Below are 57,671 nucleotides of genomic sequence, written 5' to 3'. Positions count from 1 at the left end.
CTAGTGAAAAAACAACAAGAATTAGCATCTAATGGTGGAATCGTAATGGATGGCCGTGATATCGCTACTCATGTTTTAACTGAGGCAGAACTTAAAATCTTCATGTCAGCTTCTGTTGAAGAACGAGCAAAGAGACGATTTATTGATAATGAAAAGCGCGGCATACCTTCGAATATGGATACTTTAATTCAAGAAATTTCTTTAAGAGACAAGCTAGATAGTGAGAGAGAAGCATCTCCATTAGTTCAAGCAGAGGATGCAATCTATCTTGATACAACGGAACTATCAATCGAACAAGCAGCAGATGCAATTTTAAAATTAGCAAATGAAAAAATGGAATAATTTTAAGAGTTGAACGTATTTTCATTATATAGATACATTTTTTAAAAATAGAAAAATATAAGTGAAATAAAGGGTAATTGATTAAATATTTAGAAATAACCAAGTTTTTCTAAAAAAAAAGGAATATTTTTTGTCTTTATAGAAGTTTTTTAATAAAATAGAAATTGGAAGATGCGAAGGAGGGTTACATATGTCTGAAGAAATGAACGTGAAAGTAGACCAGGATTTTCGAGAAGGAGATATTGTGAAAGGTGTTGCTGCGAGAGTTGAAGATAAAGCAGTAACTGTTTCAATAGAGGGTGCACCGTTTGACGGGATTGTACCGATCAGCGAACTCTCTAGTTTGCATATTGAAAAAGCCTCTGATGTTGTATCAGTAGGTGATGAGTTAGAGTTAATCATCACGAAAGTCGAAGAAGAAAATTTCGTTTTATCAAAAAGAAAAGTTGATGCAATAAAAGCGTGGGATAAGCTAGAAGCGCAATTTGCAACAGGAGAAATTTTTGATGCTGAGGTAAAGGATGTTGTAAGAGGTGGCCTTGTCGTTGATCTAGGTGTACGTGGTTTCGTTCCTGCATCTCTAGTTGAAGATTATTTTGTTGAAGACTTTGAAGACTATAAAGGCAAAACATTAAGCTTTAAAATAACAGAACTTGATAAAGATAAAGGAAGACTTATCTTATCTCATCGTGCTGTAGTTGAAGAACAAAAAAATTCTAAGAAAAAACAAGTTCTTACAGGTATTAAAGAAGGCGATGTACTTGATGGTACAGTACAACGTATTGCACCATTTGGGGCTTTCGTTGATATCGGTGGTATCGATGGTCTTGTGCATATCTCACAAGTATCCCATGATCATGTTGAAGACGTAAATTCAGTTCTAACAAAAGGTCAAGCTGTTAAAGTGAAAGTACTTTCGGTAGACCCTGAGAGTGAAAGAATTTCTTTATCTATAAAAGATACACTTCCAGGACCATGGTCAAACATTGAAGAACGTGTTACAAAAGGATCTGTATTAACAGGGACTGTAAAACGTTTAGTGTCATTTGGTGCTTTTGTAGAGGTTTTCCCAGGAATTGAGGGTCTTGTGCATATCTCTCAAATCTCTCACAAACACATCAATACACCACATGAAGTGTTAAAAGATGGCCAAGAAGTACAAGTGAAAGTCCTTGATGTTAATGGTGCAGAAAAACGTCTATCACTTACGATTAAAGAACTTCTAGAAAATCCTGAGAAGGAAGAAGAATTCGACTACGAATTACCTGAAGAAACATCTGGATTCTCACTAAGTGAAGTAATCGGTGATCGTTTAAAGGGCTTTAAATAAATAATAATGAATAATCTATTGAACAGGTGTGTCTTAGTGCATACCTGTTTTTTTTGTATTCACTCACTCCAAAAGAAAATTTCGTACTTTCCCGAAATTGAAATACGACATAACTGAAATTAAGCGAAAGTTGCACTTATTTTTGAATATGTCGTGTAGAGATTCCGTCACTTAAGGAATTTCAAGATATTAAAGGAACCGCGTTCTGAAAAAAAGAACGGCTTTATTTTAACAACAAAAATAGAATACGGACCGACCGATTATGGATGAGATCTAACACTTAACGTTTCTATACCCGTAACAACAATAATGAAAATGTGATTTTGTGTCATAATTTGTTTCATGTCTATTTCTTTAAATATGTATATGAAAAAGAGTAACAACATTTTGTAGAAAATAGAAAATGTTGTTACTTTTTTATTTTATATTTTTTCTTTAATATATCGTCTCACTTAAAATTCCATTGGATAAATGGTGTTTATATATTGCTACATAAACCTCTGGAGCATTTTACTATTTAATCGTTCCTCAATAGGCAAAGTCCTCAAAAACTGACACACCATCTCTAAAAACTAAACCTTTGCAGTCAATCAGCGAGTCATGTTCGCTAATTGACTACAAAACCAATTTTACAAAATGGAATTGGCATTTTTATATTAATAATAGAGCATCTCTGGAATAATAGGAATATATTAATTTTAATAAAAATTTAATAAAAATATTATATTAATAGGTCTTTTATGATATATTCATCCAAGTGTTAAACAAATTTATGATAGGAGCACTATTAAATGAGGAAAACTATTAATGTTATTATAATATTTTGTATGTTATCAGCGTTTATACCATTTGGTAATTTTGCGTCAGCAGAAAAATTACCCGATAACTTAACAAATTCAAATAGCTTAAAAAACGATTCTCTAACATCTGAGAATCAAACAAAAAAGAGAATTGAGTTAGAAGAAGAAAGAACAGAGTTTTCCAAAACCTTCGACAATTTAGATGGAACCTTATCAACTGAGATTACTCAAGTTCCACAACATTTTATGAATGAGCAAGGTCAATGGAAAGATATCCAAAATAATTTGGTCAGTAACAATAATGGCGGATATGCAAATAAAGAAAATAAATTTAGCGTTGAATTTGATGAAAAAATCAATAATGAATCAACAGGCTTGAAATTAAAAGAAGATGAATATGAACTAAATCTACAACTAACTAATCTTGTAAATGAATCAGAGGAATCTCTTCAACCTTCAACAGGTATAGTAGAAGATAATCAAATTACTTACTCTGAGATATTTGATGAAATATCCGCAACATATACGGTTGGGGAAAACTTTATTAAGGAAGATATTATTATAGATAATCCTCCAAAAAATGGACTTCCAGAAAAATTTACCTACACATTGGATTTAAACGGATTAACTTATGAAGAAATTGACAATAAAATATATTTGTATGATGCTATTACATCAGAACCGATTTTTATGATTGAAGCCCCTTTTATGTATGATGATTTACACCAGTAAACTTTCAAGCATCAGAAGAAATTCAATCAGTTCCTGAGGAAGCAAAATCATATTCAATTGAACTTAAGACACGAGAAGAAAACAATAAGCTTTACATTAATTTAATCCCAGATCGACAATGGCTGCAAGATGAGAATCGGATTTATCCGATTGTGATTGATCCTACAATTGTTCGTGTCCAGGGTACGGACTTGACAACAGATACAATTCTTCGTAGTGGATTTCCAACGCAAAGCGGGGGGAATGATACCGAAATCGGAGCAGGGCGTGCGAACGATAATATTGTTAGAAGTCTTTTACGTTTTGATTTGTCTTCCGTAGCTACTGTAAGTGAAATTTTATCAGCGGATTTAAATTTATATCTTTCATCTACGAACAGCACTTCACCAATCGACATTTCAGTTCATTATGTAAATAATGCATGGAATGAAAATGAAGCTACATGGCAGAATCGTACAAACACATTAAAGTGGTCAACAGCAGGTGCAGATTATGGAATTTATGGAGAGGCAACTGTAAAAAATATTTCAACGATACCGAGTAACATTGAGGATGCACTCGTTAAATGGCCAATTCCCATTGATAAAGTGTATGGTTGGGTTTGGACTCCAAACATAAATCATGGGATATTAATCAGGAGTGCAATGGAAAGTTCCAAAGTCTATAAAAAGTTTTATAGCAGTGAGAATACAGTAGACAGCAAATATAAACCAAAACTCGTTGTTACGTATAAAACAAGTGCACGATTTGGTTTAGAAGATTATTGGGACTATAATTCATTTCCATTAATAGATGGTACGAATTATATTAATATAGGTACACAAAATAATATATTGCAATATACAGATTTTTCACTATCAAACTATGCAGGTTTTGGATTAGACTTTACTCGTACTTATAATAGTAAAGCACTAGAGAATTCAGCATTTGGACATAGCTGGACATTTACAGGCAATCAAAAGTTGTTCATTGGGACAGGTAATAGTAAAACAAACATTGATTACCAAGACGAAGATGGTACAGTACATGTATTCACTTGGAATGGTTCAAACTATGTGAAACCGGTAGGATTTAAAGGTGAACTAACAAAAGTAAGTGATTCTGAATATACAATTAAGCAAAATAATATTGTTTCTACATTCATAGTAAAGGAACAAGCAAATGACACATCTGTTAAGGTAGCGTATATTACGAAACAAGAAGATAAAAACAAAAATAGTATCACTTATGAATATAATAGTGATAACCAACTTGTGAAAATCACTACAGGACTAGGAGATTTCTTAACACTTTCTTATCGAAACGGTGTCATTGTAAAAGCAGTATCTAAAGGAAAAGAAATCACATATAACTATAATGGGAAGCATTATATAACATCCGTTGTAGTAAAAAAAGATGCAAGTCAACAAACGACGACTTCGTTTAATTATACAAACGATCGGATAACAAGCATTATAGATGCGAATGGAAATGTTACTTCATTTGCCTATGGTAGTATTGGTTTAAGTTCAGTAACATTACCAAGTGTAGGGGGGAATACGCCTTCCACAACTTATTATGATTTAGATAATGTTAATCTGAAAGCCACTGTGACAAGCCCAGAAGGCGAAGAAACAGTCTACTATTTAAATAATAACTATGTAATAACAAAAATAATAGATTCGTCCGGGACACAAAGAAACTATACCCTAGACAACCAATATAAAATATCAGAAGAACAAGTGACAGTACCAGGAGAAACGCCATATACAAAAAAATATGCGTATGACACGAAGGGGAATTTAGAGAAAGTCGAGGATTCAAAAGGAATTGTCTCGAAATATACGTATGATACTGCGGGGAATCTGTTAACAGAAACCGATTCATCGGGCTATGTAACTCAAAATCAGTATGATGCAAAAGGGAACTTAATTAAAATCATTACCCCAAAAGGTGAAGTAACAACGTATATATATGATGCGCGTGGTGATTTAACGAAAGTAACGTATCCATCAGGAAGCAGCGACACGTTTAGTACAAACTATACAGATGGTAAAAAAACAACGGTTCATACAGACCCAGCAACTGGGAAGTCGACTGAAAGTATTTATGATTTTAACGACAATTTACTATCCTTTAAAGATGGAAAAGGTTACACAACAATATATAAATACAATCTAAAAAACGAGTTAACATCTGTAACAGACGCTACAGGAAAGACAACAAATTATCAATATGATGGAAATGGGAACTTAACAGTAATCCAAAATGTAGCTGGTCATCAAACGGTGTTAGCCTATAATGGACAAAATAATATTTCGAAAGAAACAAACGCATTAGGCAAAGTAACGGAGTATCAATACGATGGGGACGGCAATTTAATTAATGTGATTAAGGCAAATGGTTCTAAAATTAATTATAACCAAGATTCACAAACACAATCATCGATTGTGTCCATCAATAATACTAATCAGTTCACAACAAAATCGGATGGACTAGCGACAACGATTACGAATCATATGCTAAATAATTCTTCGACAACCTATATTTCGTCTGAAGATGGTCGCTTAAAGCAAGTGGATTTCAGTTCACCAGCAAATAATGCGATTGTATATATGTATAATAATGAGCTATTAGATACCATTCAATTTAGTGGGAACACGATTAAATACACGCCAGATGCAAATGGTCAAATTGAGGCAATATCTCAAAATGGCATAAATTTAGCTACATTCGGTTTTAATAATAATGGATTACTTGAGAATACAACTTTTGGTAATTCAAATTCTATTTTCATAAATAATAATTATGTTGGTAATAACACATTATTAAAATCCCAAATCTTTAATACAACAATCTCAACTATTTGGGATACGCATACCTATGACTATGATGCGAATAAGCAAATTTCAAAAGTAATAAATAATGCGGGCAATGTTGTCTATACGTATGACAACTTAAATCAGTTGGAAAAAGAACAATACAGCAATGGATTAACAATTTCCTATACGTATGACACAGTAGGAAATCGTATATCAAAATCCGTTACAAATAACGGAAATACTACTACGACAATTTATTCATATAACGCAGCAAACCAACTAACAAAAGCCGGCGACCAAAGTTTTTCCGTTGACCTAAACGGTAATACGACAAACGACGGTCGATATGAATATGTATGGAATGCCTTTGACCAACTAACGGAAGTCAAATCTCTTTCTGGCACAACCATTGCCAAGTATAACTATGACGAAAATGGTCGTCGTGTGTACAGTAAGGACGTAAATGGTGAAACGTACTATCGTTATGATGGGACAAGTAACTATGTCTTGTTTGAAGAGGATCAAGCTGGCAACATCACAAAATCCTACACTTATAATGCGAGTGGTCATCCATTAACAATGACGTATAATGCCGCAACGTATTATTACCTAACGAACTATCGTGGTGATGTTCTTGCGTTAACAGATGAAAATGGCCAAATCGTAGCTGAGTATACTTATGATGCATGGGGCAACATTTTAACGCAAAGTGGAGAAATGGCTTCCACCAACCCTTATCGTTATGCAGGGTATCGCTATGATGAACAAACAAAATTGTACTATTTAATGGCACGATACTACAATCCCGATACAGGTGTTTTCATGTCTTTAGACCCGGTGCGCGGGGATACGATGAATCCAATTACGATGAATGGGTACAATTATGCGAATAATAATCCGGTTATGAATGTGGATCCGGATGGGGAGAGAAGTCTATGGGCTAGCTTCAAATATGGCTTTTTGAAAGCATTAGAGATTTTTATAGGGAAATGGGGAATTTCTAGGGAGCTAGGTGAAACTATAGTTAGTCTCACTGCCAATTTTATTCTTGGCAGTGTAGCCTTCGTTAATATGGCCAAGATAAAACAAACAAACTTTACAGCTTATTTAAGTTATATAAAAAAAGTTGCTGGAAAATTCACTGGGACTTTGAAAAAGACTGCAAAAAATCAATTGATTAAACGTTTAGGAAAAACAGCTGCGTTAAAAATTCTCGGAGGGGTAGCTGGTGTAGGCTTTTCAGAAGGAATAGTTTTTACATTTAATCTGATTTATTACACAGTTAATCATTATCGAAAATCATAAAATGGAATAACTTTTAGTAGAAAGAGAGGGAGAGAATGTTACCACTTAGTATCGGTCTTATCATATTTGGTGTTATTCTTACAGTAATAGCTAAAAGTATAGACCCATTTCTGTATTTTTTAATATTGGGATGTGCAGGATTACTATTTGAATTAATAAAATTTGTTTTTAATTCTTTTGGCATAACTGGGTTAACTAGCGCCCTAATTGCATTTTCTGTTTTCTGCATGTACTTGTTGTTTATTAAGAAATTAACAAAAAAATTAAAATTTTAGGTACTACCAATAGTAAGCTATCTGATTTTTTCAGATAGCTTACTTAATATATGTATTTAAATAACATGGAAATAAATCCTATCTATCAGGTTGATGGAAAATGTAAATGAATCTATAGTAAACCAGAAGCCTATTCTCTATTGAGGGGACAAGTAACTGCGTATTATTTGAGGAAAACGCGAGATACGGTGAAAAAAGCCCATACATATGACGTAGATGGCCATCCACTGACAATAATGTAAAAAGGTGCAACAAACTATTACTTAAAAAACTACCGTTGAGACATATTGCCTTAACAAATGCAAGTGGTGAAATTGCTACAGAGTATAAATATGATTGGGGCAATATTTTAACACGAAGTGGGGAAATGGCTTCTATCAACCCGTTATGCAGGGTATCGATACGATGAAGAAACAAAGATCTACTACTTAATGGCACGTTAATACAAAGGATACAGGAGTATTCAGCTCTAAACCCAATGCGCGGGGATACGATGAACCCAATTACGATGAATGGGTACAATTATGCCAATAATGATCCGGTGATGAATGTAAACAATCTGGCATTAACTTTACCTTAGAATGAACAATTTAATACAACCTAATAAACTAATACTCAGACGCTTATTGGCGTTAACAGATGCAATTATCTAATTATATCTCATTCCCGAAAATGGTCGTGTGTACAGTAAAAATGCAAATGTTGAGACGTACTATAGAATATGTCAAAAAAATAAATTGTTATTTATCTGTTTGCTTTTGATAATATTTAATTTCCCCTTCTTTCTTTAATAACATTTTCTAGCTATCTTCGGCACAGCAAAACCCACATACTGTTAATAAATTTCTATTAAAATAATATTAGATTTGACTGGAATAAGCTTTATGTAAGTTATGGAATTTTTAAGCTGATTTTTCCATAGCCTCTAAATTGTCCTAATCAAAAGATTGTGAAAAAATGATAAGTGCAATGATTTCGTGTATAATACAAAAGATAAGAATTTGGAAGGATGAAGTACAGATGACAAAACCAGTAATCGCCATCGTAGGTCGTCCGAACGTAGGGAAATCTACAATATTTAATCGTATTGTTGGTGAGCGTGTGTCCATCGTGGAAGATATTCCAGGTGTTACACGTGACCGCATTTATAGTTCGGCAGATTGGTTAACACATGAATTTAATATCATCGATACGGGTGGAATTGAAATCGGGGACGAGCCCTTTTTAGATCAAATTCGCGCCCAAGCAGAAATCGCCATTCAAGAAGCCGATGTCATTATTTTAATGACAAATGGACGTGAAGGTGTAACACTTGCAGATGAACAAGTAGCAAAAATTTTATATAAGACGAAAAAACCAGTCGTTCTAGCTGTCAATAAGATTGACAACCCAGATATGCGTGAAATGATTTATGATTTCTACTCATTAGGTTTTGGGGAACCGTTCCCGATTTCAGGTTCTCATGGACTTGGACTCGGAGATTTACTAGATGAATGTGCGAAGCATTTTCCTAAAGAAGATGAAGCTGAGTATTCTGACGAAACGATTAAGTTTAGTTTAATCGGACGTCCGAACGTAGGAAAATCATCTTTAGTAAATGCATTTTTAGGTCAAGATCGAGTAATTGTTAGTGATATTGCCGGTACGACACGGGACGCAATTGATACACCTTACACTTACGATGACCAAGAGTATGTCATTATTGACACAGCTGGAATGCGTAAAAGAGGGAAAGTGTTTGAGTCAACTGAAAAATATTCAGTTCTTCGTGCAATGAGAGCAATTGAAAGATCAGATGTTGTCTTAGTTGTATTAAATGCAGAAGAAGGAATTCAAGAACAAGATAAAAAGATAGCAGGCTATGCACATGAAGCTGGAAAAGCGATCATTATCGTTGTAAACAAATGGGACGCTGTTGAAAAAGACGAAAAAACAATGAACCTGTTTACAGAACAAATTCGTGAACATTTCTTATTTTTAAGCTATGCACCGATTATTTTTGTTTCAGCGAAAACGAAACAACGTGTACATCAAATTTTAGCTCTAGTAAAACGAGTAAGTGAAAACCATGCAATGCGTATCCAATCTTCTATATTAAATGAAGTGATTGAAGATGCTATTGCCAGAAATCCTGCTCCAAGTGACAAAGGACAAAGATTACGTATTTACTATACAACACAAGTTGCAGTGAAGCCTCCAACTTTTGTGGTATTTGTTAATAATACTGAGCTTATGCACTTTTCATATGAACGTTTCCTAGAAAATCGTATTCGTGAAACTTTTGATTTTGAAGGGACACCGATTCGTTTAATCGCACGTGCTAGAGAATAATTTCATTTAACATAATTCTCACTTCTTTAAGTAGTTAGGATTGTTCTGACGGACAAACCTAATTACTTAAAGTGATAGCGCTAACACGAATTTGATTGAAAGCGAGGGAAGTACAATTGGAAAATGTTACAGTTTTTGGAGCTGGATCTTGGGGAACTGCGCTTGCGATTGTCTTAGCTGAGAACGGTCACCGAACATTACTTTGGACACATCGTGAAGATCAAGCAAACGAGATAAATATAAAACATACAAACAAAAAATATTTACCAGAAACCATTTTACCGACTGAACTAACTGCAACAAGTGATTTAGAAACAGCAGTTGATCACGCATCTATTTTTGTGATGGCTGTACCTACAAAAGCAATCCGAGAAGTATGCGGGAATATGAGTAAGACGCTAAACAAGAAGGCGTTATTCATTCATGTTTCTAAAGGGATTGAACCGGATTCACTTATGAGAATATCGGAAATCTTAGAAAGTTGTTTACCAGAGGAATTTGTCTCAGATATCGTCGTATTATCTGGTCCAAGCCATGCAGAAGAAGTTGTTCTACGTCACCCAACAACCATTACAGCAGCTTGTAAAAATATTCAATCTGCCGAAAAAGTCCAGGATTTATTTATGAATGGCTATTTTAGAGTGTATACAAACACAGATGTGGTTGGAGTTGAACTTGGTGGGGCATTGAAAAATGTCATTGCGCTAGCAGCTGGAATTTCAGATGGCTTAGATTACGGGGATAATGCGAAGGCTGCATTGATTACTCGAGGTTTAGCTGAGATTACTCGTCTTGGAGTAAGAATGGGTGGTAATCCATTCACATTCTCTGGATTATCAGGTATGGGTGACCTTATTGTAACTTGTACAAGTGTTCATTCACGTAATTGGCGAGCGGGAAACATGCTTGGTAAAGGGTTAAGTTTAGAGGAAGTACTTAACAATATGGGTATGGTGGTTGAAGGTGTTCGTACTACAAAGGCAGCACATCAGCTTGCATTAAAATACGAAGTGTCAATGCCGTTAACGTCGGCATTATTTGAAGTACTATTTCACGAAAAGCCACCAAAAGTTACTGTGGATGAACTTATGATTCGCATGAAAAAACGTGAAATAGATAATCTTCTTTAATCAACTCATTTATTAAATATTTGATGGAAATTATCAATAAATTTTCAACAAGTATTCACAATTTCTCCATGATTTTGTGAAATTGTACGCAAAAAATTTGTAACTCATTGTAAAATAGAGTTTACTCGAGAAGGAGGTATACTATTATACCTCCTATTCTTTTCGAGTAAAAAAAATTAGATTAAATACATAGTGATTTGTTGTGGAAGGTGGTATGATTATGCAGTTTTCACCAGTAGATTTATTTGTTCTAAACACTGCACGTGGCCCTCTTGCAAGTATGCATGCGTTAGACGTAATGTGGGTTTCTTTTTACTCCATTGGGGCAATGTTAGTATCGGTTTTAATATTATCAGCTACAAGAAAATGGATTAAGAATGCCTTTGTATCTTTTTTTGTTAAAATGTTTGCCTTCTTATTGTTTTTAGTAGGTTCATTTTTAATGGTACTCGTTGTATTTACTTGGCCGTCTTAACTTAATTTTATTCAAAAATTTTTGGTAGTGTAGGAGACTCTCTATATAAAAATAGGGGAATGATGTTATAAACTTCCTGTAAATACAACATTTTTAGGATTACTCGAGTAACTTGAGTGAAAAATTACACCATGGTGAATCTGATTATATATGAGGTGAAAGTGTTGAGAAATAAATTGAAAGTTAGTTATCTGCTCGTTGTCCTCTCGATAATATTGGCTGGATGTATGTATCCTGCTGACAAAAGAGTAGAAAATCAAATCCCTGATCAAGTCCAATTGGATGGTGTTCAACGAGCGATTGATGAATATAGAGCAGATACTGGGGTATTACCAATAAAAACTCGCGATATGGATACGGATATTTACATTAAATATTTAATTGATTTTGACAAACTTGTTCCTAAGTATTTGGCAAATTCGCCTGGAAATTCCTATGAAAAAGGTGGTATTTTCCAATATATTATTTGGGATCCTGAGAATAAACCGACTGTTAAACTAGTTGATTTACGTACAGCCGATGCGATTCGTGATGTCAATATTCGTTTCCTTGCTACAAAATATCCTACATATAAAGAGCCAATTACTACTTATGTCTATTCTATAGACTACGATAAATTAGGTGTAGGGAAAGAAATAACAGTGCCAAGTCCATATTCGAACAATCATTTACCACTCGTTGTTTCTACAGATGGAGATGTATATGTCGATTATTCGATTGATTTAAATACATTTATTCAAGAAAACAATTTGACACCGACTCCAGGGGAAGACATTAGAAATCTATTAGTAGAGGCATACCCAGTAGTCCCAGCTTATTCGTTACCTTATACAGTAAACGAAAATAATGAGCCTGTATTTATGTTTGACCCTACGAAAAAGGATTAATTATGTCTTGATTTTGACAAATTCTTTGCAATTTTAGTTCTGAAGCAAACACCAAACTAATATAATAGCCCTCTACAAGGATAATTAGCCTTGTAGGGGGATTTTTTTTTTAAGATTTATTTCCTATCTGTTGCAAGATTTTAGCAGCAGATATTAGAAAAAATCGGTTTCTTATTACTTGGTCTATTAGAACATAAGAATCGATTAATAGAAAAGAGCGAAAGATTACGCAAAAACAAACTACAATATTTTTTTCACACTTATGCATTTTTCGTACAAGGTGTTTTCATATTCCAGGAATATGGGTCATAGACTATATTACGTAAAGGAGGAGCTACAATAGGCCAAGAAATCTTTCATCAAATAGCAGAGAGAACTAATGGGGATGTATATATCGGTGTTGTAGGACCTGTACGAGTTGGTAAGTCTACTTTTGTGAAGAAAATGATGGAGTCAATTGTGCTCCCGAATATCGTAAACGAAGAAGATCGCAAAAGAGCACTGGACGAGCTGCCTCAAAGTTCACCAGGTCCTGTCATTATGACTGCAGAACCAAAGTTTGTTCCTGCACAAGGTACTCAAATTACTATTGGGGAAAGTGAAATACCTTTCCGAATTCGCTTTGCAGATTGTGTTGGGTATATTATTGACGGTGTGAAAGGCTATGAAGATGAGAATGGTCCAAAATATGTTCATACACCATGGCATAGTGAGGCTATTCCATTCCAAGAAGCCGCAAAAATTGGTACAGATAAAGTCATTAGAGACCATGCGAATATTGGGGTTGTTGTAACGACTGATGGAACAGTCAATGGCATCCCAAGGCATGCGGCTCAAGTTGCAGAAGAACAAATTATTGAGCAACTAAAAGAAATTGGTAAACCGTTTGTAGTAATATTAAACAGTAGTGTTCCTAGTCATACGAATACTGTCGCTTTACGTAATGAATTATTTGAACATTACGGAGTGCCAGTTATTGCAGTTTCGATTGATCAAATGTCACTTCGTGATATGGAGTACATTATACAAGAAGCATTATATGAGTTCCCAGTAGAAGACATTGAAGTTGAAAAGCCAGATTGGTTAGATGTATTAGACCAAACACATCCAGTAAATCAATCATTATCCGATTCGGTTAACAATGTACTTGATTCGATTACAAAGATTCGAGATGTTTCTCAAGCAGCTGAAGAACTGAAACAAATCGACTTTATTGAAGATAGTGCTATTGAGCGAGTAGATGCTGGATTAGGTGTTGCAACAGTTCGAATCACATTAAAGCCAGAAGTGTACAAAGCGGTATGTAACGAATGGTTAGATCAACCAATTGAAAGTAAAAAAGATTGGTTATTGTTTATAAAACAAGCCGCTGAAGCAAAAGGTGTTCAAGCGAAGTTCCATACTGCTATTCAGGACGCTGTAGTCAATGGATATGGCGTAACACTTCCAACTTTGGAAGAGTTTGAACCGAGTGAACCAGAAATTATTAAGCAAAACAATTTCTACGGTGTACGTATGAAAGCAGCTGCTCCATCGTATCATGTCATCCGTGTAGATATGCAAACAGAATTTGCTCCGCTTATAGGAACTGAATTCTATGCACAACAATTGTTAAAAGATTTACAATATGCGTATAATCATGATCGTGAAGCGTTATGGGAAACTCAATTGTTTGGAACACCACTTCATCAAGTGTTAAAAGAGGGCATTCGCTATAAGATGGATTCTGTTCCTCCAAATGCTAAAAATAGAATGCGTCAAACGATCGAAAGAATGGTAAATGAAGGTGACCGCGGTTTAGTTACATTCATCATCTAGAAAGTGAATAAGGCGTAAGGTTTACGCCGTTAATAGTAACAGGACTTTTCATTCAATAGGTGAAAAGTCCTTTTGTTTGTGTAAATTTTTAAAAATCTGTATAAATTGAGTCATATCATGAATAAATACAGTTGCACCAAGGTTTTCTATATGTTACTCTTTTTACATGATTTAGGTAGATGACCCTTTGAGAGGAGGTGAATAGTGTGAATAAAACAGAATTAGTAAACTCTGTAGCTGAAGCTGCGGCTCTTTCTAAAAAAGACGCGTCTAAAGCAGTTGAAGCTGTATTTGATACAATTCAAGATGCACTTGCAAAGGGTGACAAAGTACAATTAATTGGTTTTGGTAACTTTGAAGTACGTGAACGTGCGGCTCGTAAAGGTCGTAATCCACAATCTGGAGAAGAAATCGAAATCGCTGCTAGCAAAGTACCTGCCTTCAAACCAGGGAAAGCTCTTAAAGATGCTGTAAAATAATAGCGTCTTGCAGTTACATAGAGTAGCCATCACTTCAAGATGGCTACTCTTTTTTAAATAGTTTATAATGAATTGAATTTATTTTTACATAGTACTCAGGATATATATTTACATAAAATACAACATATTTGAAAAAATAAACAACAATGAACTATTTCTGTTATATTATCAAGCTTTTTTGCGATTCATGTCGGTATATGCTACGATATTTTGACAGTGTAGCGAGGAATTTAGGAGGATAAAGATGTCTAATGTTGACTTAAAAAAAATAGAAGAAGCAGTAAAAATGATACTTGAAGCAGTAGGAGAAGATGTAGAACGTGAGGGTTTACTCGATACACCAAAACGAGTGTCAAAAATGTATGAAGAAATGTTTAGCGGAATTCATCAAGATCCACGAGAATTTTTTTCTACAGTGTTCCACGAAGACCATGAAGAACTTGTACTCGTAAAGGATATTCCATTCCATTCAATGTGTGAGCATCATTTAGTGCCTTTTTATGGCAAAGCACATGTTGCATATATTCCGAGAGATGGACGAGTTGCAGGATTAAGTAAACTTGGACGCTGTGTGGAAGCTGTTGCACGAAGACCGCAATTACAAGAAAGAATTACATCTACAGTGGCTGATAGCTTAATGGAAATGCTAACGCCTTATGGTGTTTATGTTGTAATTGAAGCAGAACATATGTGTATGACAATGCGTGGACTAAAAAAACCAGGCTCGAAAACGGTAACATCTGTAGCACGAGGGATTTTTGAGACAGACGATGTGAAAAGGAAAGAAGTAATTTCATTTATTCAAATGTCTTAAATAAAATACTCGATTATGATATGATGACATAAGAAAATTGTACCTTAGGAGAATTCAATATGACAAATCCAGATTATATTATCATTCGAGCAGAAGAAGATGGAGTTCATGTTATTGGCTTAACACGTGGTACGGATACTAAATTCCACCACTCTGAGAAGTTAGATGCAGGTGAAGTAATGATTGCCCAATTTACAGAACATACATCGGCAATGAAAATTCGTGGAAAAGCACAAATTTATTCTGCAAATGGTGTTGTAGAAAGTGGCTATAAAAAGTAAAATGTTTTGGTATTGAGATTTAAGTAACATTGTATAGTGACTTCTAAACATTCGTTAGAAATATTCAACTTATTTACTGTTTAGTAAATGTACATAATTTTAGATTAACAATGTTGCTACCTTAAGCGATTGTTTAGTCATCTAGAAAAAAAGCTAAAGCTTGAGGTAAATTGATATTATCAAGCATTCGCACTTTAAGTGGAATGGAGTATTAGAATGGATGCGACATACATTACGGAAAGAATAGAACAACTAAAAACAAATATATACAACCAATTACACCATAATACTTTATTGAAATATATTGAAGATGCAAAGTTGGATGAACAGCAATTATTTTTTCTTTTATTGCCTTACTTAAACGGTGAAAATTGGGATGAAGATTTAAATACGAGTGCTGTTACTATTGCAATCGTCCATGCAAGTTTAGATGAGCATGATAAAATAGATGAGTATGAAGCTACTAATAAAGAACAGCAACTTACTGTGTTATCTGGGGATTTTTATAGTGGACGATACTATCAGTTGTTAGCGGAAACAGGAAATATTTTGTTAATCCGTGAAATTTCAAAGGGGATTGCCATTCGTTGTGAACAACAAATGCGAGTGTATGAGAAAAATAAGTTAACAATACGAGAATGGATCCATTACATTTTAACAATTGAAACAGAACTAATTCATAAATTTTATTCGTTCTATGAATTTGAAAAATATAATAATATCATGACGAACAGTTTAGTTTTGCTAAGACTACAACATGAATTATTGAACTACCAAAATGGTCAAGTATCAACTTTTATTCAAATGATTCAATCGAGTGTTAATATTTCAGAATCTGTTGAGAAAGTAATTGCCCAAGAGGTGGACATGCTAAAGGATGAATTGAGTGAATATCTTCATTCGTCAAACCTCCTAAAAGACGATATAAAGTTATACATAAAAAATCAATTAGCACTTGTTCAAAAGTAGAAAGGTTTTGAAAAAATGGCAAAATCAAAAGAAGAACGTGTACATGAGGTATTTGAAAATATCTCTGAAAACTATGACAAGATGAATTCGGTAATTAGTTTTCAATTACATGTAAAATGGCGTAAAGACACAATGAAACATATGGGCGTAAAGCCAGGGTCAAAGTGCTTAGATGTTTGCTGTGGTACAGCAGATTGGACCGTTGCATTGGCTCAAGCCACAGGTGAAACGGGGATTGTAAAAGGCCTTGATTTTAGCAAAAATATGTTAAAAGTTGGGGAAGAAAAGGTGGAGCCATATCCTCAAGTAGAGTTAATTCATGGCAATGCGATGGAATTGCCATTTGAAGATAATACATTTGACTATGTGACTATTGGATTTGGGTTAAGAAATGTCCCAGATTATTTACAAGTGCTAAAAGAAATGAACCGCGTGTTAAAACCTGGTGGTATGGCAGTTTGTTTAGAAACTTCTCAACCTGAAATGCCAGGTTACAGACAGCTGTTTCGTTTTTACTTTAAATATATAATGCCTATATTTGGAAAGCTTTTTGCTAAGAGCTATAACGAATATTCTTGGTTACAAGAATCAGCAAATGAATTTCCAGGAATGAAAAAGCTAGCGGTTATGTTTGAAGAAGCAGGATTCGCCAAAGTAAGCTACAAAGGATATAGTGGCGGTGCGGCTGCTATGCATATGGGCTATAAAAAAGAAATCTAGTGGGAAGTGTGATCGCGTGGAAAAGATGAAGCTAAAAATGCTCTATTCTGACTTAAAACAGGATATAGACATCATCGAAAAAGAATTAGAAGAAGCGTTGAACTCGTCTTCACACTTGATTTATGAAGCATCACTCCATTTATTACAAGCGGGCGGAAAGCGAATTCGCCCTGTTTTTGTTTTAATTAGTGCGAAATTTGGGAACTATAATATTGATAAAGTCAAAAACGTTGCAGTTCCTCTTGAATTGATTCATTCGGCATCGCTAGTACATGATGATGTAATTGATAACTCAGATATGAGAAGAGGTCAACATACTGTCAAAGCCCAATGGAACAATCGAGTGGCAATGTATACAGGTGATTATATTTTTGCACGTGCATTAGAATATGTGACTAAAATTGAGAACAAAAAGGTTCATCAAATTCTTGCTCACACAATGGTGGAAATTGTAAATGGTGAAATCATACAAATCGAAGATAAGTTTCGTTTAAATCAAAACCTAAAAGATTATTTTAGAAGAATCAAACGAAAAACAGCGCTATTAATTGAATCTAGCTGTGAATTGGGAGCAATTGTTGGTGAATGTGATCCTAAAGTAGTGAACAATCTGAAAAGATATGGTTACTATGTTGGGATGAGTTATCAAATTATCGATGATATTTTAGACTTTATTTCAACTGATAAAGAATTAGGAAAACCAGCTGGTAGTGATTTGTTACAAGGGAACATTACTTTGCCAATCCTATTATTACAGGATCACTCTGAGATAAAACAATTTATCGAGCGAGCTTCACAGGGGACAGTAACCGAACAAGAAAGACTAGACATGTTAGAAATTGTTCGTAAATCAGATGCAATTAAAAAATCTATGCAAATAAGTAATCAGTATTTAGTAAAAGCTTTAAAAGAGGTAGAAGCTTTACCCAACCATCCAATGAAAAAGAAATTACGAGATGTTGCATTATTTATAGGGAAAAGGAAATTCTAATTATAATTTATAATAGATTTCAATAAAGTTTCACTTATATTTTAGACTGGGATATATTAACTTTCATGTAAATAAACAATCTTAGTTGACCTGATTATTGTTATTTTGGTAATATTTATCGGTAGGTGTAATACCTTATATGAATTGAAGGAGTGTTTTAGAAATGGCAATTGAAAAAACGTTTTTAATGATTAAACCTGATGGTGTTAGACGCCAAGTTGTAGGTGATATCGTTGACCGTTTCGAACGTCGTGGATTCGAATTAAAAGGTGCTAAATTAATGGTACCAACACGTGAAATCGCTGAAGCTCACTATGCAGAACATGCGGACAAACCATTCTTTGGTGAATTAGTTGATTTCATTACTTCTGGACCAGTATTTGCAATGGTATGGGAAGGCGAAAGCGTTATTTCATTAGCTCGTATCATGATGGGTGCAACAAAACCATCTGATTCTCAACCAGGTACAATCCGTGGTGACTATGCAGTAACAATTTCTGAAAACGTTATTCACGGTTCAGATTCTGCTGCATCTGCAGAACGTGAAATTAGTTTATGGTTTAGCGAAGGAATCGCTTAAGATATTATTGAAAAGACAAGGTCTATATGGCTTTGTCTTTTTTTTACATATTATTTCAAGTATAATTTAATAAACAGGATTAGTTTACATGAAAATGTTGAATGGAGGATTTAGATGTCTTGGATGTGGATCGTATTTGGGGTAATATCTGTTGTAGCAATTGTGACTGATTATCTTCATAAACAGGCAAAGTTAAAAATAGAAGCAACGAGGGAAGAAATTGAACTGGAGAGACTGAAACAGGAAAACTTTATGTTAGAAACAGAAAAGATTCGTATGGAGATTGAACATACTAGACAACAGTTATCACTAGATAACAGTTATGAAAAAACGAGTGTTAAGGAAATTAAATAAATCTAATCAAATAAATATAAAATTTGCATAAAAACTAGGGATAATCTAAAAGTACCGTAAAAGAATTACTGATTATTCTCTTTTTTTATTCCAATTTGAAACCATTTATAAGATAATACCTATATGGAAAATAATGATATTTAGGAGGTTTTCTTGTGGAACCATTTATATTTGTTTGGGGCATTTTACTAATTGTTTCCTCTATTCCGATTACTGCTATCTTAACCCATCACCTTAGAAAACAATCAAAGTTAAAACTAGAAGCATTAAAGTTTGAAATTGAATTAGAAAAGCAAAGAAAAGAAAGCTATGTCATTGAATCTGAAAAACTCAGATTAGAAATAGAACAAACTAGACAACAATTAGTTTTAGATCAACCATATGTAAAAACACAAAACTTAACGAAAGAATAGAATTTTAGAGTTAGAAATAAATCCCTCCATATGACAATAGAATGTAAATTCGATTAAAAATATTTTGAAAATAGTCATTTTAAGCTATAATCGAAGTACGACATATGAGGGGAAAGATTAAAATGTCAGACTATGAACAATTTATTGAAGGAATAAAACGAAAAACAGGAATCGATTTAAGTTTATATAAAGAAGCTCAGATGAAACGTCGATTAACTTCCCTTTACGAAAAAAAGGGCTTTCGAAACTTTGTAGACTTCCTCTTTGCACTTGAAAAAGACCGAGATTTGATGAACGAATTTTTAGATCGAATGACGATTAATGTATCTGAGTTTTACCGTAATGGGAAACGCTGGGAGATATTACAGAAAAAGATTTTCCCATTGCTTCTACAGCAAAATCGAAGACTAAAAATTTGGAGCGCTGCATGTTCCACTGGTGAAGAACCTTACACCATTTCAATGGTACTCTCAAATTATCTACCACTAAGTCAAATTCATGTGATGGCAACTGATATTGATGAAAATGTGATTCAAAAAGCGAAGCTTGGCCTATATCCTGAAAGGTCGCTTGCAGAAGTACCAACTGATATGAAATCTAAATACTTTATCCATGAAGAACCATTCTATAAAATAAAAGATGACATAAAAAGCACTGTTACATATAAAAAGCATAATTTACTAAAAGACCCGTATGATACAAATTACGATTTAATAGTTTGCCGTAATGTAATGATTTACTTTACAGAAGAAGCAAAAGATCAAATATATCATAATTTTAGTAAATCATTACGTCCAGGTGGTATTTTATTTGTTGGATCAACAGAACAAATTTTTAACCCTTCAAAATATGATTTTGAAGTAGAAGATACGTTCTTTTATCGAAAAAAACAATAATTAATGAAATACAACATAGAGGCTCTCGAAAGAGTCTCTTTTTTGTATAGATAGCGTGTACGAAGTAATTTACACAAGTTTTTAGAAATATGCTAGAATTTTTTAAAAAATATAATTATTGTGAAATACTTCATAAATCCCAATGTTTTTTCGGTTATAATATGTTAAGATAAAAAATACTATACTTTAGCGAGTTGAAGGGAGAAAGTGTTTAATGCGATATTTAACAGCTGGGGAATCACACGGCCCCCAATTAACAACAATTATCGAGGGGTTACCATCCCTTTTACCAATAACATCAGAACAAATTAATTATGACTTGAAACGACGTCAAGGTGGTCACGGTCGCGGCCGACGTATGCAAATAGAAAAGGACCTAGTTGAAATTGTAGGTGGCGTTCGCCATGGTAAAACATTAGGCTCTCCTGTTGCGCTTGTAGTAAATAATGATGACTGGAAGCATTGGACGAAGATTATGGGTGCTGATCCACTTCCTGAAGATGTCGATCCAGATGAAATTAAAAGACAAGTATCACGTCCACGTCCAGGACATGCGGACTTAGTTGGTGGTATGAAATATGGACATCGTGATTTGCGAAATGTTTTAGAACGTTCTAGTGCTCGCGAAACGACAGTAAGAGTTGCGGTAGGTTCTGTTGCAAAGGCTTTATTAAATGAACTAGGTATTTCAATTGTTTCGCATGTAACTGAAATTGGTGGAGTTAAAGCTGATCCTACCAAATCAGAAGGGAAATCAACTGAAGAAATCCGAAAAATTGTTGAAGAAGATCCTGTTTATTGTCTTGATCCGGAAGCTTCAGCAAAAATGGTGCAGCTAATTGATGATACGAAAAAAGAAGGTAATTCCATTGGTGGGGTTGTGGAAGTAATTGTTGAAGGTCTTCCTGCAGGAATTGGCTCATATGTACACTATGATCGTAAATTAGATGGTAAGTTAGCTCAAGCAATGCTTTCAATCAATGCATTTAAAGGTGTTGAATTTGGACTTGGGTTTGAAATGGCTCGTAAAAAAGGTTCAGATGTCCATGATGAAATTCTTTGGAGTGAAGAAGAAGGCTATACACGTAATACGAACCGATTAGGTGGATTAGAAGGTGGTATGACTACTGGAATGCCGATTGTTGTTCGCGGTGTGATGAAACCAATCCCAACTTTATATAAGCCACTACAAAGTGTAGATATTGAAACAAAAGAACCTTTCAAAGCAAGCGTTGAACGTTCAGATGCATGTGCTGTACCTGCTGCATCTATCGTAGCTGAAAATGTAATTGCTTGGGAAGTAGCAAAAGCGATTATAGAACAGTTCCACAGTGACCAATTACCACAGTTAAAAACGCAAATTGACGAAATGCGAAAATATGCGAAGGAGTTTTAATGATGAGAATTCCAGTAAATACATCATCTCATGCATATGAAGTGGTTATTGGAAATGGCATATTACGTGAAGCATTACAAACGTATAAAGGATTGGTTGATAAGTGCGACCAAATCATTGTTCTAACAGATGAACATGTATGGGAAGCACAGAGTACTTATTTTCAAAACAACTTCCCTTATCCATTCGATTACTTCGTAATGCCTCCAGGCGAAACTTGTAAAAGCTTTGAAAACTACTTCAACGTACAGACATACTTGTTAGAAAAAAACTGTACGAGAAAATCATTAATCATTGCATTTGGTGGGGGAGCAGTAGGGGATGTGGCAGGTTTTGTAGCAGCAACCTATATGCGCGGAATTCCTTTCATTCAGATTCCGACAACCATTCTTGCACATGACTCAGCTGTTGGCGGTAAAACTGCTATTAATCATCCTCAAGGGAAAAATATGATTGGTGCATTTTATCAGCCAGAAGCAGTCATTTATGATACACACATACTTACAACTTTAAGCAAAAAAGAAGTTCGTTCTGGTATGGCGGAGGTCATAAAGCATGCCCTTATTTCAAACGAAAATTGGTTACATCATTTAATGCAACTTCCTATTACAGAATTAGATTCTCATAGTTTAGCAGACCATTTGAAACAGGGAATCGAAGTGAAAGCGGGGATTGTTGCTGAAGATGAAACAGAGCAGTCTGTACGGAAATATTTAAACTTTGGTCATACATATGGCCATGCTATTGAAGCTGCTGCTGGATATGGTGGTATTGCTCATGGTGAAGCAGTTATGATTGGGACAGTTTATGCTCTACTATTAAGCAAGCGATATGGAAATGTAAGTCACGAATTCACAAAAGACTTTTTAAAATTTGCCTATGAAAATGGTTATCCATTTGACCAAGTTTCGCACTTTACATTTGAAGAACTAACACCGTTTTTATTGAAAGATAAAAAAAATGAATATGGCGTTTTAAAATTCGTTCTACTTAAAGAAATTGGTGCACCTTTTGTACAAGCTATTGAACTTTCAGAATGTAAAGAAGTTGACCAAGAATTTAGAAAGCTAATACAGGAGGTATGCAAATGATTCGTGGAATTAGAGGCGCAACTACAATTGAAGCAAATCTCCCGGAAATTATTTATAGTGAAACAGTGAATTTGGTAGAGAATATCGTTAAAGAAAATAATATTCAACCTGAGGATATTGCCTCTGTTGTAATTTCTACAACTCCAGACATTAATACAGCCTTTCCTGCAAAAGCTGTAAGAACTTTGGAAGGATGGCAATTTGTTCCGACAATGTGCATGCATGAAATGAATGTACCAGGTGCATTGCCACTTTGTATTCGTGTTTTAATGCATGTTAATACAAACGTATCTCAAAAAGATGTTCAACATGTCTATTTAAACGGTGCAGTCGCACTAAGACCAGATTTAGTAAAATAAAAAATTTGCATAAAGAGGAGTCTTTTCATATGAAATGGAAGCAACAAATTCATGATATGAAAGCATATCAACCAGGTAAGCCTATTGAGGAAGTTCAAAGAGAATATGGATTGGATAAAATTGTGAAATTAGCTTCCAATGAAAACCCATACGGTTTTTCACCAAAAGTGAAAGCATTTCTAGAATCAGATCATACGAATCATGCGATCTACCCAGATGGCTACGCTCAAATTTTACGAACAGCTGTAGTAGAGCATTTAGGAGTAAAAGAAACTCAACTTATATTTGGAAATGGTTCTGACGACTTAATCGCTATTGTTACTAGAGCTTTACTATATCCTGGTGTAAATACTGTAATGGCAAAACCATCATTCTCACAGTATAGCCATAATGCTGAAATTGAAGGTGCTGAAGTTCGAGAAGTTCCTTTAAAAGATGGAAAGCATGATTTAAATGCAATGTTAGAAGCAATCGATGAAAATACATCAATCGTTTGGGTTTGTAATCCAAATAATCCTACAGGTACAATCGTATCCGATGAGGAGTTAAGTGAATTTATCCAAAAAGTACCTCAAGATGTCTTAATAGTTTTAGATGAAGCTTATTTCGAATATGTTAACGCACCAGAATACAAAAATACACTTCACTATGTAGAAGAAAATTCAAACGTAATTATTATGCGTACATTTTCTAAAGCATATGGTCTTGCGTCCTTCCGTGTTGGGTATGCAATTGCCAATGAAGATGTTATAAGTAAACTAGATCCAGTGCGTGCTCCATTTAATAATACAGTCCTAAGCCATAAGGTAGCGACTATCGCATTACAGGATCAAGGGTTTATCAGTGAATGTACTGAGAAAAATGAAAAAGGGAAACTACAATTTGTAGAATTCTGTGAAAAACATAATTTAAATTTTTATCCTTCTCAAACAAATTTCATATTATTTGAAGTGAAAGCGGATAGTGATCTTGTATTTAAAGAAATGATGAAACGTGGATTTATAATCCGTAGTGGAAAAGCTCTGAGTGCCCCAGGATATATTCGTGTAACAATTGGAACAGAAGAACAAAATGCTGAATTTTTACACTTACTTGAAGAACTGCTAAAAGAACAAGGGGTTCTTGCATGACACAAAATGTTCTTGTCATTGGCTTAGGCTTAATCGGAGGGTCTATTGCTTTGTCTTGTCAAAAAGCACCTCAAACAAAAGTCTATGGCTATGATGTGTTAGAGAAAACGAGAGAACTTGCTGCAACGTTAAACATTGTTCACGAAGTTGTTACGGATGTAAAAGAGGCTGCTCGTATCGCTGATGTAATAATTTTTGGTACACCAGTGAATGGAACTTTACAGTGGATGAACGAACTAAAAACTTGGTCGTTAAAAGAAGATGTAGTTGTAACAGACACTGGAAGTACTAAATCTTTAATAATGGAAAAAGCAGTTGAATTAAAGGAAAAGGGAATTACCTTCATTGGTGGTCACCCTATGGCTGGTTCTCATAAAAGTGGAGTTACCGCTGCAAGACAGTATTTGTTTGAAAATGCTTATTACATGTTAACACCCTTTGAAGATGAAAATGGTAAACAAATCATAAAATTGGAACAACTTTTAAAATATACACTTGCAAAACTTGTAAAAGTCGATGCAAACGAACATGACCATATGACAGCTGTTGTAAGTCATTTTCCTCATATTGTTGCAGCTTCTCTTGTTCATCAATTAAATGGGGAAAAACAACAATTTCCGATGACTTCGCTTTTAGCTGCAGGGGGCTTTCGTGATATTACACGTATTGCATCATCCAACCCCTCTATTTGGCGAGATATTACATTACAAAATCGGAAAGAGCTATTAGATCAACTTAATGTTTGGCAGGATGAGATGAATCGTGTTCGTTCTATACTAGAATCTAATGATGACAAGTCAATAGAAGATTATTTTGCAGTGGCAAAAGATGTTCGTGATCAATTACCAATTTCAACAGGCGCTTTCTATACAACTTTTGATTTATATGTTGATATTCCAGACTATCCAGGGGTAATTTCGGAAGTTACAGGATATTTAGCAGAAGACAATATAAGTATTACGAATATACGGATACTAGAAGCACGCGAAGATATATTCGGGATATTAGTGATTAGTTTTCAAACGAGCGAAATTCGCGAAAAAGCGGTGAACTGTTTACAGAGCCGTACAAAATTCGAAATGCATATTGCATAGATAGAGTTTCTCAAAAATGAAAGGAGTTAACTCCAATGCCTCATACTAAAATACTTAATTACCAAAACGAAAGTTTGCAAGGCACAATAGAAGTGCCAGGTGATAAATCAATTTCCCATCGTTCAGTTATGTTTGGTGCCATAGCAAAGGGGAAAACAACTGTAAGTGGATTCTTACTTGGAGAAGATTGTCTAAGTACAATAGATGTTTTTCGTAAATTAGGTGTGGAAATTGAAGTTGATGGTACAAATGTAGCAATCACTAGTTCTGGAATTGATGCTTGGAAAGAACCAAATGAGGTACTATACACTGGGAATTCTGGTACTACAACAAGATTAATGCTAGGAATATTAGCAGGGACAAATTTACATACAGTAATGACTGGTGATTCGTCTATTGGTAAACGTCCTATGCGCCGGGTGATTGATCCATTACGATTAATGGGAGCTGAGATTGCTGGTAGAGCAAATGGTCAATTCACACCATTAGCAATACAAGGTACTCAATTAAAAGCAATAGACTATACAATGCCTGTTGCAAGTGCTCAAGTAAAATCAGCTATTTTACTGGCAGGTTTACGTGCAAATGGGACAACAATTGTTCGTGAAAAAGAAGTTTCCAGAGACCACACTGAACGAATGTTAAAACAGTTTGGTGGAAGTGTAACGGTTGATGATGGCGTTATTTCAATTGAGGGTGGCCAACAATTATTTGGTACTCACGTGAATGTACCGGGCGATATTTCATCCGCTGCATTTTTCTTAGTTGCAGGTGCAGTTGTTCCAAATAGTGAGATTACATTAACAAATGTCGGAGTAAATCCAACGCGTTCAGGAATTATTGATGTGCTTAGGCAAATGGGAGCGGACTTTTCGATTCAAATTGAAGACGAGAAAGCTGCTGAACCAACTGCAACTATCATTGTTCGAACATCCCAATTAGAAGCAACAACTATTGAGGGGGATATCATTCCTCGACTAATTGATGAAATTCCAATTATCGCATTACTTGCAACTCAGGCTAATGGAAAAACAATTATTCGCAATGCAGAGGAACTAAAAGTAAAAGAGACCGACCGTATAATTGCTGTTGTGACAGAGTTAAAAAAATTAGGTGCTAATATAGAAGCAACAGAAGATGGAATGATTATAGAAGGCCCAACTAAACTTAATGGCGGTTCTGTAAAGTCTTACGGAGATCACCGAATTGGAATGATGGCAGCAGTAGCAGCCTTAATTTCGGAAGAACCAATTGAACTTGATGATTCGGATTGCATAGCAGTTTCATATCCAACATTTTTTGATCATGTGGAAGAACTAATTCACAAATCAAAATAAATCGGACTCTCCTTTTTAAAAGGAGAGTTTTTTCTTGGAGGATAGTTTAGAATAAATTAGAGTGTATCCGCATAAGAAAAATATCGAATTGTTGCATTGTGGCAACAATTCGTGTTTTTATAATATTATTTAGTTATTCTTATGTAACGGTAAAATGATAAAAATAGAGATTAGGTGAATAAAATGACAAATCGTATGAACGATATGTTTGAGGCCATTCAAAATGGCGACTTAGAAAAATTAGAAACTTTTATTGAGGACTTTTTAATAAACGAAGCACCAGAGCAGCAATATGAAATTGCTGAATTGTTTATGCAATATGGTTATTTAAATGAGGCAAATCGAGTATTAGAACACTTACAGTTTTTATATCCAGAAGAGGCGCAAATTGCAATTGATAAAGCTTCCGTATTAATTGAATTAGGGGAAGAAGATGAAGCATTAGAGTTATTAATGAGTATTCAACCAGATGCACCAGAATATCCTCAAAGTCTATTATTATTAGCAGATTATTATCAAATGCAAGGATTATTTGAAGTCGCTGAAAAACGAATTAATGAAGCAATTGAAATTTTACCTAATGAACCATTATTACAGTTTGCTAAAGCTGAAATTTTATATGAAACGGGCCGTTTTCCTGAAGCATGTCGTATTTATGAAGAATTGCATGAAAAGGAAAAAACAATTGCAGGAGTATTATTAGCGGAAAGACTTGCAGAAGCTTATAGCTCAGGTGGGGCTTTTGAGACAGCTTTAGACTTTTACATGGAAGCTCTAGAAGAAAAGGTGACACCTGATTTGATGTTTGGTTCTGGATATGCAGCTTTTCAGTCAGAAAAATATGAACTTGCAACTAAGCAACTTGAAGATTTAAAAGAGTTAGATCCAGATTATTTTAGTGGTTATTTATTATTAGCAGAGAGCTATGCAATGATAGAAGACAACCAACGAGCATATGCTGTTATTCAAGAGGGCATTAAGCGTGATGAATATGAAAAGTCCTTTTATTTATTTGCAGGGAAAATTGCCCTTAAAAATGGTTTCCCAGATGAAGCAATCGACTATTTGAAACAAGCAATCGCATTAGATCCAGAATATATAGATGCAATTGTTGTTATTATGTCGATTTATGCACATGAAGATCGTAATGAAGAAATTATTGATCTATATGAAGAATTAGAAAGAAATAATTTTAGTATTCATACGATTCTTCCATATGTGGCGGAGGCTTACGGAAAATGTGAACAGTACCTTCGTGCATACGAAATTTACAAAGTAGCATATAATGATTTTAAAGATGATACGTCGTTTTTAGAAAAATATTGTTACTTCTTGATAGAAGATGGTAAAAGGCAAGAAGCACGTGAAGTTGTAAACCGATTAATTGCACTGGAACCTTTAGAAGAACATTGGGTAAATTTGCTAGATACTCTTGACTAAAGGAGGGAAAGCTAATGACTTCTTCCGTTCCGCTCGTTGATAAAAAGGCTTTTGTCAGGTGGTTTTTAAAGAATTATCAGTTAAAGCGTAGAGAATGTGTTTGGATTTTAAATTATTTATTGAGTAATGATAATTTGCTTGAAAATATTCATTTTGTTGAGGAGGCTCATTATTGCCCCCGAGCAATTGTCATGTCTAGTGTAGATTCAAACGGAGTTCCATTTCGATTTTATAAAGGAAATATCATGACAAGCGATGCTGAAAAATCCTTTCATGATCTTCGCCTACATCCTAACGAAAGTATGTATATACAATTAAATTTTCCAAATGTTCCACCGAGCAGGCAATACTTAGCGGTTTTAGAGGAAAACCCTTATATGCCGAAGTTTCTTCATATCAGCGAAAAAGACAGAGTTATAGCAGAAGAATTATTAAACAATAGCATGTTAGCATTTCAAGAAGAAAAATTGTTGAAGGAAATAGATGATGCTTTAGATGAAGGTGACAAAGAAAAGTTTTATGAGCTTTCAAATTTGTTACAAGCATTAAAACAAACATCAAAAAATAGTTAGTAAACTGTAAAACAGTGGAGGCACCAACAAGCTTTCATATGGGAGCTTCTCTACTGTTTTACTTTTGAATATGTATGTTTAACTTTTCACATAGATACATCTCTTATAAAAAAATATGTTTGAGAATATCGTAAAAATCTAATACTTTATACGATTGTTCTTGTTGGAGGAAAGATTATGTTTTTTAATGTTCAAGATGTTTCACAGTTTCAATCACAAAAAGAATTTATCGATACAGTTATAATTCCACTACTTTCTGTAAATCTTAAAGACGATACCATTAAACAATCTAGTTCATCTGCGCATTATTTAATGTCATTAACTTCTTTTATAGAACAACAATTTAAAGGACGTCTAATGTTAATGCCGCCATTTTCATATATTGAACAATCAAAAGATAGTATCTCACCAGTAAAACTTCAAGAAGAATTCCGAAGTGCTGGCTTTAAGCATGTCGTATTTATTACTTGTGATCATAGTTGGACAAGCCTAAAGGATGAAGTGGACTTAATTTGGTTACCTTCTATTCCGTTAGAATCAATGGATCTTTCAGTTAAAAAGACAATTTTAGAAGATCAACTTAAACAAGTAATTCCTGTACTATCTTCCAAATGGTCTCAAAGCTAGAAATTTGTTTCATTAAATGTTCACAATCTTTCCAAATGAAAGAGAATGCAATATTGACCTACCTATTTTATTGATATATCATAGATATGTCCTAGTTTTATTATTTGTAAAAGTATGTCCGTTGGACTGACCTTTTAGTTAGAGGGGGGAAAAGGATGAGTAAAAATCGAGTTACAAGACGTCAATTTCTAAACTACACTCTAACAGGTGTTGGTGGATTTATGGCGGCTGGTGTATTAATGCCAATGTTGCGTTTTGCAATAGATCCAGCTCTTCAAGTTAAAGCAGAAGGTGATTTTGTACAAACTAGTAAAAAAATTGCTGATATTAATGAAGATCCAGTAAAAGTAGATTTTACATTTGAACAAGTTGATGCTTGGTACAAATCTGACGTTACTGAGGCTGCATGGGTGTATAGAGATGGTGACAGAATAGTAGCACTTTCACCTGTATGTAAACACTTAGGCTGTACTGTGAACTGGGAGGGTGATCCAGCTCACAAAAATCAATTCTTCTGTGCTTGTCACGCTGGACGTTATGAGAAATCAGGTAAAAACATACCTGGAACACCACCATTAGGTCCTTTAGATGAGTATGAAGTTTCTGAAAAAGATGGATTCTTACTGCTTGGGAAAAAAATCGCAAATACTTTAGTTTAATTAGTTAGGGGGTAGACAATTGTGCTAAACAAAATTTATGATTGGGTCGATGAGCGTTTAGATATTACACCTATTTGGCGTGATATTGCCGACCACGAAGTGCCAGAGCACGTTAACCCTGCACATCACTTTTCTGCATTCGTATACTGTTTCGGTGGACTAACATTCTTTGTTACTGTTATTCAGATCTTATCAGGTATGTTCTTAACTATGTATTACGTGCCAGACGTTGAGAATGCATGGAAATCAGTTTATTATTTACAAAACGAAGTTGCTTTCGGTGAAATTGTTCGCGGTATGCACCACTGGGGAGCTTCATTAGTTATCGTAATGATGTTCTTACATACGCTTCGTGTATTCTTCACAGGTTCTTATAAGAAACCTCGTGAGCTAAACTGGATTGTGGGTGTTTTAATTTTCTGTGTAATGTTAGGCTTAGGTTTCACAGGATATTTACTTCCTTGGGACATGAAAGCGTTGTTTGCAACGAAAGTAGGTCTTGAAATTGCAGGTTCGGTACCGTTCTTAGGAGATCTTATTAAGATCTTATTAGCAGGAGATGCTGAAATTATTGGTGCTCAAACGTTAACTCGTTTCTTTGCAATTCATGTATTCTTCTTACCGGCTGCATTATTTGCATTACTTGCAGCGCACTTTATCATGATTCGTAAACAAGGTATTTCTGGACCGCTATGATCCAAACAAATGTTTTTATGATTTACTAAAGGAGGGGACACTATGCAACGCGGAAAAGGGATGAAATTCGTTGGTGATTCACGTATTAAGGCAAATAACCGTATGGTGAATCAACCAAAAGACTATTCCGAGTATCCTGGTAAAACAGAAGCTTTCTGGCCAGACTTCTTATTAAAAGAATGGATGGTTGGTGCTGTTTTCTTAATCGGTTATCTTTTGTTAACTGTTGCACATCCTTCACCACTTGAAGGTCCAGCAGATCCAACAAATGCTTCATATATTCCATTACCAGACTGGTACTTCTTATTCTTGTACCAATTATTAAAATACACTTATGCTTCAGGTCCATACAACATTATTGGAGCAATCGTTGTTCCAGGTCTAGCAATTGGTGCTTTAATTTTAATGCCATTCCTAGATAAAGGTCCTGAACGTCGTCCGTCAAAAAGACCAATTCCTACTGCTTTAATGATTTTAGCAGTAGCTGCAATGTTCTATTTAACTTGGGAATCTGTTGTAAACCATGATTGGGAAGCTGCTAAAGCTCAAGGTGCTATCACTGACAAACATTTAGGTTTATTGCCTGATGTAGAGATTGATGAAACTGCTCCTGGTTATGAAATTTACCAAGCTCAAGCTTCATGTGTAGGCTGTCACGGTGGTGACTTAGCAGGTGCTGGTGGACCTATGTTATTAGGTAACGAACTAACTGCTGAAGAAGTTGCCGAAGTTATTCAAAACGGACGTGGCGGAATGCCAGCTGGCGCTTTCCAAGGTACTGACGAAGAACTTCAACAATTAGCTGAGTTCATCGCAGGATTAAAAGAAGCAGAATAATAGATTAATCTATCTAGTCAAAGAGAGTCGGGTAACTGACTCTCTTTCATTTTAACTTCGTTTTAATTTTTTCTAATTACTATACATATTTGTTCACTATCTTGTAAAATATAGGGGACATATCTCGTCTTTTAATACATATATATACTTATTTTATTCATCTTATTTCAAAACTATTACAGGGGTGTATTATGAATTTGTTAACGCATTTATGGTATTTGTTAACACACAGAACGTTTTTAACATTGTTATTGATAGTAAATGCAGCTGGTACAATTTATGGCTATATTTGGTACCAATATCAATTAGCAATAACAGCACCGCAATTTATAATTTTCGTGCCAGATAGTCCAACGGCAAGTTTATTTTTTTCAATTGCAGTAATTGGTTGGTTGCTGGGGAAAAACTTTAAGTTAATTGAAGCATTGGCTCTTATAACGTTAGTAAAGTATGGAATCTGGGCCGTAGTGATGAATTTACTGACGTTGTATGAGAACGGTTCTCTTGAACCTGAGGCGTGGATGTTAGTCTTTTCACATTTTATGATGGCTGTCGAGGCGGTTATTTATATTGGAAAGTATCGATTTACGTATAGCCACGTAATTATTGCGGCCATCTGGACATTGCATAATGATGTGATCGACTATGTTTATGGACAATTTCCGTATTATCATGTTGTTACTAAGTATACTAATCATATTGGCTATTTTACATTTTGGTTGTCGATTGCCTGTATTGCAATCGCTTTTGTTGCACATAACAGGAAAGAATATTTGCATAAACTATAAATTATTATTAAAATTAAATTATAGTAATTCTAAAAATAGAAAGGGAGAGAGAATTGCCAGGAGGAATGTTTATAATTTATTTTCTAGTCATCTTGCTTTTGCCGATTTATGCCCAGCTTAAAGTGAAAAGCACATATAAAAGGTTTTCACAAGTACCTGCACAAAAAGGTATGACTGGTGCACAAGTTGCACGAATGATACTAGATCAACACGGTTTATATGACGTGCGTGTAGTACCTACACAAGGCGTATTATCTGATCATTATAATCCTATGACTAAAACTGTGGCATTGTCTGAGGATAATTATTATAATTCTTCACTTGCTGGTACAGCAGTAGCAGCACATGAAGTTGGACATGCAATACAACATAAAGAAGCATATTCATTTTTAACATTACGCTCTAAATTAGTACCTGTTGCAAGCATTTCTTCAAATGCATCATGGATATTTGTAATTATCGGTATCCTAGCTCAATGGTCAGGCTTATTATTATTAGGTATCGTTTTATTAGCTGCGGGAGTATTATTCCAAGTAGTTACATTACCTGTAGAATTTGATGCTTCTAAACGGGCGATGAACGAGGTAGTTTCACTTGGGATTATTAACAATGACGAAGAACGAAGCGCGAAAAAGGTGTTAAATGCGGCAGCGATGACTTACGTTGCAGCAGCAGCTGTAGCCGTGTTAGAATTACTTCGTTTGATTTTAATTTATACAGGCATGCGTTCTGATGACTAATGTATAAGATAAAAACCAATGGATTTCAGACCAAATCGACATTCGATTTGGTCTTTTTATACGTTTTTTTTTAACAATAAGTTTTATGCTTTTTAATATTCCTTCATTTTCATTAATAAGATGTGGTAAGTAAGTGGTTGTTACCGCTTCCAAAAATGAATCCGAAGGGAGAGGCAGTAGTGAACATAGATTATGGCAAATTCTTTTTGTTTGGGATTCTTACAGTATTAGTAATTATTGGATTAGCCATTTATTCATACCTATTATCCTATGAAATATTAAAACCTTACTTAGTAGAAGAAATTCATCAACCGTTTATAATTAATGATTGAGAATAAAAGTATCAAATTTAATGTAAAAATGGCTTGGCAAACTTGCCAAGCCACTACTTTATTGATCTAATCTAAACCCTTCACCCGTTACATCTTTCACGTCTATGATGGACACGAACGCATTTGGGTCAATTTTTCGAATAATAGACTTTAAACGTACAATCTCATTTCGACCTACGATACAGTAAAGTACGTCTTTAGATTGCTTCGTATAATGCCCGTATCCATGGAATACCGTAAGCCCTCGTTCCATTTCATTTGTAATATAATCTGCAATTTCATTTGGCTTGTTTGATATAATAAGTGCCGCTTTAGCTGAATATGCACCTTCTTGAACCATATCAATTACTCTAGCGCCCAAATAGACAGCAACGAGTGTATACATCATTGAGCGAGCATCTAAGAATGTTAATAATGATGCGATTAATACAAATGCATCAAAGGTAAACATCGTTTTCCCCATACTCCACCCAAAAAACTTTTGAACGAGTCGAGCAATTATATCGACTCCACCAGTCGTTCCACCACAACGGAAAATAATCCCAAGTCCAACACCTACAAATACACCTGCAAAAAGTGACGCTAAAAATAAGTCGTTTTGCAAATTCATTTGTATCTCATAAAATTGAGCGATTTTCAAGAAAATTGAAACAGCAAATGTTCCAATTAAAGTATAAACAAACTGTTTGCGCCCTAGTAAGCGCCACCCTAAAATAAACATTGGAATATTTAATATAAGATTCATTAGTGCAGGATCCCAGTTTAGTGTAAAATAAAGTATTAATGTAATACCACTAAATCCGCCTTCTCCAAGTCCATTTTGCATATTAAAATGGACAAAACCGAAGCTAAAGATTGCAGCGCCTAATAATATTCCAAGGATTTCTTTTACATATTTCATATTTTGCCCCCATTTTTGGAACTTTACAAAATTCTCTGAACCAATCATAATTATGTTTTATTTTTCATCTTTTGACAACAGTATGTCATATTATATACGATGTTATAAGAAAGAGTTAAAATATGCAAAAAACTATCTTTTTAACTGTACAATAGTAGTAAATAAATTAACCAATAACTATAAGGTTAATCGCTTTACGTGAAAGGACGAATGACGATGACAATACGAGTAGCAATAGCAGGTGCCAGAGGAAGAATGGGGTCTGAAGCTGTAAAAGCAGTAACAAAACGTGATGGAATGGAATTAGTAGCTGCGCTTGATTATAAACGTGTAGGAGATAGTTTAGCTGAACTTGAAATTTTTCCACCGAATTTAAATGTACCTATTTTTACAAACTTAGATCAACTAATTGAAGATACACGACCAGATGTATTAATTGACCTAACTAACCCACAATCTGTTTATGAACACACAAAAGTTGCACTTATGCGGAATGTGCGTCCAGTAGTAGGTACAACAGGATTTACTGATGAGCAGTTAAACGAACTAAAAACGCTAGCTGAAAATAGCAAGGTAGGTTGTATTATTGCTCCCAACTTTGCAATTGGCGCTATTTTAATGATGAAATTTGCAAAGGAAGCGGCAAAATATTTACCAGATGTTGAAATTATTGAATTACACCATGATCGCAAATTAGATGCTCCTTCAGGAACAGGTCTAAAAACCGCACAACTAATTGCGGAAGTTAGAAATGAGAAGAAACAAGGTCACCCAAGTGAAAAAGAAACGATTGATGGTGCAAGAGGTGCAGATTTTGAAGGAATGCGTATTCACTCAGTCCGTTTGCCTGGCTTAGTTGCTCACCAAGAAGTTTTATTTGGAGGCGATGGACAACTTCTAACAATTCGTCATGATTCCTATAACCGTGAGTCATTTATGGGTGGCGTCCTATATTGTGTTGAAGCTGTTATGACAATAGAAAACTTAGTCTATGGTCTAGAAAACTTAATATAATTCGCGATATTTGAAATTTTTTGATTACCAAAAATATAAATAAAATATGTAATCGATATAGAATGGAATGAATCAGATGAAAATTGCATTAATTGCTCATGATCATAAAAAAGATAGTCTTGTTGAATTTGCAATCGCATATAAAGAAATATTAAAACAACATACACTATATGCAACAGGTACAACAGGACAAAGAATTCAAGACGAAGTAGGTCTTGACATTACCAGGTTCCGCTCAGGTCCACTTGGTGGGGATCAACAGATTGGTGCAATGATTGCAAATAATGAAATGGATATGGTGATATTTTTCCGTGATCCATTAACAGCACAACCCCATGAACCAGATGTCACTGCACTTGTCCGATTATGTGATGTGTATCATATACCGTTAGCAACAAATATGGGAACTGCAGAAATTTTACTCAAAGGATTAGAAAAAGGTTTTGTCGACTGGCGTCTAATTGCGGAACGTAGACAATAAATTATTGTAAGAGAGGATGAATCGTCGGATGAGAAAAATGAAAATTGGAATCACATGTTATCCAACTGTCGGTGGGTCAGGAGTCATTGCAACTGAACTTGGAAAAATGCTTGCAGAACGAGGACATGAAATCCATTTTATTACATCAAGTGTACCTTTTAGACTTAACAAAATATATCCGAACGTATTTTTCCATGAAGTTGAAGTAAGTAATTATTCTGTTTTTCAGTTTCCACCATATGATATAGCTCTTTCTAGTAAAATGGCAGACGTCATTAAAGAAGAAAAACTAGATGTTATCCATGTGCATTATGCAATCCCACATGCTATTTGTGCAGTTCTAGCTAGAGAAATGTCAGGGGAGAATGTAGGAATTGTTACAACTTTACACGGTACGGACATAACTGTTTTAGGCCAGGATTCTACCCTTAAACAGGCTATAAGATACGGAATTGAGAAATCTGATATCGTTACTGCTGTTTCAGATTCTTTAAAAGAACAGACCTATGAGTTAATCCAACCAACAAAACAGATTGAAACTATATATAACTTTGTTGACGATAAAGTTTTTCGACCGATAGATGTAGGAAATCTAAAAGAACAGTTTGGTATAAGTGACCATGAACGCGTCATTATTCATGCTTCGAACTTTAGAAAAATAAAAAATCTACCTGATATTGTAAAATCTTTTATTAAAATAAGAGAACAGATTCCAGCTAAACTTCTTTTAGTTGGTGATGGTCCTGAGAAACAACGGGTCATGGAAATAGCAAAAGAAACGCCTTATAAAAAAGATATAATATTCTTAGGAAAACAAGAAAATGTAGAAGAATTATTTGCAATTAGTGATTTAATGTTCCTACTTTCCGATAAAGAATCGTTTGGTTTAGTTTTACTTGAAGCAATGGCCTGTGGGGTACCAGGTATTGGGACTGCAACAGGTGGTATACCAGAAGTAATTGAACACGGTATAAACGGATATTTAGTTCAAATAGGTGATACGGATGCTGCAGCAGAATACGCTCTTGATTTACTGACGAATGAAGAAAAGTTACAACAGTTTAGAATGGCTGCAATGGCTGCATCAAAAGATAAATTCAATTCACAACAAATAATTGATCACTACGAGGCATTATATGAACGAGTGGCGGTTTTGCGAGTATGAGACGAACTAAAGACTGGGATGCTGCAATTCGAGTCATCGAAAAAATAGAAAAAGCGGGATTTGAAGCAGTTATCGTAGGTGGGGCTGTAAGAGATTTTCTTTTAGATAAAGATGTAAATGATGTAGATGTAGCAACGAGTGCCATGCCAGATGAAATAAAGAAAATATTCCATTCTACAGTCGATGTAGGGATTGCCCATGGAACTGTTCTTGTTCTAGATGAAGGTCAGCCTATTGAAGTAACCACCTATCGAACGGAAGGTATTTATGTAGATTTTAGAAGACCAGAACAAGTAACTTTTGTTAAAAGCCTAGAAAAAGATTTAGAACGACGTGATTTTACAATTAACGCCATGGCCATGACGAAAACAGGGGAACTCATCGATTTGTATGGTGGCAGACAAGATATAGAAAATGGACTAATTCGTGCTGTTGGAGATCCGAATACAAGATTTCGTGAAGATGCCCTTCGAATGCTAAGGGCAGTTCGATTTAGTGCCCAATTAGGTTTTACAATTGAAAAAAACACTCTATCAGCAATTGTGCAAGATAGTGAACTGATTGAATTTATTGCTAAAGAAAGAATCCATATGGAACTTTCTAAAATGTGGACCGCAAAAAATGTGTATGAAGGCGTTAACGCATTAATAGTGAGTAACCTTGCAAATTATTTAATAGGGGACTTTAAAAAGCAATTAGAGGACTGGAGATACTTTACAACATCTAGTTCTGAAGTCGGTTGGGCTTATTTATGCCTTCTAAATCGAAAAATTCTAAGTGAACTTATTAATTTCTACAAACTATCGAACAAAGAAAAGAATTTTTTAAGAAATGTATTGAATGCTTATGATGCTTTTTTAAACAGATGGAGCGAACTACATTATTTCCAATATGATTTAGTTACTTTAGAAGTAGCGTATGACTTTGCAGTTTGGCAAAAAGTCAAAGTCCCATTTAAAAAGGAACATATAGCCCAAGTAAAATCTAATTTACCTATCCAATCAACGAGTCAGTTGGCTATTAACGGAAATCACCTTAAAGAATGGACCACAAAAAAAGGTGGGCCATGGTTAAAAGTAGCCCTAGATGCCGCTATTCTAGCTGTGCTTAAAAGACATATAAAAAATGACGAAGAACATTTGAAGGAATGGTTTTTACATGAATTTAACGACGAAGGATGAACTATTAAGTCGATTTCTAAAAGCAAACAATGAACCGATTTCTGGTCAGCAACTAGCTGAAGAATTCGGAATGTCCCGTACTGCCATTTGGAAACATCTTCAGACTCTTCAAGAGGAAGGATATACTTTTGAAACGATTAAGAAAAAGGGTTATATCCTTACCTCAAAACCTGATCGTGTTGACCCAGCAAGAATCTCTTCTTTTTTAAAGACCGCTCGTTTAGGAAAGCAAGTGCATTACTATGATGAATGTACATCTACCCAGACCATTGCTCATGAACTAGTAAGAAATGGGGTTGAAGATGGAACGATTGTAGTTGCGGAAAGCCAAACTGAAGGCAAAGGTAGAATGGCAAGGCATTGGGAATCTACTAAAGGTAAAGGTATTTGGATGACAATCATTATACGACCAAAAATATTACCGCACCAAGCACCGCAGTTTACGTTAATCGCTGCGGTTTCTGTTGTTAATGCAATAAGGTCCCTAGGCAAATCGATTAGTCCAGAAATTAAATGGCCAAATGATATTTTACTAAACGGTAAAAAATGTACAGGTATTTTAACTGAAATGATTGCTGAAATGGATGGGGTTCAAGCTTTACTCATAGGTATTGGTATAAATGTGAATCAAAAACTAGAAGATTTCCCAGATGAGTTAAAAGATATTGCAACTTCTCTAGCGATTGAAGCGGATGAGAAAATAGAACGCGCAGAACTTATCGCAGCGATATTACAATATTTAGAAAAATATACAGATGTGTATTTGAAACTAGGCTTTGAGCCTATTAAGGTACTGTGGGAAGAATTTTCAGGTACTATCGGAAAAAAAATTAAGGCAACCACTTTACGTGAAGTGATAGAAGGAACTGCTATTGGTATTACGGAGGATGGAGTGCTAGAGGTAAAATTAGATAATAACGAAATTAAACGTATTTATTCTGCAGATATCGAAATTGAAAAACCTCTATGAGACTACTTAATTTTTAATTATTTTTATAGAGATACAGGTTTTTCGAGTCTATTAATTTGTGCTGTACGTTTTCTTTGAAAGCTGTTATAGTAGCCGTATGGACAGTATCAATTCTGAACTGTACCTATGGACTAAATACTAAAAACAATCTGCCTTGATCAAATAAGACAAGGACGGAAGAAAACGACGCGTTAATGATTCTTGTTAAACAACAACGCAACCCTTCTGTCTATTTTGCAGAAGGGTTTTTTATTGAAGATCGAAAAAATTGTATTAACGATCCTCTCAAGAAAAAACTTCGAATCTAAAGTTTCCAAGTTTTCTTCCTACCCTTAAAAGGAGGAACAAAAATGAAAACGACTAGCGATTTTTTAAAGATGAAACAAAATGGTGAGAAAATTGTTATGATCACTGCTTATGATTATCCAGCAGCTAAGTTTTGTGAAGAAGCCTCAGTTGACATGATTTTAGTGGGTGACTCATTAGGTATGGTAGTACTTGGTTATGACTCAACTGTTCCTGTGACAGTTGAAGATATGATTCACCATGCAAAAGCAGTTCGCCGAGGTGCAAAAGACACATTTATCGTTGTGGATATGCCTTTTGGTTCGTACCATGGAGACCCAAATGACGCTCTTCGTACAGCAGTTCGTATGATGCAAGAAACTGGTGCGGATGCATTAAAAATCGAAGGTGCAGGGGAACTACTAGATGTTATTAGAAAATTAACAAATGCTGGTATTCCCGTAGTTTCGCATTTAGGATTAACACCACAGTCAGTAGGCGTACTTGGAGGTTATAAAGTACAAGGGAAAACCGCAGAGCAAGCTGCAAAATTACTTGAAGATGCTAAACTTTGTGAAGAAGCAGGTGCCTGTGCTGTAGTATTAGAGTGTATACCGCACCAATTAACAGAAGTAGTTTCAAAGGAACTAATAATCCCGACAATTGGTATTGGTGCTGGTCCAAAATCAGATGGTCAAGTACTTGTATTCCATGATTTATTAAAATATGGAAATCATCATATTCCAAAATTTGCTGAAAGTTTCGCCTTCGTTGGTGAAGAAATTTTACGTGGGGTTAATGGATACACAGAAGCCGTACGAAATGGTTCATTTCCAACGTTAGTACAAAGTTTTACTATGAAGGAAGAACAGCTATCTCAAATTTATGGGGGCATTAAATAATGGAAGTCGTAACAACCATCCCAGAACTAAAAGAAATTGTAAATAAATTAAAGCTAGATAGTAAAACAATTGGACTTGTCCCAACGATGGGCTATTTACATGAGGGGCATTTAACATTAGCAAATACAGCTAGAAAAGAAAATGATTTTGTATTCATGAGTATATTTGTAAATCCAACACAATTCGGCCCAAATGAGGATTTTGAATCGTACCCTAGAGATTTAGAACGTGATTGTAAACTAGCCGAATCTGTAGGTGTTGACTTTATCTTTGCACCAACAGTTGAAGAAATGTACCCAAATGATGGCGGTATTTATATTCGTGCAGGAAGACAATCAGAAATTTTATGTGGAGCATCAAGACCTGGGCATTTTGATGGTGTTCTACAAGTAGTTGCGAAGTTATTCCATTTATGCGAGCCAACACATGCGTATTTTGGTCAAAAGGACGCTCAACAGGTTGCAATCGTGCAAACAATGGTGAGAGATTATAATTTCCCACTTGAAATTCGCACAGTTCCAATTGTTCGTGAAGAAGATGGTTTAGCAAAATCTTCTCGAAATGTATATTTAAGTGAACAAGAAAGAAAAGAAGCTCCAGCAATTTTTCAAGCTTTACAAATTGCTAAAGAAACCTATTTAACGAGTCAAGATGTTCATAATGCAATAGAGTTAGCAACAAAACATATTGAAACAAATTCATCTGGTCGCATAGATTATTTACAATTTCTATCATATCCAGATTTAACACAAGTAACAGATGAAACAAATCACTTCCTATTAGCTGCAGCAGTATATATTGGAAAAACTAGATTAATAGATAATATTATTTTTCATACAAAGGGGTAATACAACATGTTTAGAATGATGATGAATAGTAAAATCCATCGCGCGACAGTAACGCAAGCCGATTTGAATTATGTTGGTTCGATTACAATTGACCAAAATATTTTAGATGCAGTTGGCATGTTACCAAACGAGAAAGTACATGTTGTAAATAATAATAATGGTGCACGTTTTGAAACTTATATTATTGCTGGTGAGCGCGGTAGTGGCGTTATTTGTGTTAATGGTGCAGCAGCTAGATTAGTGCAAAAGGGTGACATTGTCATTATTATTTCTTATGTATATGTTGACAATAAAGAAGCTACTGAGCATAAGCCAACAGTAGCCATTATGGGCGAAAATAATATTATTAAAGAAATGATTAGTTATGAACCAGAGGCAACAGTACTATAATTATTATGAAGAATGAAAAAGGCTGGGACAAAAGATAACTTTCAACCAAAAGTCATTTTGCGTATAATAATAATTCGATAACAATATTTTAGTAAGTCGTTCGTTGGAGAGGCATGCGAAGACTCCTGCAGGACGTAGAAGCAGTCATGAGACCCCGGAGAGCTTTAGCTCCCGGAGGCTCATGGCTTCCCTGCGGAAAGCGAAGCATGCATCGGAAACGAACGTCGCTTTGTCAAAAAGGTACAATCCATTGAAATGATGGATTGTACCTTTTCACTTATGTCCCAACTTGATTTTTATTGGTTCACTGCAAATATCAAATTGATTTCCACACAATGGTAATGATACTGTTTAAGAGAGGTGATTTGAATGAAAAAGTTTGATTTAGCTATTATTGGGGCGGGTGCTGGAGGATATGTTGCAGCAATCCATGCAGCAAAAAGCGGATTGAAAGTAGCGTTGGTAGAAAAAGGTAAAGTGGGAGGTGCTTGCTTTAATCTTGGATGTATTCCATCTAAAATTATGATTGAGCACAGTAAACTTATCCAAAAAATAAAAACTGCTAATGAATGGGGTATTAATGTTTCATCAATTGATGTAGATTTTGGTAAATTATCAAAACGAAAAGATGGTATCATTCAAAAATTACTAGAAAACATCCACTCTTATATAAGAAATGCTTCGATTACTTACTTTACAGGAATAGCAAAAGTGTCAAACGATAAAATCATAACAGTTGAGAACGAACAATTTGTTGCAAAAAATATTATCTTAGCTACGGGAAGCAAACCATTCGTACCGCCGTTTAAAGGAATTGAATCTGCTAAATATCATACAACGGATACGATTTTTAACATTACAGAATTACCTAAACAATTGACGATTATTGGTGGTGGAGTTATTGCTGTTGAATTGGCATTTAGTCTTGCACCACTAGGAACAAAAGTAACAATCTTAAATCACAGTAGAGATATCCTTCAAACAGAAGAACCAGATGCTCGTCCTATTGTGAGAAATAAATTACTTGATCTTGGTGTGGATCTTGTATTTGATTTTGAGTTTCAAGAAATTACTAACAAAGAAATTATTACTTCTCGCGGAAACTTCCCTTACGAAAACCTACTTTTTGCAACGGGTAGACAGCCGAATATTGAAATTGCTAAAGAACTTCAATTAGAACTAGATGGAAAATTCATCAAAGTAAATGAGCAATTTGAAACAAGTATGCCAAATGTATATGCAATTGGAGATATTGTTGGTGGTTACCAATTAGCTCATGCGGCAAGTGCAGAGGGAATACAAGCAGTTGAAGCAATCTTAGGAAATAATCCATCTTCAATTGATCTAACAAAAATACCAAGATGCGTCTATTCCACACCGGAAATTGCTACTTTTGGACTTTTAGAAGATGAAGTAAATTCTAATGAGTGTATTATTACAAAGTTACCATTATCGAGTAATCCTAAAGCGTTAATGGAAGGGAATAAGGACGGGTTTATTAAATTTATCGCATCAAAAACAACTGATGAAATTTTAGGTGCCTGTGTTGTTGGGGATGGAGCAACTGAAATATTAAATTCAATGCTTGCAACTAAAGTGGCCGGGGGAAAAGCTACTGATTTAACAAAAATTATTTTCCCACATCCTACGAAAAGTGAACAAATCGGTGATGCCGCGAAAGCAGTATATTGGAAAGCGATAAATGCTTAATATTCCATTTCGTTACAATTAACTTCAACAAAAATAAAACCTTGCTTTTTTATCTACTGTAGGTTAAGATAATTGAAGGTGCCAAACCTAGTAAAGTTTATACTTTACAACAACTAATTCTATAACGACACGGATTGTCGGGATTTGGTTGCACAGCAGGGTGATGAGCCCCTGCTTTTTTTTTATATATAGAAATTTCTACTCGATACGAGCTTAGCTTAATTTTGATAATCTCATCACTTATTTTATAATATACATAACAAGTCCTACTTACTTTTATTAAAGGTGAGTAGGTTTTTTTCTTTTCCAATACGATTTAATAGGTAACACATGACCTTAGTACATTGTATATGTTAAAATTCCAATATATTTAATGTGAATGAGAGTTGAAGTTACAATGGAAAGTCAAAAGTTTGCAATTGTTGATTTAGAAACGACTGGTCATTCACCAGCTAATGGTGATCGTATGATTCAAATTGCAATTGTAATAATGAATGATTGGACAGTTGAAAAGACTTTTACAACCTTCATTCATCCCGGTAAATCAATCCCACTATATATACAAGATCTAACAAATATTACAGATGAAGACGTAAAAGATGCACTACCTTTTGAAGCTTATGCAGATAAAATATTTGAACTCATGCAAGATGCAATTTTTGTAGCTCATAATGCAGATTTTGATTTATCTTTTTTACAGGCAGAATTTGTCCGTGCAGGTTTGCCAAAATGGAGAGGGAAGAAAATTGATACAGTTGAACTTGCAAAAATCGTCTTTCCAACTTCTTTAAGTTATAAGCTGGGAGATCTTGCATTCGATTTAAATATTCCTTTAGATCATGCACACAGAGCCGATGAAGATGCCTATGCATGTGCACTTATTTTAAAAAAATGTTGGGAAGAATTATTACTTCTTCCACAAACAACACTAGAACAACTTCATAAACAATCATTTCGATTAAAATCAAATTTATCTCATGTTTTTTTTAATGCATTACAAGTGAAGCGTAGTTCGAATAATGAACAGAAAAATGTTGTCTATTATAAGGACTTGGTGTTAAGGAAAAAGGAACGTCTAAACCTTTCAACATTAGATCGAGCTGTTAACTATCCTTCATCATCTGAGGAAAAAGTGTCTTTATTCAAAGGATCTATAGTAAATTTTGAACAAAGACCGAATCAGTTTGAAATGATGGATTTGATATGGAATCACCTAAATATGAGACGTGAAGTGGTCATTGAAGCATCTACTGGAATTGGAAAGACCCTTGGCTATCTATTACCAGCAATTATTTATGCGAAGCAAAATGAGAGTAAGGTTTGTATTAGCACATATACATCTCATCTTTTAGAACAGCTTTTAACGAGTGAAATAACTAAAATTGAAAATATATTAGGTGGAAGCATTCATTCAGTACTTTTAAAAGGTATGCATCATTATATTGATATAGAAAGATTCTCGCAAATCATCCAAATGAAAAGCCTGTCCTATGACGAAACGTTAACAATGCTACAAGTTTTAGTTTGGCTTACAAAAACTGAGACTGGTGATTTGGAAGAACTAAATGTATCTGGGGGCGGGAAATTATTTCTAGATAAGATTCGTAAAAGCCCTGATTCTACAAGCAATCAAAACGATTCTTATGATTATTATCAACTTGCACTACTTGAAAGTGATAAGGCTGACTTAATTATAACGAACCATTCGATGATTATTGCGGACTTAAATCGCAGAGAACCGATTTTTAATAATATAGATGGATTTATAATAGATGAGGCCCATCAATTTATTCAAGCAGCCCAAATGCGTGATGAATCCATTTTAACTTATACAAATTGGAAGTATGCATTTGGACAAATTGGAATATCTACGGATGATCAGGTATTTGCCTCGATGAAAGAAATTTTTAAAAAGGATGTTCCAATTCAACTATTTAATGAACTAGAAAATGTCTTTATCCAAATGGTTGAATTATTTGATCAGATGATGAACAAGATAGTTCAACGTTTTAAATATACGACTAGAAATAAATTTGAGACTAAACAAATTGCTTTTTTAGATGATTTGTTTCAAGACAGTGAACCAATCGCACTTGAGTTGCCTAAGAAAATTCAAAAATGGGTAGATTTGGCCCAAAAAATTGTCTCACAAGCTAACATGGAACAATTGCTACAACAACACGTTTCAATAGTTGAACAATGGAAGTATTGGATTAGAGAATTTAAAATAAAAGCATCAGAATGGGATGAAATTTTCCTAAATGATAATAGTCACTTTTCAACGTGGGTTGAGACTGACCAACGTAATGTTCCTGGGAGTATTCGGATATATAAAAAGCCGATCGATGTAAAGGATACAGTTTCTCAATTATTTAATGATGTTAGAAGAAATAGAGCAATTATTTGGACTTCCGGAACGATGACTGTGCCAAATAATAAAAGATACATTGCTGATCAGTTAGGAATTAGTAAAGAAACAGAAGTTCATACATTTATCGCAAATGAAGATTATTATAGTGGGGCAAAGGCATATATAGTTACTGATATGCCAGACATACAAGGTGTCTCCCAAAATGAATATGTTGAATCTGTTGCACTTGCTGTAACGAGAACGGTTCGAGCAACTGAAGGTCGATGCTTTGTTTTATTCACATCACAGGAAATGTTGAAAAAAACAGTGGAATTAATACAAGAAAGTGAACTTTTGCATGAGTATATGTTATTTGCACAAGGTGTTACTCCTGGAAGTCGGATGAGATTATTGAAGTCATTCCAAAAATTTAACCGTTCAGTCCTATTTGGAACAAATAGCTTTTGGGAAGGTGTAGACGTTCCAGGGGATAGCCTATCTGCTGTAATTATTGTAAGGCTTCCGTTTACTGCACCTGAGGAACCAATATTTAAAGCGAAATCCATTAAGCTTACGCAGCAAGGACGGAATGCATTTACAGATTTGTCATTGCCAGATGCAGTAATTCGTTTTAAACAAGGCTTTGGAAGATTAATTCGTTCATCTACAGATAAAGGTGTGTTTATCATATTAGACCGACGTATCGAAACAAAGTCATATGGAAAAGAATTCACTTCAGCACTACCGCCAATATCTATTCAAAAACTAACTCTACAAGATATGGTACAAGAGCTGGAACATTGGTATAATAGTTAAGATTAGGATAGAAAGCAGGTCGACATATGGAAAAAAATAAAAAAGATCAAATAAAGAACTGGGTTATTTTTATCGTACTCTTTATTTTATCTATGTCACTTGTCATTTCCATTCTAGTTATATCTCAAGCCATTTCTCCTATTAAAAATATTGAACAAAAGGCAGAAGAATTAGCGATTTCAACTAATTCTCTAGCAGTTGTTACTAACTCCTATATTTATAATGGTAACAAACCGTATGTTACTGTTTTCGGGGAAGACGAAGACGGTAATGAAAAAGCAGTATTTGTTCCAATCAGTTTAGAAGAAAATTCGATTCAGGAAGTATATTTGCAAGACGGTATTACAAGAGAACAGGCTTTATCAGTTATTGATAACGAAAAAGATATAAAGAAGATCTTACATACAAAATTAGGCTATGAAGAGGCTGGAGTCGTTTGGGAAATAAGCTATACAAACAAAGCCGATAAACTGAATTATGTCTATATTTTGTTTGAAGACGGACAGTGGTGGAAACGAATTTTGAACTTGTAGAGGAGTAGATTTTTTTCATGAAAGAGTTATTAGCACAGCGTGTTAAATCATTAACACCATCTTCAACCCTTGCAATCACTGCAAAAGCAAATGAACTAAAAGCACAAGGCATTAATGTCATAGGTCTTGGAGCGGGTGAACCTGATTTCAATACACCACAAAACATTCTTGATGCAGCAGCAGATTCGATGAATAAAGGATTTACAAAATATACACCATCTGGTGGTTTACCGGCGCTAAAAGATGCGATTATCAATAAATTAAAGCGTGATAACAACCTTTCATATAGCCGAAATGAAGTAATTGTTGGAAATGGTGCAAAGCATATTCTTTACACATTATTCCAAGTGATCTTGAACGAAGGCGATGAAGTAATCATCCCAATTCCATACTGGGTTTCATATCCTGAACAAGTAAAATTAGCTGGTGGCGTTCCTGTCTATGTAGAAAGTACAAGTGAACAAAACTATAAAATTAATGCAGAGCAGCTTCGTAATGCAGTTACGGATAAAACAAAAGCAGTTATTATAAACTCACCAAGCAATCCTTCTGGTATGGTTTATTCAAAAGAAGAACTTACAGAAATTGCGAAAGTTGCAGTAGAAAAAGATCTTTTAATCATTTCAGATGAAATCTATGAAAAACTTTTATACAATGGATTGACACATTTCTCCATTGCTGAAATTTCAGAGGAAATTAAAGCGCGTACTATAGTTGTTAATGGTGTGGCAAAATCGCACTCAATGACAGGATGGAGAATAGGTTATGCAGCCGGTGATTCAACAATCATCAATTCGATGACAGACCTTGCGTCACATTCAACTTCAAATCCAACAACAACATCTCAATATGCAACAATGGAAGCGTATAATGGACCACAAGATTCTGTGGAAGAAATGAGACAAGCTTTTGAGTCTCGTTTAGAGATTATTTATCCTAAACTAAATGCAATCCCAGGATTTAAAGTGATTAAACCACAAGGTGCATTTTATTTACTACCAGATGTAAGTGAAGCAGCTGAAAAAACAGGTTATACATCTGTTGATGAATTTGCAACTGCATTACTAACGGAAGCTAATGTTGCTGTCATCCCTGGTTCAGGATTTGGGGTACCAAATGTAATCCGTTTAAGTTACGCAACATCTTTGGAACTATTAGAAGAAGCAGTAACTCGTATTGATAATTTTGTTAAGTCAAAATGGCAAAACTAATTAAATCGTTTTTGGAGGCACTATGAAAAAAATATCAATTTCTCAAATGCCAAATCATATTGGTGAAACAGTAAAGCTAGGAGCTTGGGTAGCAAATAAACGTTCTAGCGGAAAAATTGCATTTTTACAATTACGTGATGGATCAGGTTTCGTACAAGGTGTAATTGTAAAGGAAGAAGTTTCAGAAGAATTATTTACAACTGCAAAAGGTTTAACACAAGAGTCTTCTATTTATGTAACTGGAGTTGTAAAAGAAGATACACGTTCAAGTTTCGGATGTGAATTAGCAATCGATGGCATTGAAGTGATTCATATTGCACAAGATTACCCAATCACACCTAAGGAACACGGTATCGAATTTTTAATGGACAACCGTCATCTTTGGTTACGTTCTAGAAAACAACATGCGGTTATGAAAATACGTAACGAAGTAATTCGCGCGACATATGAATTCTTTAATAATAATGGTTTCACAAAAATTGACCCGCCAATTTTAACAGGTTCTTCACCAGAAGGAACTTCAGAACTTTTCCATACAAAGTATTTTGATGAAGATGCATACCTATCTCAATCAGGACAACTTTATTTGGAAGCGGCTGCAATGGCGTTAGGAAAAGTATTTTCATTCGGACCAACTTTCCGTGCTGAAAAATCTAAAACTCGCCGTCATTTAATCGAATTCTGGATGATGGAGCCTGAAATGGCATTTGTCGAGCATGCAGAAAGTTTAGAAGTTCAAGAACAATATGTGTCATATATTGTTCAATCTGTATTAAAAAATTGCAAAATCGAACTTGAAAGACTAGGTAGAGATATCTCAAAACTAGAAAATATTCAAGCACCTTTCCCTCGAATAACGTATGATGATGCAATTAAATTCTTACATGAAAAAGGCTTTACGGATATCGAGTGGGGCGATGACTTTGGTGCACCTCACGAAACAGCTATCGCGGAAAACTATGATAAACCAGTATTTATCATCCATTATCCAGTTGGCATTAAACCGTTCTATATGCAACCACACCCAGAGCGTGATGATGTAGTATTATGCGCGGATTTAATTGCTCCAGAAGGATATGGAGAAATCATTGGTGGTTCTGAACGTATTTATGATCATGAACTTCTATTACAACGTATAAAAGAGCATAATCTAGATGAAAAAGCGTATGCTTGGTATTTAGATCTTACGAAACAAGGTGCAGTTCCACACTCTGGATTTGGACTAGGTTTAGAAAGAACAGTTGCTTGGATTAGTGGTTCGGAACACGTACGTGAATGTATCCCATTCCCAAGATTATTAAACAGACTATATCCATAATTAATAGGTTTAACCTGTGAAGTAAAGCGTCCGTCAAAAGCGGACGTTTTCTTTAGCGGATTAGAAAGTAGAAGTTTTTGAGGAAATCCGCATCAGAAAAGACATCATCTCGGGCCAACACGATGTTGGTCACAAAGCCGTTGCCACAGAGGCCAACAGGACGTTGGTCATATCGTCGATGCTACAGGACGTAGCGTTTTCGACGATAAGTGGCGCGCTTAGGCTTTGTTCCCTAATTCGGGTCGAGATGTATTTTTCTAAGCCGAACAAAAAAAGATATAAACCTACATAATTATTACACACATAATCAGTTGTCTACTCAAATATTAGGAAAGGAGAGGATCATTATGCATGAACAAAATGCTAGATTTCGCTTATGGACTGAACAAAAGACGGTTTTAGTTCCACAATTGTTTTTTAAACATTATAAAGAACTGAAGATAACAGATGATGAGGCAATTATTCTTCTGCATTTAATTTCTTTTCATGCAGAAAATAATGACTTTCCAACTCCAAATGATTTAGAACAACGTTTACATAAAACGAACAATGAAATTGCCATTCAGTTACAGCGACTTTTACAAAAGGGTTTCATTGAAATTTCACAAGGTGTAGATGTAAGCGGTAAAATATTTGAAAAATATTCTATTTATCCTTTATGGGAAAGAATATTAGATTTACTTGTGTCAAAAGATAGAGTTGAGGAAAAAAGCGCGAAGAAAAATGAAGAAGGCGAATTGTTTTCAATCTTTGAGCAAGAATTTGGGAGACTTCTATCACCGATGGAGTTGGAAACGATTTCTATGTGGCTTGATGTAGATAAGCATACACCTGAAATTATTAAGGCTGCTCTGAAAGAAGCGGTCATTGCTGGTAAAATAAGTTTAAGATATATTGATCGGATTTTGTTTGAATGGAAGAAAAAAAATATAACTAGCCTTAAACAAGTGGAACAGCATTCTCAGCAGTTCCATACAAAATCAACATTCGTTTCACCAAATACTAAAACAAACCAAGCAAATCAACCACCTAAAGTTTCGTTTTACAATTGGTTAGATGAGAGAGAATAGGGGGAAATGTAGTGCTTACGAAAAAACAATGGGAACATTGCTTAGAAGAAATGGATAGAATGTTCCCAGATGCACATTGTGAGCTCGTCCACGATAACCCATTTGAGTTAACAATTGCAACATTACTATCAGCACAATGTACCGATGTATTAGTGAATAAAGTAACAAAAGATTTATTTAAAAAATATAAAAAACCTGAAGATTATTTGGCAGTTTCACTCGAAGAACTACAGCAAGATATACGATCCATTGGATTATATCGAAATAAAGCAAAAAATATTCAGCTATTATGCGAAAAAGTTATTAATGAGTTTAATGGGGAAATACCTCAAACCCGCGAACAATTAGTCACTTTACCTGGAGTAGGAAGAAAGACTGCAAATGTAGTGCTTTCTGTTGCCTTTGATATACCAGCTCTAGCTGTTGATACTCATGTTGAGCGAGTTTCAAAAAGACTTGGATTATGTCGGCTTAAAGATACAGTTTTAGAAGTCGAAGAAACTATAATGAAAAAAACACCAAAAGAAAAATGGTCGAAAACACACCATCAATTAATCTTTTTTGGCCGTTACCATTGTAAAGCACAAAATCCGCAATGTGGAACTTGTCCTCTATTAGATGATTGTAGAGAGGGACAGAAACGCTTGAAAAAAGGATTGGTGAAATTGTGATTACGTTTGACCCAGTAAAGATTCAAAAAAATGCTGTAGAACCAATGTTTTTAGAGTGGGAAGAATTAAGTAAACTAATACATGAAGCCCACCAACAGCGAAATCGACAGGCAAAAGTGTTTATGGAAAAGGGAATTGAATTATATGAAAGATTGATCGTGACGACGTCTAATCAAGAATCCGAGGGTATTAACGTTAACGAGGATTATGAGGTTTTGCCATTAAACGGAATGGAACGATTATCTTTTATTAAAGCAAGACCTGGCCAATTTGCATGCTACAGACAATTAGATGAGTTATTTAAAGAAACGAAAAAGAGACTAGCGCGTTTGCGTGTAAAGATGAAATAAAAAAACAGGCTGGGACTTAAGTGAAAAGGTACAATCCATCATTCAAATGGATTGTACCTTTTTGATATTGTGACGTTCGTTTCCGATGCATGCTTCGCTTTCCGCAGGGAAGCCATGAGCCTCCGGGAGCTAAAGCTCTCCGGGGTCTCATGACTGCTTCTACGTCCTGCAGGAGTCTTCGCATGCCTCTCCAACGAACCACTTTCTAATATAGCGTTAGCAGATTTTTATCATAGTAATACTGACTCTTGGTTGAAAGTTATCTTTTGTCTCAACCTCTTTTTAAACTAACCGTTATTATTTCCCCGTCCAGGTTTAGTTGGTTGAGAAGGGGAATTTGGTTGAGTTGCACCTTCACCATTGTCTGCGCCATTTTCATTGCCAGGCGATTCTTCGCCATCGTTATTCTCATCAGATTCATCGGTATTTCCATTGTCATCACCATTTTCAGGATTACCATCTTCATCAAAGATTGGATCTTCTATAATAGGTTCTTCAATTGGATTTTCGACAATTACTGAAACGGAAGCAGGCTCACTACGCACATCTTCTGACACCGCGACTACAGTAAATGTATAGTTTCTACCATATTCAAGATTCGGAATCGTGACATGCATTTGCTCAGTGGTACCAATGACTGTTGGTGCTCCATCATCAACTGTCATGGATACTTCAAAGGAAATTGGAACAGTTTGTTGCGCTTCGTCTTTATCAACTTTATCGCCGTTGTTGATTGTCGGAGGAGTATATTCCCACATTAAGTCAACGAGCCCACCAACATCATTTGGCACTGCTTGTAAGTTAGATACTGGATCTAATTCTAGCTTTTTAAATTGATCTGAAACTTCTGTAGGTTCTGTACCTTTTATAAACAGTTCTGTTACTCGAAGTTCATCAGGTGTATGTTCACTCGCCAGTTTTAAAGGATTTGTGCCAACTTCTATCGTTGCTTCAACAACAGAACCTGGTTTACTAAAACGAGGAGTTTCTACATTTGCTGATACCCCAGACATAATTGATTTAAATAAATTTTGCGGTAACCATCGTTCATCCCACGTTGTGATAGGTTCCTTATAATCAGAATATCCGCTCCAAATTGCGATTGAGTAATTTGTTGTATAACCTGCGAACCATGAATCTGGTACTGCGGAATTCGGTAAGTTATATTTCGCAAAATCATCGCTAGAATAGTTTGTTGTTCCAGATTTACCAGCTATATCTAACCCAGAGACATTTGCTCGAGAGCCAGATGCACCTGGTTTGTTACTTAATACATCTCGTAATATATCTGTTACCATGTATGCTGTATAGTCTTCCATAGCTACGGTTGATTCATTATCATATGATTTTTTAGAACCATCACGGTAAACAATCTCTTTAATTGTATGCGGATCATTGTAAACACCATTATTACCGAATGCTGCAAATGATGCTGCCATCTGAATAGGGGAAAGCTTTATTTTCCCACCACCGATTGCATCCGATTCATAGACTTCATCCGTTTGAATTCCAAGTTTAGAGACAAATTGTTTTGCTTGATTGGTACCTACTTCTTTTAATGTTTTAACAGCTGGCACATTTCGTGAAGTATACAGGGCTTCTCGAACTGTCATAGTCCCAAGGTATTTGTTATCCCAGTTTGAAATAGCTTGATTGGTCCCAGTATAAGTAATTTTATCATCTACGATTGTTTGTCCTGTTGACCATTTTAAATATTCAAATGCTGGTCCGTAATCAAGTAATGGCTTCATCGTTGAACCAGGAGAACGACCTGTTAAATCTTCTGCAAAGTTATAACCACGACCTCCATAGTCACGTCCACCACCAATTGCTCTAATAGCTCCAGTCTTAGTATCGACTACCGCAACACCAGACTCTATCTTTTCAGTAGGGAAGTTAGCTGGATTGTTCATAACATTCTCAACAACTGTTTGTGCATCCGGATCAAGAGTAGTATAAACTTTTATACCTTCACTCAATAATTCTCCATCACCATTTCTTTCAAGTTCGTTTTGAACAACATCAAGAAATGCATCATATTTTGAACCAGCTACTGATTGACGTTTATCTTCTGGTACTAATCGTGAAACTACATCAATTTCTTTTGCAGCTGCTGCTTGTTGCTCTGTAATTTTTTCATGTAGTACCATTAAATCTAAGACTAAATCTCGACGTTGCTGTGCACGTTCTGGATTTTTAAATGGATTATATCTGTTAGGACTTTGTGGCATCCCAGCAAGTAATGCCATTTCGTCAAGTTCTAATTCATTTAACTCTTTACCGAAGAAGTATTCTGCCGCTGTCGCAAAACCATATATTCTTCCAGACATTAAAATTTTATTGAAATACATTTCAAAAATTTCTTCTTTATCGTACTGCTGTTCTAATTGAACCGAAAGCCAAGCTTCTTGTGCTTTCCGTTTCAACGCCTTATCATTACTTAAGAATGAATTTTTTACTACTTGTTGAGTAATTGTACTTCCACCCTGTGCACCAAATCCATCACGGAAGTTTGCAAGAACCGCTCCCATTGTTCTCCAAACATCGACTCCGAAGTGATTAAAGAAACGCACATCTTCTGTTGCTAGTATGGCATCAACCATTTCTTTCGGAATTTCCTCATATTCGACATATTTCCGATTTTGAACGCCTATTGTTGCAAATAGTTCACCGTTTTTATCGTAAAATTCAGCAGAAATAGGATCTTTTAATAATTCTTCATTTAATTCAGGTGCTGAGCTTGCATAGTAAACAAATAGCCCAACGCCAAATACAAATCCAGCTAAACCGATAGCCAATAGCGATAAAATGATTCGTTTGATCCAAAGTTTTGCTGGTTTTTTCTGTTGTCTTTTTTGTAATTCACGTTCACGTTTTAATTCTTCTCGTGTTCTTTTTTCAGCCACAGTAATCTCCTCACTTATACAAACTACTATTCTTTGTTTGCAATTAATTTTTCAATGGCGGATAAAAAATCAATACGTGGATTAAATCCAGGTGAAACTTCAACTGAACTTAATTCAAAAACTTTAAGTGGTATTGATTTTGCGCCACCCTTTTCCATTTTGTTCCAAGCATCGAACAAAATTTGAAAAGGTAATATAAAATATCTATCTAATTTTGAGAATCGAACAATCATAAAAGCAATACCTTGTTGCTTTATGACATCCTCCATATGTTTGATTTGATGTGAGTGCACATTTTTTAAAGGAAAGGAAGTTTTACTCTCTGTTTCCTTTGCTTCGAAATCTAGATAATAGCCATTCCATACTCCATTATAATCCGTAGTTGAAGCAGTACGGAAGTATGCTTCCCGAATAACAGCAGCACTTCTTTTCGGATACTCTACTTTGACGATTTGAATCGGAACAGGTTTCTTATGAATGACTGCAATTTGATGATTTAAGTAAAAAAGATTTGTTTCATTAATTTCATCCTCTAGGGTTTTCCCACGGTTACTAAATGAAAGGTTTTTTTCTTTCTTATTTGTTTTTAGTACTTTAGGCACTTCGCCCGATGGCTTATAAACTTTGCCATTCGGATAACGAATTGTCATTAAATCACCCTTCTCCAAAATGATAACCATTTTTTAGAATAATATTAACTATAAAAGATTATCGAAATATTTCTTCTTTTAGCATCCCTTGTCTAGTTTTGACAACACGAAAGGTATTTCTATTTTTGCAAGGAATTCTACTAGCAAGGGAGGATGGTTAATTTGAATAGAATTCAAATGCTTCTAGCACAAATTGATTGTATCGATCATATGTTGGGCTCAAAAATTGAAAAGGAACGTAACTCTATGAATGATGCATTTTTAACAAAACTCGTAACCACTCATCAAAAAGTAAGCTTAGCAGAAAAGCAATATCATGTAAAGAATACTTGTTCCCCTTTTAGTAGTGATTTTCATTAGTTTTTGGTACACTATAGATATAAAAAATGTTTATAGTTTGGGGTAGCCAAAATGACTTTGATAGATCAAACAAAACAATTGATAGAAGAGTGTGATGCGTCTGTAAATCGCTTTTTTAATATGCGAGAATTGGACGCAGCACCTTTATTTTTTGACGAAGTAAAACCTTATGCAGACAAAATTCAAACACAATTGAACGATTGGCAACAAAGTGCAAAAGAATGGATACGTATAAATCAACCGAAATATATTCACGAAGTTCAAATAGCAAATGTTGTTGATGCAATGAATCAATTTGTAGTGCAATCATTTTATAAAGAAACGAGTAAAAAACGTATAACACAATCTATTCAATCTGTTCATTATACCTTGTCTAATTTTTTACGCTTCTTAGAGGAAGGTGAAAAAGATGCAATTAAATAAAAAAAAATCTGTTGATGAGCTTGTACAAAGCTGGAAAAACGATTCGGATATTAAAAAAAATATACTTCATATTGAAACAATAGAGGAAAAGCCTGCTCATTTTGCATCCTTTCCTGAAAAACTTCATCCTTCTATTAAAAGAGCTTTAATCGAAAGAGGGATCTCACAATTATATACACACCAACGAGATGCCTTTGATTATGCTTCTGAAGGACAATCTTTTACAGCAGTAACACCAACTGCATCTGGTAAATCTCTTTGCTATCATTTACCAGTCCTTCAACAAATTTTACAAGATTCGTCAAGTCGTGCAATCTATTTATTTCCAACAAAGGCGCTTGCACAAGATCAAAAGACTGATTTAAATAACTTGATAGAAAGTATGGACGAAGAAATTCTTAGTTACACATACGATGGAGATACATCCCCGGCAATTCGTCAAAAAATCCGTAAGGCTGGTCATATTGTTATGACAAATCCTGACATGCTTCATTCAGGCATATTACCACACCATACAAAATGGGTCTCTCTCTTTGAAAATTTAAAATATATTGTAATTGATGAGTTACATACATATAAAGGTGTCTTTGGAAGCCATGTCGCACATGTTATTAGAAGGTTGAAAAGGATTTGCGAGTTTTATGGTAGTAAACCAATATTTATTTGTACATCTGCAACTATTAAAAATCCGAAAGAACTAGCAGAAAAACTTACAAATACTACTCATGAACTAATCTCAAATTCAGGTGCTCCGGTTGGAAAAAAAACATTTCTTTTTTATAATCCACCAATTGTCCATCCAACTTTTGGTGTGAGGAGAAGTAGTGTGCTTGAGGTGCGAGATTTAGCTACAGAACTTTATAAAGCCGGTATTCAAACAATTGTATTTGCTAAATCTCGAGTTCGAGTAGAAATGCTTGTAACCTATTTAAAAGAGTTAACAAAAAAGAAAATACAGGATGAATCCATACGTGGATATCGTGGAGGCTATTTACCTACAGAACGTCGTGCGATCGAAAAAGGATTACGTGATGGTTCGATTCAAATTGTTGTTAGTACTAATGCCCTAGAACTAGGTGTTGATATTGGGCAATTACAAGCATGTATTATGACGGGATATCCTGGTAATATAGCAAGTGCGTGGCAACAAGCAGGTCGTGCAGGGAGAAGACAAGATTCCGCTTTAATTATTTATGTTGCAGGTGCAACAGCATTAGATCAGTACGTTGTCAATCATCCGAAGTATTTGTTAGGGAGTTCACCTGAAGAAGCATTGATTAATCCTGAAAATATTTTAATCTTAATGGAACATTTAAAGTGCGCATCTTTTGAATTACCGTTCTCT

At 34.9% G+C, this 57,671-nt stretch carries 56 protein-coding genes (2 of these 56 cut by a window edge); 53 read left to right on the top strand and 3 right to left on the bottom strand.

The annotated features are described in order from the left end of the window. The 34 genes from cmk to CD29_RS05200 all read left to right on the top strand — a co-directional run. A protein-coding gene (gene cmk, locus CD29_RS05370; protein ID WP_036183823.1) for a (d)CMP kinase crosses the window boundary here: on the top strand, positions 1 to 342 show its 3' portion. 333 nt of this gene lie to the left of the window's left edge; the window shows 342 of its 675 coding nt (coding positions 334-675); its start codon lies beyond the left edge, outside the window; it ends in the stop codon at positions 340 to 342. 190 nt (positions 343 to 532) lie between these two features. Next, positions 533 to 1,672 (top strand): 30S ribosomal protein S1, encoded by a 1,140-nt coding sequence (gene rpsA, locus CD29_RS05365; protein WP_036183821.1) that lies wholly within the window; start codon positions 533 to 535, stop codon positions 1,670 to 1,672. 791 nt (positions 1,673 to 2,463) lie between these two features. Further along, complete coding sequence (locus tag CD29_RS05360; RefSeq protein ID WP_036183818.1) at positions 2,464 to 3,204, top strand: hypothetical protein; 741 nt, start codon at positions 2,464 to 2,466, stop codon at positions 3,202 to 3,204. A 152-nt stretch (positions 3,205 to 3,356) separates the two neighbouring features. Then, the gene (locus CD29_RS05355) at positions 3,357 to 7,310 is read left to right on the top strand and encodes a DNRLRE domain-containing protein (protein WP_036183814.1); all 3,954 of its coding nucleotides are present in this window, start codon (positions 3,357 to 3,359) and stop codon (positions 7,308 to 7,310) included. 1,295 nt (positions 7,311 to 8,605) lie between these two features. Next, complete coding sequence (der, locus tag CD29_RS05345) at positions 8,606 to 9,916, top strand: ribosome biogenesis GTPase Der (RefSeq protein WP_036183808.1); 1,311 nt, start codon at positions 8,606 to 8,608, stop codon at positions 9,914 to 9,916. A 116-nt stretch (positions 9,917 to 10,032) separates the two neighbouring features. Next, positions 10,033 to 11,046, top strand: a complete 1,014-nt coding sequence (locus CD29_RS05340; protein ID WP_036183805.1) for an NAD(P)H-dependent glycerol-3-phosphate dehydrogenase — start codon at positions 10,033 to 10,035, stop codon at positions 11,044 to 11,046. A 220-nt stretch (positions 11,047 to 11,266) separates the two neighbouring features. Next, positions 11,267 to 11,521: a DUF2768 domain-containing protein gene (locus CD29_RS05335; protein WP_052124012.1), complete on the top strand. Its 255-nt coding sequence runs from the start codon at positions 11,267 to 11,269 to the stop codon at positions 11,519 to 11,521. A gap of 164 nt (positions 11,522 to 11,685) precedes the next feature. Next, positions 11,686 to 12,408: a hypothetical protein gene (locus CD29_RS05330; RefSeq protein WP_088322106.1), complete on the top strand. Its 723-nt coding sequence runs from the start codon at positions 11,686 to 11,688 to the stop codon at positions 12,406 to 12,408. A gap of 339 nt (positions 12,409 to 12,747) precedes the next feature. Continuing rightward, entirely contained in the window at positions 12,748 to 14,226 is a 1,479-nt protein-coding gene (spoIVA, locus tag CD29_RS05325) for a stage IV sporulation protein A (RefSeq protein ID WP_036183802.1), read from the top strand. A gap of 206 nt (positions 14,227 to 14,432) precedes the next feature. Further along, a complete protein-coding gene (locus CD29_RS05320) occupies positions 14,433 to 14,705 on the top strand; it encodes an HU family DNA-binding protein (RefSeq protein WP_036183797.1) in 273 nt (90 codons plus the stop codon). A gap of 244 nt (positions 14,706 to 14,949) precedes the next feature. Continuing rightward, a complete protein-coding gene (gene folE, locus CD29_RS05315) occupies positions 14,950 to 15,519 on the top strand; it encodes a GTP cyclohydrolase I FolE (RefSeq protein WP_036183793.1) in 570 nt (189 codons plus the stop codon). A 59-nt stretch (positions 15,520 to 15,578) separates the two neighbouring features. Beyond that, complete coding sequence (gene mtrB / locus CD29_RS05310; protein ID WP_036183790.1) at positions 15,579 to 15,800, top strand: trp RNA-binding attenuation protein MtrB; 222 nt, start codon at positions 15,579 to 15,581, stop codon at positions 15,798 to 15,800. 216 nt (positions 15,801 to 16,016) lie between these two features. Further along, complete coding sequence (locus tag CD29_RS05305; protein WP_036183787.1) at positions 16,017 to 16,769, top strand: heptaprenyl diphosphate synthase component 1; 753 nt, start codon at positions 16,017 to 16,019, stop codon at positions 16,767 to 16,769. Positions 16,770 to 16,784: 15 nt separating this feature from the next. Beyond that, positions 16,785 to 17,489, top strand: a complete 705-nt coding sequence (locus CD29_RS05300; protein WP_036183785.1) for a demethylmenaquinone methyltransferase — start codon at positions 16,785 to 16,787, stop codon at positions 17,487 to 17,489. A 16-nt stretch (positions 17,490 to 17,505) separates the two neighbouring features. Further along, entirely contained in the window at positions 17,506 to 18,480 is a 975-nt protein-coding gene (gene hepT / locus CD29_RS05295) for a heptaprenyl diphosphate synthase component II (RefSeq protein ID WP_081976152.1), read from the top strand. Positions 18,481 to 18,643: 163 nt separating this feature from the next. Beyond that, positions 18,644 to 19,060: a nucleoside-diphosphate kinase gene (ndk, locus tag CD29_RS05290; RefSeq protein WP_036183781.1), complete on the top strand. Its 417-nt coding sequence runs from the start codon at positions 18,644 to 18,646 to the stop codon at positions 19,058 to 19,060. A gap of 114 nt (positions 19,061 to 19,174) precedes the next feature. Then, positions 19,175 to 19,414, top strand: coding sequence for a hypothetical protein (locus CD29_RS05285; RefSeq protein ID WP_052124010.1), 240 nt, complete (start codon positions 19,175 to 19,177; stop codon positions 19,412 to 19,414). 155 nt (positions 19,415 to 19,569) lie between these two features. Next, complete coding sequence (locus tag CD29_RS05280; protein ID WP_235801783.1) at positions 19,570 to 19,827, top strand: hypothetical protein; 258 nt, start codon at positions 19,570 to 19,572, stop codon at positions 19,825 to 19,827. A gap of 122 nt (positions 19,828 to 19,949) precedes the next feature. Next, positions 19,950 to 20,723 carry a CheR family methyltransferase gene (locus tag CD29_RS05275; RefSeq protein WP_036183778.1) on the top strand — a complete coding sequence of 258 codons (774 nt, stop codon included), beginning with the start codon at positions 19,950 to 19,952 and terminating at the stop codon, positions 20,721 to 20,723. Between the two features lie 214 nt (positions 20,724 to 20,937). After that, the gene (gene aroC, locus CD29_RS05270; protein ID WP_036183775.1) at positions 20,938 to 22,119 is read left to right on the top strand and encodes a chorismate synthase; all 1,182 of its coding nucleotides are present in this window, start codon (positions 20,938 to 20,940) and stop codon (positions 22,117 to 22,119) included. A gap of 2 nt (positions 22,120 to 22,121) precedes the next feature. Then, positions 22,122 to 23,210, top strand: coding sequence for a 3-dehydroquinate synthase (aroB, locus tag CD29_RS05265; protein WP_052124009.1), 1,089 nt, complete (start codon positions 22,122 to 22,124; stop codon positions 23,208 to 23,210). Continuing rightward, on the top strand, positions 23,207 to 23,569 hold the full coding sequence (aroH, locus tag CD29_RS05260; RefSeq protein ID WP_036183768.1) for a chorismate mutase: 363 nt from the start codon (positions 23,207 to 23,209) through the stop codon (positions 23,567 to 23,569). The genes aroB and aroH overlap by 4 nt, the downstream gene beginning before the upstream one ends. Before the next feature lie 29 nt (positions 23,570 to 23,598). Continuing rightward, entirely contained in the window at positions 23,599 to 24,699 is a 1,101-nt protein-coding gene (hisC, locus tag CD29_RS05255) for a histidinol-phosphate transaminase (protein WP_036183765.1), read from the top strand. Further along, positions 24,696 to 25,793 carry a prephenate dehydrogenase gene (locus tag CD29_RS05250; RefSeq protein ID WP_036183762.1) on the top strand — a complete coding sequence of 366 codons (1,098 nt, stop codon included), beginning with the start codon at positions 24,696 to 24,698 and terminating at the stop codon, positions 25,791 to 25,793. Before hisC ends, CD29_RS05250 begins: the two co-directional genes overlap by 4 nt. 35 nt (positions 25,794 to 25,828) lie before the next feature. Further along, a complete protein-coding gene (gene aroA, locus CD29_RS05245; RefSeq protein WP_052124008.1) occupies positions 25,829 to 27,130 on the top strand; it encodes a 3-phosphoshikimate 1-carboxyvinyltransferase in 1,302 nt (433 codons plus the stop codon). 183 nt (positions 27,131 to 27,313) lie between these two features. Then, on the top strand, positions 27,314 to 28,570 hold the full coding sequence (locus CD29_RS05240; RefSeq protein ID WP_197061737.1) for a tetratricopeptide repeat protein: 1,257 nt from the start codon (positions 27,314 to 27,316) through the stop codon (positions 28,568 to 28,570). 14 nt (positions 28,571 to 28,584) lie between these two features. Further along, positions 28,585 to 29,142: a ReoY family proteolytic degradation factor gene (locus CD29_RS05235; protein ID WP_036183758.1), complete on the top strand. Its 558-nt coding sequence runs from the start codon at positions 28,585 to 28,587 to the stop codon at positions 29,140 to 29,142. Positions 29,143 to 29,319: 177 nt separating this feature from the next. Then, on the top strand, positions 29,320 to 29,769 hold the full coding sequence (locus CD29_RS05230; protein ID WP_036183756.1) for a YpiF family protein: 450 nt from the start codon (positions 29,320 to 29,322) through the stop codon (positions 29,767 to 29,769). A 155-nt stretch (positions 29,770 to 29,924) separates the two neighbouring features. After that, complete coding sequence (locus CD29_RS05225) at positions 29,925 to 30,428, top strand: QcrA and Rieske domain-containing protein (protein ID WP_036183753.1); 504 nt, start codon at positions 29,925 to 29,927, stop codon at positions 30,426 to 30,428. A gap of 21 nt (positions 30,429 to 30,449) precedes the next feature. Continuing rightward, a complete protein-coding gene (qcrB, locus tag CD29_RS05220) occupies positions 30,450 to 31,124 on the top strand; it encodes a menaquinol-cytochrome c reductase cytochrome b subunit (RefSeq protein ID WP_036183748.1) in 675 nt (224 codons plus the stop codon). Positions 31,125 to 31,166: 42 nt separating this feature from the next. Continuing rightward, positions 31,167 to 31,961 (top strand): menaquinol-cytochrome c reductase cytochrome b/c subunit, encoded by a 795-nt coding sequence (locus CD29_RS05215; protein ID WP_036183745.1) that lies wholly within the window; start codon positions 31,167 to 31,169, stop codon positions 31,959 to 31,961. Between the two features lie 191 nt (positions 31,962 to 32,152). Continuing rightward, entirely contained in the window at positions 32,153 to 32,749 is a 597-nt protein-coding gene (gene lhaT, locus CD29_RS05210) for a lipoprotein heptaprenylglyceryl N-acetyltransferase LhaT (protein WP_036183742.1), read from the top strand. 65 nt (positions 32,750 to 32,814) lie between these two features. Next, entirely contained in the window at positions 32,815 to 33,489 is a 675-nt protein-coding gene (locus CD29_RS05205) for a zinc metallopeptidase (RefSeq protein WP_036184068.1), read from the top strand. A gap of 179 nt (positions 33,490 to 33,668) precedes the next feature. Continuing rightward, positions 33,669 to 33,821: a hypothetical protein gene (locus CD29_RS05200; RefSeq protein WP_156111874.1), complete on the top strand. Its 153-nt coding sequence runs from the start codon at positions 33,669 to 33,671 to the stop codon at positions 33,819 to 33,821. A gap of 58 nt (positions 33,822 to 33,879) precedes the next feature. On the opposite strand, the gene CD29_RS05195 is transcribed toward CD29_RS05200, so the two are convergent. After that, the gene (locus tag CD29_RS05195) at positions 33,880 to 34,722 is read right to left on the bottom strand and encodes a YitT family protein (protein WP_036183735.1); all 843 of its coding nucleotides are present in this window, start codon (positions 34,720 to 34,722) and stop codon (positions 33,880 to 33,882) included. A gap of 216 nt (positions 34,723 to 34,938) precedes the next feature. Here CD29_RS05195 and dapB point away from each other — a divergent pair, with 216 nt between their 5' ends. The 16 genes from dapB (at position 34,939) to CD29_RS05115 (ending at position 51,987) form a co-directional block, all read left to right on the top strand. Next, the gene (dapB, locus tag CD29_RS05190; protein WP_036183732.1) at positions 34,939 to 35,736 is read left to right on the top strand and encodes a 4-hydroxy-tetrahydrodipicolinate reductase; all 798 of its coding nucleotides are present in this window, start codon (positions 34,939 to 34,941) and stop codon (positions 35,734 to 35,736) included. A 76-nt stretch (positions 35,737 to 35,812) separates the two neighbouring features. After that, a complete protein-coding gene (mgsA, locus tag CD29_RS05185) occupies positions 35,813 to 36,217 on the top strand; it encodes a methylglyoxal synthase (protein WP_036183729.1) in 405 nt (134 codons plus the stop codon). Positions 36,218 to 36,245: 28 nt separating this feature from the next. Beyond that, positions 36,246 to 37,382, top strand: a complete 1,137-nt coding sequence (gene bshA / locus CD29_RS05180) for an N-acetyl-alpha-D-glucosaminyl L-malate synthase BshA (RefSeq protein ID WP_036183726.1) — start codon at positions 36,246 to 36,248, stop codon at positions 37,380 to 37,382. Next, positions 37,379 to 38,563 carry a CCA tRNA nucleotidyltransferase gene (locus tag CD29_RS05175; RefSeq protein WP_036183723.1) on the top strand — a complete coding sequence of 395 codons (1,185 nt, stop codon included), beginning with the start codon at positions 37,379 to 37,381 and terminating at the stop codon, positions 38,561 to 38,563. The genes bshA and CD29_RS05175 overlap by 4 nt, the downstream gene beginning before the upstream one ends. Beyond that, positions 38,541 to 39,533 (top strand): biotin--[acetyl-CoA-carboxylase] ligase, encoded by a 993-nt coding sequence (locus tag CD29_RS05170; protein ID WP_036183720.1) that lies wholly within the window; start codon positions 38,541 to 38,543, stop codon positions 39,531 to 39,533. The genes CD29_RS05175 and CD29_RS05170 overlap by 23 nt, the downstream gene beginning before the upstream one ends. Positions 39,534 to 39,883: 350 nt before the next feature. Next, positions 39,884 to 40,720, top strand: coding sequence for a 3-methyl-2-oxobutanoate hydroxymethyltransferase (panB, locus tag CD29_RS05165; RefSeq protein WP_036183717.1), 837 nt, complete (start codon positions 39,884 to 39,886; stop codon positions 40,718 to 40,720). After that, the gene (gene panC, locus CD29_RS05160; RefSeq protein WP_036183714.1) at positions 40,720 to 41,568 is read left to right on the top strand and encodes a pantoate--beta-alanine ligase; all 849 of its coding nucleotides are present in this window, start codon (positions 40,720 to 40,722) and stop codon (positions 41,566 to 41,568) included. Before panB ends, panC begins: the two co-directional genes overlap by 1 nt. Positions 41,569 to 41,574: 6 nt before the next feature. After that, the gene (gene panD / locus CD29_RS05155) at positions 41,575 to 41,958 is read left to right on the top strand and encodes an aspartate 1-decarboxylase (RefSeq protein ID WP_036183711.1); all 384 of its coding nucleotides are present in this window, start codon (positions 41,575 to 41,577) and stop codon (positions 41,956 to 41,958) included. A 369-nt stretch (positions 41,959 to 42,327) separates the two neighbouring features. Further along, positions 42,328 to 43,668, top strand: a complete 1,341-nt coding sequence (lpdA, locus tag CD29_RS05150; protein WP_036183708.1) for a dihydrolipoyl dehydrogenase — start codon at positions 42,328 to 42,330, stop codon at positions 43,666 to 43,668. 397 nt (positions 43,669 to 44,065) lie between these two features. Then, positions 44,066 to 46,834 (top strand): ATP-dependent DNA helicase DinG, encoded by a 2,769-nt coding sequence (gene dinG, locus CD29_RS05145; protein WP_036183705.1) that lies wholly within the window; start codon positions 44,066 to 44,068, stop codon positions 46,832 to 46,834. A gap of 26 nt (positions 46,835 to 46,860) precedes the next feature. Next, positions 46,861 to 47,367: a cell wall elongation regulator TseB-like domain-containing protein gene (locus CD29_RS05140; protein ID WP_235801782.1), complete on the top strand. Its 507-nt coding sequence runs from the start codon at positions 46,861 to 46,863 to the stop codon at positions 47,365 to 47,367. Positions 47,368 to 47,384: 17 nt separating this feature from the next. Continuing rightward, positions 47,385 to 48,578, top strand: a complete 1,194-nt coding sequence (locus tag CD29_RS05135; protein WP_036183702.1) for a pyridoxal phosphate-dependent aminotransferase — start codon at positions 47,385 to 47,387, stop codon at positions 48,576 to 48,578. A gap of 22 nt (positions 48,579 to 48,600) precedes the next feature. Beyond that, entirely contained in the window at positions 48,601 to 49,896 is a 1,296-nt protein-coding gene (asnS, locus tag CD29_RS05130; protein ID WP_036183699.1) for an asparagine--tRNA ligase, read from the top strand. A 347-nt stretch (positions 49,897 to 50,243) separates the two neighbouring features. After that, positions 50,244 to 50,966, top strand: coding sequence for a DnaD domain-containing protein (locus CD29_RS05125; RefSeq protein WP_036183696.1), 723 nt, complete (start codon positions 50,244 to 50,246; stop codon positions 50,964 to 50,966). 11 nt (positions 50,967 to 50,977) lie between these two features. Further along, positions 50,978 to 51,637, top strand: coding sequence for an endonuclease III (gene nth / locus CD29_RS05120; RefSeq protein WP_036183693.1), 660 nt, complete (start codon positions 50,978 to 50,980; stop codon positions 51,635 to 51,637). Further along, positions 51,634 to 51,987 (top strand): YpoC family protein, encoded by a 354-nt coding sequence (locus CD29_RS05115; protein ID WP_408056601.1) that lies wholly within the window; start codon positions 51,634 to 51,636, stop codon positions 51,985 to 51,987. Before nth ends, CD29_RS05115 begins: the two co-directional genes overlap by 4 nt. 287 nt (positions 51,988 to 52,274) lie before the next feature. Here CD29_RS05115 and CD29_RS05110 read toward each other — a convergent pair whose 3' ends face one another. Beyond that, positions 52,275 to 54,893, bottom strand: coding sequence for a penicillin-binding protein 1A (locus CD29_RS05110; RefSeq protein WP_036183689.1), 2,619 nt, complete (start codon positions 54,891 to 54,893; stop codon positions 52,275 to 52,277). Positions 54,894 to 54,919: 26 nt separating this feature from the next. Continuing rightward, on the bottom strand, positions 54,920 to 55,543 hold the full coding sequence (gene recU / locus CD29_RS05105) for a Holliday junction resolvase RecU (RefSeq protein WP_036183687.1): 624 nt from the start codon (positions 55,541 to 55,543) through the stop codon (positions 54,920 to 54,922). Positions 55,544 to 55,705: 162 nt separating this feature from the next. Here recU and CD29_RS05100 point away from each other — a divergent pair, with 162 nt between their 5' ends. The 3 genes in view from CD29_RS05100 to CD29_RS05090 are tightly spaced (at most 51 nt apart) and all read left to right on the top strand, a layout consistent with a single transcriptional unit that may run on beyond the window. Then, on the top strand, positions 55,706 to 55,903 hold the full coding sequence (locus tag CD29_RS05100) for a hypothetical protein (protein WP_036183684.1): 198 nt from the start codon (positions 55,706 to 55,708) through the stop codon (positions 55,901 to 55,903). A gap of 51 nt (positions 55,904 to 55,954) precedes the next feature. Further along, positions 55,955 to 56,326 carry a YppE family protein gene (locus CD29_RS05095; protein ID WP_036183681.1) on the top strand — a complete coding sequence of 124 codons (372 nt, stop codon included), beginning with the start codon at positions 55,955 to 55,957 and terminating at the stop codon, positions 56,324 to 56,326. Beyond that, a protein-coding gene (locus CD29_RS05090; RefSeq protein ID WP_036183679.1) for a DEAD/DEAH box helicase crosses the window boundary here: on the top strand, positions 56,313 to 57,671 show its 5' portion. Its footprint extends 921 nt past the window's final position; 1,359 of the gene's 2,280 nt are visible here — the first part of the coding sequence; the start codon lies at positions 56,313 to 56,315; its stop codon lies beyond the right edge, outside the window. The genes CD29_RS05095 and CD29_RS05090 overlap by 14 nt, the downstream gene beginning before the upstream one ends.

This window comes from Ureibacillus manganicus DSM 26584 (genome assembly GCF_000772945.1).
GTDB classification, from domain to species: Bacteria; Bacillota; Bacilli; order Bacillales_A; family Planococcaceae; genus Ureibacillus; species Ureibacillus manganicus.
Note: the sequence above shows the minus strand (reverse complement) of the source record. Positions and strands in the feature narration are given on the sequence as shown.

Bases quoted from the DNA above. Each gene is read 5' to 3' on its own strand.
- rpsA (WP_036183821.1), top strand. From the start codon at position 533: ATGTCTGAAGAAATGAACGTGAAAGTAGACCAGGATTTTCGAGAAGGA.
- CD29_RS05360 (WP_036183818.1), top strand. From the start codon at position 2,464: ATGAGGAAAACTATTAATGTTATTATAATATTTTGTATGTTATCAGCG.
- der (WP_036183808.1), top strand. From the start codon at position 8,606: ATGACAAAACCAGTAATCGCCATCGTAGGTCGTCCGAACGTAGGGAAA.
- CD29_RS05335 (WP_052124012.1), top strand. From the start codon at position 11,267: ATGCAGTTTTCACCAGTAGATTTATTTGTTCTAAACACTGCACGTGGC.
- folE (WP_036183793.1), top strand. From the start codon at position 14,950: ATGTCTAATGTTGACTTAAAAAAAATAGAAGAAGCAGTAAAAATGATA.
- mtrB (WP_036183790.1), top strand. From the start codon at position 15,579: ATGACAAATCCAGATTATATTATCATTCGAGCAGAAGAAGATGGAGTT.
- CD29_RS05305 (WP_036183787.1), top strand. From the start codon at position 16,017: ATGGATGCGACATACATTACGGAAAGAATAGAACAACTAAAAACAAAT.
- CD29_RS05300 (WP_036183785.1), top strand. From the start codon at position 16,785: ATGGCAAAATCAAAAGAAGAACGTGTACATGAGGTATTTGAAAATATC.
- ndk (WP_036183781.1), top strand. From the start codon at position 18,644: ATGGCAATTGAAAAAACGTTTTTAATGATTAAACCTGATGGTGTTAGA.
- CD29_RS05285 (WP_052124010.1), top strand. From the start codon at position 19,175: ATGTCTTGGATGTGGATCGTATTTGGGGTAATATCTGTTGTAGCAATT.
- CD29_RS05275 (WP_036183778.1), top strand. From the start codon at position 19,950: ATGTCAGACTATGAACAATTTATTGAAGGAATAAAACGAAAAACAGGA.
- aroC (WP_036183775.1), top strand. From the start codon at position 20,938: ATGCGATATTTAACAGCTGGGGAATCACACGGCCCCCAATTAACAACA.
- aroB (WP_052124009.1), top strand. From the start codon at position 22,122: ATGAGAATTCCAGTAAATACATCATCTCATGCATATGAAGTGGTTATT.
- aroH (WP_036183768.1), top strand. From the start codon at position 23,207: ATGATTCGTGGAATTAGAGGCGCAACTACAATTGAAGCAAATCTCCCG.
- hisC (WP_036183765.1), top strand. From the start codon at position 23,599: ATGAAATGGAAGCAACAAATTCATGATATGAAAGCATATCAACCAGGT.
- CD29_RS05250 (WP_036183762.1), top strand. From the start codon at position 24,696: ATGACACAAAATGTTCTTGTCATTGGCTTAGGCTTAATCGGAGGGTCT.
- aroA (WP_052124008.1), top strand. From the start codon at position 25,829: ATGCCTCATACTAAAATACTTAATTACCAAAACGAAAGTTTGCAAGGC.
- CD29_RS05240 (WP_197061737.1), top strand. From the start codon at position 27,314: ATGACAAATCGTATGAACGATATGTTTGAGGCCATTCAAAATGGCGAC.
- CD29_RS05235 (WP_036183758.1), top strand. From the start codon at position 28,585: ATGACTTCTTCCGTTCCGCTCGTTGATAAAAAGGCTTTTGTCAGGTGG.
- CD29_RS05230 (WP_036183756.1), top strand. From the start codon at position 29,320: ATGTTTTTTAATGTTCAAGATGTTTCACAGTTTCAATCACAAAAAGAA.
- CD29_RS05225 (WP_036183753.1), top strand. From the start codon at position 29,925: ATGAGTAAAAATCGAGTTACAAGACGTCAATTTCTAAACTACACTCTA.
- CD29_RS05215 (WP_036183745.1), top strand. From the start codon at position 31,167: ATGCAACGCGGAAAAGGGATGAAATTCGTTGGTGATTCACGTATTAAG.
- lhaT (WP_036183742.1), top strand. From the start codon at position 32,153: ATGAATTTGTTAACGCATTTATGGTATTTGTTAACACACAGAACGTTT.
- CD29_RS05205 (WP_036184068.1), top strand. From the start codon at position 32,815: ATGTTTATAATTTATTTTCTAGTCATCTTGCTTTTGCCGATTTATGCC.
- CD29_RS05195 (WP_036183735.1), bottom strand. From the start codon at position 34,722: ATGAAATATGTAAAAGAAATCCTTGGAATATTATTAGGCGCTGCAATC.
- dapB (WP_036183732.1), top strand. From the start codon at position 34,939: ATGACAATACGAGTAGCAATAGCAGGTGCCAGAGGAAGAATGGGGTCT.
- mgsA (WP_036183729.1), top strand. From the start codon at position 35,813: ATGAAAATTGCATTAATTGCTCATGATCATAAAAAAGATAGTCTTGTT.
- bshA (WP_036183726.1), top strand. From the start codon at position 36,246: ATGAGAAAAATGAAAATTGGAATCACATGTTATCCAACTGTCGGTGGG.
- CD29_RS05175 (WP_036183723.1), top strand. From the start codon at position 37,379: ATGAGACGAACTAAAGACTGGGATGCTGCAATTCGAGTCATCGAAAAA.
- CD29_RS05170 (WP_036183720.1), top strand. From the start codon at position 38,541: ATGAATTTAACGACGAAGGATGAACTATTAAGTCGATTTCTAAAAGCA.
- panB (WP_036183717.1), top strand. From the start codon at position 39,884: ATGAAAACGACTAGCGATTTTTTAAAGATGAAACAAAATGGTGAGAAA.
- panC (WP_036183714.1), top strand. From the start codon at position 40,720: ATGGAAGTCGTAACAACCATCCCAGAACTAAAAGAAATTGTAAATAAA.
- panD (WP_036183711.1), top strand. From the start codon at position 41,575: ATGTTTAGAATGATGATGAATAGTAAAATCCATCGCGCGACAGTAACG.
- lpdA (WP_036183708.1), top strand. From the start codon at position 42,328: ATGAAAAAGTTTGATTTAGCTATTATTGGGGCGGGTGCTGGAGGATAT.
- dinG (WP_036183705.1), top strand. From the start codon at position 44,066: ATGGAAAGTCAAAAGTTTGCAATTGTTGATTTAGAAACGACTGGTCAT.
- CD29_RS05140 (WP_235801782.1), top strand. From the start codon at position 46,861: ATGGAAAAAAATAAAAAAGATCAAATAAAGAACTGGGTTATTTTTATC.
- CD29_RS05135 (WP_036183702.1), top strand. From the start codon at position 47,385: ATGAAAGAGTTATTAGCACAGCGTGTTAAATCATTAACACCATCTTCA.
- asnS (WP_036183699.1), top strand. From the start codon at position 48,601: ATGAAAAAAATATCAATTTCTCAAATGCCAAATCATATTGGTGAAACA.
- CD29_RS05125 (WP_036183696.1), top strand. From the start codon at position 50,244: ATGCATGAACAAAATGCTAGATTTCGCTTATGGACTGAACAAAAGACG.
- recU (WP_036183687.1), bottom strand. From the start codon at position 55,543: ATGACAATTCGTTATCCGAATGGCAAAGTTTATAAGCCATCGGGCGAA.
- CD29_RS05095 (WP_036183681.1), top strand. From the start codon at position 55,955: ATGACTTTGATAGATCAAACAAAACAATTGATAGAAGAGTGTGATGCG.